Source organism: Paracoccus sp. P2 (genome assembly GCF_046335115.1).
In the GTDB taxonomy this organism is placed as follows: domain Bacteria; phylum Pseudomonadota; class Alphaproteobacteria; order Rhodobacterales; family Rhodobacteraceae; genus Paracoccus; species Paracoccus pantotrophus.
In genome coordinates this window covers 1-57,671 of record NZ_JBGOSN010000022.1, presented here as the reverse complement: position 1 = coordinate 57,671, position 57,671 = coordinate 1, and the positions used below count along the sequence as shown (strand labels likewise).

47 protein-coding genes and 3 pseudogenes (1 of these 50 running past the window's edge) are annotated in these 57,671 nt (G+C 63.3%); 12 read left to right on the top strand and 38 right to left on the bottom strand.

Annotated features, from left to right (window positions below):
* Positions 1-12, top strand: partial view of a TRAP transporter large permease gene (locus tag ACDP63_RS14835; protein WP_409928189.1) — the end only. Its footprint begins 1,299 nt before the window's first position; the window shows 12 of its 1,311 coding nt (coding positions 1,300-1,311); its start codon lies off the left edge, out of view; its stop codon occupies positions 10-12.
* A gap of 69 nt (positions 13-81) precedes the next feature.
* Positions 82-822 (top strand): SDR family NAD(P)-dependent oxidoreductase, encoded by a 741-nt coding sequence (locus tag ACDP63_RS14830; RefSeq protein WP_409928188.1) that lies wholly within the window; start codon positions 82-84, stop codon positions 820-822.
* 163 nt (positions 823-985) lie between these two features.
* Here ACDP63_RS14830 and ACDP63_RS14825 read toward each other — a convergent pair.
* The 3 genes and pseudogenes from ACDP63_RS14825 to ACDP63_RS14815 all read right to left on the bottom strand — a co-directional run bounded on the left by ACDP63_RS14825 (position 986) and on the right by ACDP63_RS14815 (position 4,562).
* Positions 986-2,154, bottom strand: a pseudogene (locus ACDP63_RS14825) (IS5 family transposase).
* Positions 2,155-2,264: 110 nt separating this feature from the next.
* The gene (locus tag ACDP63_RS14820; protein ID WP_409928187.1) at positions 2,265-3,719 is read right to left on the bottom strand and encodes an aldehyde dehydrogenase family protein; all 1,455 of its coding nucleotides are present in this window, start codon (positions 3,717-3,719) and stop codon (positions 2,265-2,267) included.
* Positions 3,720-3,737: 18 nt separating this feature from the next.
* On the bottom strand, positions 3,738-4,562 hold the full coding sequence (locus ACDP63_RS14815) for an SDR family NAD(P)-dependent oxidoreductase (protein ID WP_409928186.1): 825 nt from the start codon (positions 4,560-4,562) through the stop codon (positions 3,738-3,740).
* Positions 4,563-5,102: 540 nt separating this feature from the next.
* On the opposite strand from ACDP63_RS14815, the gene ACDP63_RS14810 reads away from it, so the two are divergent.
* The 3 genes from ACDP63_RS14810 to ACDP63_RS14800 all read left to right on the top strand — a co-directional run bounded on the left by ACDP63_RS14810 (position 5,103) and on the right by ACDP63_RS14800 (position 8,741).
* The gene (locus tag ACDP63_RS14810) at positions 5,103-6,647 is read left to right on the top strand and encodes a sugar ABC transporter ATP-binding protein (RefSeq protein WP_409928185.1); all 1,545 of its coding nucleotides are present in this window, start codon (positions 5,103-5,105) and stop codon (positions 6,645-6,647) included.
* Between the two features lie 23 nt (positions 6,648-6,670).
* Complete coding sequence (locus ACDP63_RS14805) at positions 6,671-7,888, top strand: ABC transporter permease (protein WP_409928184.1); 1,218 nt, start codon at positions 6,671-6,673, stop codon at positions 7,886-7,888.
* A 76-nt stretch (positions 7,889-7,964) separates the two neighbouring features.
* The gene (locus ACDP63_RS14800; protein ID WP_409928183.1) at positions 7,965-8,741 is read left to right on the top strand and encodes a glucose 1-dehydrogenase; all 777 of its coding nucleotides are present in this window, start codon (positions 7,965-7,967) and stop codon (positions 8,739-8,741) included.
* A 90-nt stretch (positions 8,742-8,831) separates the two neighbouring features.
* Here ACDP63_RS14800 and ACDP63_RS14795 read toward each other — a convergent pair whose 3' ends face one another.
* The 5 genes from ACDP63_RS14795 to ACDP63_RS14775 all read right to left on the bottom strand — a co-directional run bounded on the left by ACDP63_RS14795 (position 8,832) and on the right by ACDP63_RS14775 (position 15,531).
* Positions 8,832-9,797, bottom strand: a complete 966-nt coding sequence (locus ACDP63_RS14795) for a sugar ABC transporter substrate-binding protein (RefSeq protein ID WP_409928182.1) — start codon at positions 9,795-9,797, stop codon at positions 8,832-8,834.
* Positions 9,798-10,057: 260 nt separating this feature from the next.
* Entirely contained in the window at positions 10,058-11,440 is a 1,383-nt protein-coding gene (locus ACDP63_RS14790) for an MmgE/PrpD family protein (RefSeq protein ID WP_409928181.1), read from the bottom strand.
* A 29-nt stretch (positions 11,441-11,469) separates the two neighbouring features.
* Positions 11,470-12,915: an NAD-dependent succinate-semialdehyde dehydrogenase gene (locus ACDP63_RS14785; protein ID WP_409928180.1), complete on the bottom strand. Its 1,446-nt coding sequence runs from the start codon at positions 12,913-12,915 to the stop codon at positions 11,470-11,472.
* Between the two features lie 19 nt (positions 12,916-12,934).
* Positions 12,935-14,560 carry a GMC family oxidoreductase gene (locus tag ACDP63_RS14780; RefSeq protein ID WP_409928179.1) on the bottom strand — a complete coding sequence of 542 codons (1,626 nt, stop codon included), beginning with the start codon at positions 14,558-14,560 and terminating at the stop codon, positions 12,935-12,937.
* 29 nt (positions 14,561-14,589) lie between these two features.
* A complete protein-coding gene (locus ACDP63_RS14775; protein WP_409928178.1) occupies positions 14,590-15,531 on the bottom strand; it encodes an NAD(P)-dependent oxidoreductase in 942 nt (313 codons plus the stop codon).
* 372 nt (positions 15,532-15,903) lie between these two features.
* On the opposite strand from ACDP63_RS14775, the gene ACDP63_RS14770 reads away from it, so the two are divergent.
* The gene (locus ACDP63_RS14770; protein ID WP_409928177.1) at positions 15,904-17,265 is read left to right on the top strand and encodes an MmgE/PrpD family protein; all 1,362 of its coding nucleotides are present in this window, start codon (positions 15,904-15,906) and stop codon (positions 17,263-17,265) included.
* A 172-nt stretch (positions 17,266-17,437) separates the two neighbouring features.
* On the opposite strand, the gene ACDP63_RS14765 is transcribed toward ACDP63_RS14770, so the two are convergent.
* The 6 genes from ACDP63_RS14765 to ACDP63_RS14740 form a co-directional block, all read right to left on the bottom strand.
* Positions 17,438-18,301, bottom strand: a complete 864-nt coding sequence (locus tag ACDP63_RS14765; protein ID WP_409928176.1) for an IclR family transcriptional regulator — start codon at positions 18,299-18,301, stop codon at positions 17,438-17,440.
* A gap of 108 nt (positions 18,302-18,409) precedes the next feature.
* Complete coding sequence (locus ACDP63_RS14760) at positions 18,410-19,144, bottom strand: carboxymuconolactone decarboxylase family protein (protein WP_409928175.1); 735 nt, start codon at positions 19,142-19,144, stop codon at positions 18,410-18,412.
* A 34-nt stretch (positions 19,145-19,178) separates the two neighbouring features.
* Entirely contained in the window at positions 19,179-19,772 is a 594-nt protein-coding gene (locus ACDP63_RS14755) for a VOC family protein (RefSeq protein WP_409928174.1), read from the bottom strand.
* A 214-nt stretch (positions 19,773-19,986) separates the two neighbouring features.
* Positions 19,987-20,883, bottom strand: coding sequence for an NAD(P)-dependent oxidoreductase (locus ACDP63_RS14750; protein WP_409928173.1), 897 nt, complete (start codon positions 20,881-20,883; stop codon positions 19,987-19,989).
* A gap of 40 nt (positions 20,884-20,923) precedes the next feature.
* The gene (locus ACDP63_RS14745; RefSeq protein WP_409928172.1) at positions 20,924-21,694 is read right to left on the bottom strand and encodes a short-chain dehydrogenase/reductase; all 771 of its coding nucleotides are present in this window, start codon (positions 21,692-21,694) and stop codon (positions 20,924-20,926) included.
* A 30-nt stretch (positions 21,695-21,724) separates the two neighbouring features.
* Positions 21,725-23,086 (bottom strand): MmgE/PrpD family protein, encoded by a 1,362-nt coding sequence (locus ACDP63_RS14740; RefSeq protein WP_409928171.1) that lies wholly within the window; start codon positions 23,084-23,086, stop codon positions 21,725-21,727.
* Between the two features lie 131 nt (positions 23,087-23,217).
* Here ACDP63_RS14740 and ACDP63_RS14735 point away from each other — a divergent pair, with 131 nt between their 5' ends.
* Positions 23,218-24,393 (top strand): MFS transporter, encoded by a 1,176-nt coding sequence (locus ACDP63_RS14735; RefSeq protein WP_409928170.1) that lies wholly within the window; start codon positions 23,218-23,220, stop codon positions 24,391-24,393.
* 12 nt (positions 24,394-24,405) lie between these two features.
* Here ACDP63_RS14735 and pcaF read toward each other — a convergent pair whose 3' ends face one another.
* The 4 genes from pcaF to ACDP63_RS14715 are packed head-to-tail and all read right to left on the bottom strand — an operon-like array spanning position 24,406 to position 30,920.
* Entirely contained in the window at positions 24,406-25,608 is a 1,203-nt protein-coding gene (gene pcaF / locus ACDP63_RS14730; protein WP_409928169.1) for a 3-oxoadipyl-CoA thiolase, read from the bottom strand.
* Positions 25,609-25,625: 17 nt separating this feature from the next.
* Positions 25,626-27,683, bottom strand: a complete 2,058-nt coding sequence (locus ACDP63_RS14725) for a 3-hydroxyacyl-CoA dehydrogenase NAD-binding domain-containing protein (RefSeq protein ID WP_409928168.1) — start codon at positions 27,681-27,683, stop codon at positions 25,626-25,628.
* 12 nt (positions 27,684-27,695) lie between these two features.
* Positions 27,696-29,753, bottom strand: a complete 2,058-nt coding sequence (locus ACDP63_RS14720; protein WP_409928167.1) for an acetate--CoA ligase family protein — start codon at positions 29,751-29,753, stop codon at positions 27,696-27,698.
* Positions 29,754-29,756: 3 nt separating this feature from the next.
* Positions 29,757-30,920 carry an acyl-CoA dehydrogenase family protein gene (locus ACDP63_RS14715; protein WP_409928166.1) on the bottom strand — a complete coding sequence of 388 codons (1,164 nt, stop codon included), beginning with the start codon at positions 30,918-30,920 and terminating at the stop codon, positions 29,757-29,759.
* A 352-nt stretch (positions 30,921-31,272) separates the two neighbouring features.
* On the opposite strand from ACDP63_RS14715, the gene ACDP63_RS14710 reads away from it, so the two are divergent.
* Entirely contained in the window at positions 31,273-33,087 is a 1,815-nt protein-coding gene (locus ACDP63_RS14710) for a thiamine pyrophosphate-binding protein (RefSeq protein ID WP_409928165.1), read from the top strand.
* Between the two features lie 8 nt (positions 33,088-33,095).
* Positions 33,096-34,556, top strand: coding sequence for an NAD-dependent succinate-semialdehyde dehydrogenase (locus tag ACDP63_RS14705; protein ID WP_409928164.1), 1,461 nt, complete (start codon positions 33,096-33,098; stop codon positions 34,554-34,556).
* 147 nt (positions 34,557-34,703) lie between these two features.
* Here the strand turns inward: ACDP63_RS14705 and ACDP63_RS14700 are convergent, their stop codons facing one another.
* From ACDP63_RS14700 to ACDP63_RS14670, 7 genes are all read right to left on the bottom strand, one after another.
* On the bottom strand, positions 34,704-35,831 hold the full coding sequence (locus tag ACDP63_RS14700; protein WP_409928163.1) for a C4-dicarboxylate TRAP transporter substrate-binding protein: 1,128 nt from the start codon (positions 35,829-35,831) through the stop codon (positions 34,704-34,706).
* 37 nt (positions 35,832-35,868) lie between these two features.
* Positions 35,869-37,176 (bottom strand): TRAP transporter large permease, encoded by a 1,308-nt coding sequence (locus tag ACDP63_RS14695; RefSeq protein WP_409928162.1) that lies wholly within the window; start codon positions 37,174-37,176, stop codon positions 35,869-35,871.
* A gap of 2 nt (positions 37,177-37,178) precedes the next feature.
* Positions 37,179-37,730: a TRAP transporter small permease gene (locus ACDP63_RS14690; RefSeq protein ID WP_409928161.1), complete on the bottom strand. Its 552-nt coding sequence runs from the start codon at positions 37,728-37,730 to the stop codon at positions 37,179-37,181.
* A 78-nt stretch (positions 37,731-37,808) separates the two neighbouring features.
* Positions 37,809-39,191 (bottom strand): MmgE/PrpD family protein, encoded by a 1,383-nt coding sequence (locus ACDP63_RS14685; RefSeq protein WP_409928160.1) that lies wholly within the window; start codon positions 39,189-39,191, stop codon positions 37,809-37,811.
* Positions 39,192-39,233: 42 nt separating this feature from the next.
* A complete protein-coding gene (locus ACDP63_RS14680; protein ID WP_409928159.1) occupies positions 39,234-40,136 on the bottom strand; it encodes an SMP-30/gluconolactonase/LRE family protein in 903 nt (300 codons plus the stop codon).
* A gap of 35 nt (positions 40,137-40,171) precedes the next feature.
* Positions 40,172-40,921: an SDR family NAD(P)-dependent oxidoreductase gene (locus ACDP63_RS14675; protein WP_409928158.1), complete on the bottom strand. Its 750-nt coding sequence runs from the start codon at positions 40,919-40,921 to the stop codon at positions 40,172-40,174.
* 295 nt (positions 40,922-41,216) lie between these two features.
* Positions 41,217-42,014, bottom strand: a complete 798-nt coding sequence (locus ACDP63_RS14670; RefSeq protein WP_409928157.1) for an IclR family transcriptional regulator — start codon at positions 42,012-42,014, stop codon at positions 41,217-41,219.
* A 132-nt stretch (positions 42,015-42,146) separates the two neighbouring features.
* On the opposite strand from ACDP63_RS14670, the gene ACDP63_RS14665 reads away from it, so the two are divergent.
* The 3 genes from ACDP63_RS14665 to ACDP63_RS14655 all read left to right on the top strand — a co-directional run bounded on the left by ACDP63_RS14665 (position 42,147) and on the right by ACDP63_RS14655 (position 44,864).
* Positions 42,147-43,079: an IS5 family transposase gene (locus tag ACDP63_RS14665; protein ID WP_409928156.1), complete on the top strand. Its 933-nt coding sequence runs from the start codon at positions 42,147-42,149 to the stop codon at positions 43,077-43,079.
* 185 nt (positions 43,080-43,264) lie between these two features.
* On the top strand, positions 43,265-44,008 hold the full coding sequence (locus ACDP63_RS14660) for an SDR family oxidoreductase (RefSeq protein ID WP_409928155.1): 744 nt from the start codon (positions 43,265-43,267) through the stop codon (positions 44,006-44,008).
* 19 nt (positions 44,009-44,027) lie between these two features.
* On the top strand, positions 44,028-44,864 hold the full coding sequence (locus ACDP63_RS14655; protein ID WP_409928154.1) for an SMP-30/gluconolactonase/LRE family protein: 837 nt from the start codon (positions 44,028-44,030) through the stop codon (positions 44,862-44,864).
* Positions 44,865-44,938: 74 nt separating this feature from the next.
* Here the strand turns inward: ACDP63_RS14655 and istB are convergent, their stop codons facing one another.
* From istB to ACDP63_RS14590, 13 genes and pseudogenes are all read right to left on the bottom strand, one after another.
* Positions 44,939-45,733 (bottom strand): IS21-like element helper ATPase IstB, encoded by a 795-nt coding sequence (gene istB / locus ACDP63_RS14650; protein WP_409928153.1) that lies wholly within the window; start codon positions 45,731-45,733, stop codon positions 44,939-44,941.
* Positions 45,723-47,254 (bottom strand): annotated as a pseudogene (gene istA / locus ACDP63_RS14645) (IS21 family transposase). Before istA ends, istB begins: the two are co-directional and overlap by 11 nt.
* Positions 47,255-47,377: 123 nt before the next feature.
* Entirely contained in the window at positions 47,378-48,076 is a 699-nt protein-coding gene (locus tag ACDP63_RS14640) for a TetR/AcrR family transcriptional regulator (RefSeq protein ID WP_409928152.1), read from the bottom strand.
* A 102-nt stretch (positions 48,077-48,178) separates the two neighbouring features.
* Positions 48,179-48,559 (bottom strand): cupin domain-containing protein, encoded by a 381-nt coding sequence (locus tag ACDP63_RS14635; protein WP_409928151.1) that lies wholly within the window; start codon positions 48,557-48,559, stop codon positions 48,179-48,181.
* A 15-nt stretch (positions 48,560-48,574) separates the two neighbouring features.
* Entirely contained in the window at positions 48,575-49,432 is an 858-nt protein-coding gene (locus tag ACDP63_RS14630) for a carbon-nitrogen hydrolase family protein (RefSeq protein WP_409928150.1), read from the bottom strand.
* On the bottom strand, positions 49,429-50,313 hold the full coding sequence (locus tag ACDP63_RS14625) for a 3-keto-5-aminohexanoate cleavage protein (RefSeq protein WP_409928149.1): 885 nt from the start codon (positions 50,311-50,313) through the stop codon (positions 49,429-49,431). The genes ACDP63_RS14630 and ACDP63_RS14625 overlap by 4 nt, the downstream gene beginning before the upstream one ends.
* A 108-nt stretch (positions 50,314-50,421) precedes the next feature.
* Positions 50,422-51,873 (bottom strand): FAD-dependent oxidoreductase, encoded by a 1,452-nt coding sequence (locus ACDP63_RS14620; protein WP_409928148.1) that lies wholly within the window; start codon positions 51,871-51,873, stop codon positions 50,422-50,424.
* A 70-nt stretch (positions 51,874-51,943) separates the two neighbouring features.
* Positions 51,944-52,891 (bottom strand): Bug family tripartite tricarboxylate transporter substrate binding protein, encoded by a 948-nt coding sequence (locus ACDP63_RS14615; protein ID WP_409928147.1) that lies wholly within the window; start codon positions 52,889-52,891, stop codon positions 51,944-51,946.
* 172 nt (positions 52,892-53,063) lie between these two features.
* The gene (locus ACDP63_RS14610; protein ID WP_409928146.1) at positions 53,064-54,014 is read right to left on the bottom strand and encodes a Bug family tripartite tricarboxylate transporter substrate binding protein; all 951 of its coding nucleotides are present in this window, start codon (positions 54,012-54,014) and stop codon (positions 53,064-53,066) included.
* Positions 54,015-54,090: 76 nt separating this feature from the next.
* The gene (locus ACDP63_RS14605) at positions 54,091-55,038 is read right to left on the bottom strand and encodes a Bug family tripartite tricarboxylate transporter substrate binding protein (protein WP_409928145.1); all 948 of its coding nucleotides are present in this window, start codon (positions 55,036-55,038) and stop codon (positions 54,091-54,093) included.
* A gap of 54 nt (positions 55,039-55,092) precedes the next feature.
* Entirely contained in the window at positions 55,093-56,595 is a 1,503-nt protein-coding gene (locus tag ACDP63_RS14600) for a tripartite tricarboxylate transporter permease (protein ID WP_409928144.1), read from the bottom strand.
* 14 nt (positions 56,596-56,609) lie between these two features.
* Positions 56,610-57,071, bottom strand: coding sequence for a tripartite tricarboxylate transporter TctB family protein (locus tag ACDP63_RS14595; protein WP_409928143.1), 462 nt, complete (start codon positions 57,069-57,071; stop codon positions 56,610-56,612).
* A gap of 503 nt (positions 57,072-57,574) precedes the next feature.
* Positions 57,575-57,671, bottom strand: a pseudogene (locus ACDP63_RS14590) (IS5/IS1182 family transposase); the annotation flags it as partial.

Genomic DNA, 57,671 nt, shown 5'->3' with positions numbered 1-57,671 from the left:
CTGCTGAGCTGACGTCCCTCCTTTTCGCCGGCAGGGTCTGCGCGGTCTTGCCGGCGACGACTTGAACCAAGGAAAACCGATATGAACGATCTGCCCACTTCCACCGCACTCCGCCTTTCCGGGCGCCGCATCGTCATCACCGGGGCGGCCTCGGGGATCGGCAAGGCCACCGCCGCGCTGTTCATGGCCGAGGGCGCGCAGGTAATCCTGGTCGACCTCAATGGCGCCGGGGCCAAGGCCACGCTGGGTGCGGGGCAGGGGCTGGCGCTGGAGGTCGACATCACCGACGCCGCCGCGGTCGAGGCTACCATTGCCCAAGGCGCGCAGGCGCTTGGCGGGATTGATGGGCTTATCAACGCCGCCGGCATCATGCTGACCGGACCGACGGCCGAGATCACCCCCGAGATTTGGGGCAAGGTGCTTGCCGTCAACCTGACGGGCAGCTTCCTGATGGCTCGCAGCTGCCTCCCCTGGCTGCGCGAAAGCAAGAGCGGCACCATCGTCAACATTGCCTCGGGGGCGGGGATCCTACCGAATGCGCCGGGGCTTGTGGCGTATGCGGCGTCGAAGGGCGGCGTCGTCGCCATGACCAAGGCGCTCGCTGCGGATATCGCACCCGCGGTGCGGGTGAACTGCGTCGCGCCGGGTATGGTCGACACGCCGATGGCCGACGGCTTCCGCGCCAATGTCGGGAATTATGCCCTGCGCCGCGTGGCCGATCCAACCGAAATCGCGCAGGCTCTTCTGTTCCTGAGTTCGGCCGAATCCGCCTATATCACCGGCGCGACGCTGGCCGTCGATGGTGGACGCACCTTCCACTAAGAAAGGGCGACCCGTCGGTCAGGCGGGCCGCGTCAGGCGGACCAAAGCACTAGCAGGCCGCTGAAGAAGTCACGCTCTCGGAACAGTTTCCCGATCTGACGGCCGCCGAGGTTGCGGGGCTTGCCGACGGCGGGGTAGGACGGGCCTCTGAGCAATGTCTTTGTTACACCCCGAGCAGCCGTGGCAGCCGGGCGAGGTTGTTTGCGGCCATGGTCAGCACGAAGCGGGAGCGGACCCGTTCGATGCCACGGTAAACGGTCTGGGCAAGGCCGCCGACGGTCTTGCCCCAGCCGAACGGCTCCTCGATCCGCTTTCGGTGCTTCTGGGATAGCGCGTAGCTCTCGTGCCGGGTCGTGCGGCCGTCGATCGCCGAATGCCGGGATTTCTGCGCGACGTGGGGCGTGACGCAGGCCTGACGCAGGTCGCGGACGAAGTCGGCGCTGTCGTAGCCCTTGTCCGCGCCAAGCGTCAGTTTGCGGGTCGAGCCCGGAGAATGGGCGTGGATCATGTCGAGCGCTGCCCGCCGTTCTGCATGGCCGTCGGCACGCGTGAGACCGGCCTGCACGATCAGGCCGCTCCGGTTCTCCATCAGGGCATGGCCCATGAAGCAGAGCATCGCGCCGGTGCTGGGCGACTTTTTGTAGAGCCGCGCGTCGGGGTCGGTTGTCGAGACATGGGTGGCGTTTGAGCGTTTCTCTCCCCGGAAGTCGACTTCGGCATTGCGGGACTGGCGGTCGGGGCGGGGCATCAGGTGTGTCTCGGAAGCGGGCGGTTCGGGGTGGTCTTCGGCAGAGGTGTCGGGGTGGGGCGGGCCGCCCTGATCGTCGTCGGGCGGCGCATTCTCGGCCTTCGGCTGAAAGCTCTTCATGACGCCCAGGCCTTGACCAAAGTGCCATCAACCGAGAAGTGGTCATCCGACAAAAGCGGCGCGACCTTGCGATGGGCCAGGATCGCCGCCATCACCTTGCGCGACATCTCCATCGTCAGCAGCCGGTCGCGGTTCTTGGTGAAGACCGTAGGCACCCACACCGGATCGTCGATGCCGAGGCCGACGAACCAGCGAAACAAGAGGTTGTAGTGCATCTGCTCCATCAGTTGCCGTTCGGAGCGGACCGAGAACAGGATCTGGATCAGGCTGGCCCGGATCAACCGCTAGGGCGGAATCGATGGGCGACCGAAGTCGGTGTAGAGCGCCGCGAACTCGGCATCAAGGCCGGCCAGCGCCTCATTCACCACATGTCTGATCTTGCGCAGCGGGTGCCGCGTGGGGATGCGGTCCTCCAGATCGACATAGCTAAACAGCGACCCGCTCGTCTCGTCCGCCCCACGCATCATCGCCTCCGCAAAAGCCTGCGGAGGATGAATCATGTTCTTCGGACCCGGTCGAGGGCGGACTTCTTCAGCAGCCTGCTAGGGAGGATCGCGCAGCGGTCCGCTGACTGTCATCTCATCAGTTCGGGCAGCTGCGCTGCATCTTCGGCAAACCCGTAGATTGACTTGATCTCCAGATACTCTTCCAGACCGAACACGCCCATCGACCGGCCGACGCCGGATTGCTTATAGCCTCCCATCGGCGTCAGAGAATTGGTCGCGGCACCGTTGAAGCAGATCCGCCCAGCCTTCAGGCCGCTGGCAAATTCGTAGCCCCGCTTCGTGTCGCCCGCGAACACATATCCCCCTAAGCCGAAGATCGAGTCGTTGGCGATTTCCAGCGCCTCCGCCTCGCTGCGATAGGGCATCACGGCCAGAACGGGGCCGAAGATTTCCTCGCGCGCGATGGTCATCTCGGGCGTCACGTCACTGAAGACGGTTGGTTGCACGAAATAGCCGCGGTTCACGCCCTGCGGCCTGCCCGGGCCGCCGCAGACCAGTCGTGCTCCCTCGTCCAGACCTTTCTGGATATAGTCCTGCACGCTGTCGAACTGGGCAGAATTCACGACCGGTCCCATGGTGGTCGCCGGATCGCGCGGATCGCCAAGATGAAACTTCGCCGCTTCATCGGCAAGAATCGGCAAGACGGATTCGATTTGGCTCTCATGAACCAGCATTCGGCTGGGTGCGTGGCAGCTTTGCCCGGTGTTGAAGAAGCAGCGCCCGATGTTCCAGCGTGCTGCCGCCTCGAGGTCGGCATCCCGCAACACGATATTAGCCGACTTGCCCCCCAGCTCCAGCACGGTGCGCTTGACCGTCCGTGCTGCCGCCTCGCCCACCTTGATGCCCGCGCCGGTGGATCCGGTAAAGGACACCAGATCCACTTCGGGATGGGCCGACATCGCCTCGCCCACCACGCGGCCGCGGCCCAGAATCAGATTGAACACGCCCGCCGGAAGGCCCGCCTTCTCGATTACCTCTGCAAGGAAGATGCCGCTCAGCGGCGAAGCGTCGGACCCTTTCATGATCGAGGGGCAGCCCGCCGCCAGCGCATAGATGAACTTGATAACCGGCGTCTGTATCGGCCAGTTCCAAGGCGAGATCAGTGCACAGACCCCGACCGGCTCGCGGCGGATGATCGTGTCGCCCATACGGGTTTCGAACCGATAGGAGGTCAGCAGGTCGCGGGCGACCTTCATGTGGCCGATCGGGCCGGTGACCTGCGCCCGCGCGCTGACTGGCGCCCCGATCTCTCGCGCGATCAGTTCGGCGAACTCATCCACGCGGGCTTCGTATGCGGTAACGATAGCGTCGATCATCTCGGCACGGGCATCTACGCTGGTATGCGCGAGCGACTCCGACGCGCGGCGCGCGGCACGGACGGCGCGATCCACATCCTCGGCGGTGCCGCCGTTGGCGACCGTGGCGAACATCTCCTCGGTGGCCGGATCGACCAATTCGCGCTGGCCCGGGCCAGAGGGAGCGCACCATGCGCCGTCGATATAATGATGGGGATAATGTGCCATGCGAGTGCCTCTTCCCGATCAGAAGCTGTGGGTATAGCCGCCATCGCAAGCGATGGTCTGGCCGGTGATGAAAGCCGCGGCGTTGGTCGTCAGGAACATGGTCAGGCCGACCAGATCGGTCGGAACCATGCCGCGGGGGATGCATTGGAGATCGGCGTTGCGCTGGCGAATTTCGGTTGTCGGGTTGTGGGTCCGCTCGACCTCGGTCGCGACGCTGCCGGGACGGATGGCATTTACAGTGATGCCGTGGGGACCGAGTTCGCGCGAGAGCGAGTTCGTCATGCCGATCACCGCCGATTTGGAGGTGACATAGTGCAGATAATTCATCGTGCCTTTGTGCACCGAATCCGACGACAGGTTGATGATTCGGCCGAAGCCTTGATCGCGCATCGGCTGGGCGACGGCACAGACGCAGTTGAAGACTCCGGTGACGTTGACCTTCATCACCAGTTCCCATTCGGCCTGCGGGATCTGGTCGAAGGTTCGCTTGTTCAGTGTGGCGAAGATGCCGGCGTTATTGATCAGGGCATCGACCCGACCGTATTTCCCGATCACCGCCGCCACCATCGCCTCGGCCGATTCGCGGCTGGCGATATCGACCGAGACGGCCATCGCGCGCCCACCTGCCGTCTCGATCTCGGCCACGACGGAAGCGGCTCTGTCCGGGTTCAGATCCGCGACAATGGCGATCGCCCTGGCAGCCGCGAACTGACGCGCCAACTCGCGGCCAATGCCCTGCCCTGCCCCTGTCACGATAACGACCCGCCCTTCCACGCTGAAATCGCGTGCAAATTCAGGAACGCCGGAGTCTTTCGGGGCATGTGTCGCAATTGGATCGGTCATGTACTTCCCAGCAGGTTGAAGGGCAATGGGCGGGCACGGTGATTGCTGACCCGACCTTACTTGTGCGCGGGCCCGTCCATCGCGCCGGCACCGCACTGTTGGTCATGACATAGGCATCCTTCAGTAAACATGTCAATAGACGGGATTTTGTGTTCATGAGCCGCTCTGGTCCCGGAATCATCCTTCTTCCCCAGTACACTTACAGAGGTGGCGCTCGGCGTTGGCAGATCTGATGGGTTATCGTGCAGAAACAGCGGATAATTTTGTGCGGGAGAGCATTCCCAGCACTGACCAAGATCGTCATCAAGAACGGTTCGTGCCGTCGCTATGCGGGCATCATGTCGCGTGGGCCGAAGTTGGCACAGTGAAATTTATTGACGTAATCCCAAATAGAGAGATAATACTTGATCAGGAAGGGGCAGTTCTTCTCGCGGGCGTGCCATCGCGCACAGCCCAAACCTTGGGTGAGTGGGCTGATCAGGCAGACCGACAACGGATTATTGTCGGGACTGCTACCATAGGGGAGGAGGAGAAGAGTGCATGTCAGCACAACCTGACGCGCCGATCATGCGGCTTGCGGGTATTGCCAAGATCTTCGGCAACAACACGGTCGCGCTGCGAGGTGTCGATCTCGATATCCAGATGGGTAAGGTACATGGGCTTCTTGGCGCGAACGGCGCCGGAAAATCAACGCTGATCAAGATCCTGTCCGGGGCATTTGCCGCCACGAAGGGGGAGATCATCTGGCGCGGCCAGCCGGTCAGCTGGGCCAGCCCCAAGGCCGCAAACGACATGGGCGTGGCAACGATCCATCAGCATATCCCGCTGGTTCCGGGTCTTTCGGTTCTCGAGAACGTTTACTTGGGACAAGGCGGGCTGTGGCGCCGCTCTGGCGAATTGCGCAAGAAATTCGCCGCGATTTGCGACCGCGTCGGCTACAGGATCGACCCCGACACATTGGTCAGTTCCCTGCCCATCGGCGAAAGGCAGATGGTGGCCATCTATCAGGCGATCGGCAGCGGCGCGGATCTGATCGTGATGGATGAACCCACCGCCTCGCTGGCGGCGGAAGAACGCGAACTGGTCTACCAGACGGTGCGGCGCCTTTCCAAGGGCGAGGGCAAGGCTATCCTGTTCGTCTCGCACTTTCTGGACGAGGTGATGGCGCTGACGGATCAGGTCACGGTTCTGCGCGACGGTCAGACGGTCATGCGGGCGAATACCAGCGACGTTGACGAGGACAAGATCGCCGAGGCGATCGTGGGCAAGCAGATCACCGCCCTGGAAAAGGCCAGTGCCGAACGCAGCGCCCGCAATATCGTGGCCCAGGACGACAGGCCTCGCCTGGAGTTGTGCAATCTTGGCTCGCCGGGCAAGCTCAAGCCGGTTTCCCTCCAGATCGCGCGCGGCGAGGTGATCGGCGTCGCGGGGCTTTTGGGATCCGGTCGCAGCGAACTGCTACACGCGATCTTTGGCGCGGACCGCCACGCCACCGGCAATGTGCTGCTGGATGGAATCCCTGTGGGCCGGTCCACCGGCGCTGCGGTGCGCGCCGGCATTGGCCTCGTGCCAGAGGAACGGATGGGCCAGGGGCTGATCCCCGATTTCGAGATATGGCGGAATACGACATTGCCTGCCTTGGGGGGCGTCTCGCTGGCAAACATGCTTCCGCTGGCCTCGCGCGAGCGTGAGCGCGGCTGGGAAGCGATCCGGCGCCTCGGCATCAAGGCCAGCTCGCCCGATATCCTCGTGACAGAACTCAGCGGCGGCAACGCCCAGAAGGTCACGATCGCGAAGTGGCTTTTCAGTGATGTCCGGCTGTTCCTGATGGACGAACCGACCCACGGCATCGACATCGGCGCCAAGGCCGACATCCTGCTGCTGATCCGTCAACTGGCCGAACAGGGCCAAGCGGTGATCTTCGTGTCATCCGACTTCGAGGAACTGCTCGCCGTCAGCGACCGCATCCTGGTGATGAGGGACGGCGAACTCGTTGCCGAACGGAAGACCCACGAGACCTCGGAACACGAACTGCTGCTGATCAGCGGGGGGAAAAGCGCCACCCTGGTCGCGGCCGACCACTGATTGCCCGACAGAGAGAACCAATCATGTCTACGATAAACCAACGCAGCACGACCGAGCCGGGCAATCCTGGAGGGGCCACCCCTGCTGTCCGGAAGCCGGATTTGCGCCGTGCCTTTGGCCTGCGGGAGATGGGGGTCTATTACGCCCTCGTCCTGCTGATCTTCGTGCTGACCGTCATGACCTCTTACATGGGAAGCTCGAATTACCTCAGCGTCATGAACATGACGAACGTCATCTATCAAGCTTCGCTGATCTCGATCATGGCCGTGGCGATGACCGTGGTGCTGATCAGCGGAAACTTCGACCTGTCGGTGGCCTCGGTTGCCGCGCTGTCTGCTGCCGTGCTTATCGGCAATGCCGACGCGATGGGATTCTGGCCCGCCGCCCTGGTTGCGATCCTGGTTGCGGCTGCGATCGGCTTTCTCAACGGGGCGATCGTGCAGTTTCTCGGCATCAATGCATTCATCGTGACCCTGGGGACGATGACGGCCGTGCGGGGGCTGGTGCTGATCTATACTGACGGCCGGTCGCTTTCGGTCTCAGACCCTTCGGTGCTGGAAACCATGCGAGCATTCGAAGGTGGCAGGCATGAGGTGGGCTGGCTGATCGTCGTCCTTGGGTTCGTGCTTTTGGGCCTTGCCGCCGCCGATATCGCCAAGGCCCGCAAGTCCGGGTCGGGCCTGACCGCTTCCGCCATTGGATTGGTGGTCGGCGGGCTTCTCCTGCTAGGGCTTGCATGGGCGACGGGCGGAACGCTGGTGCTGCGCAATCCCGTCATCTATATGGCGATCTTCACTATCGGAACCTGGTTCGTTCTGACCTACACGATGGTCGGGCGCAGATTGTACGCGGTCGGCGGAAACCCCGAGGCTTCCCGGCTGTCGGGGATCAATGTGACCCGCTACAAGCTGATGTCGTTCGTCCTGTGCTCGTCTGCGGCGGGCTTTGCGGGCATCCTGTTCGCCAGCCGCCTTCGGTCGATCAACCCCGCCGCCCTGACCGGAGCAGAGCTGACAGTGATCGCTGCGGCGATTCTGGGCGGCACCTCGCTTTTCGGGGGGGCGGGCAGTGTGATCAAGACCCTGGCCGGGGCGCTTCTGCTCTACTCGCTGACCAACGGCTTCAACATCCTGAACCTTGGCGCCAACTACCAGGGTTTGATCGAGGGCATCGTCGTCGTCGTGGCCGCCGCCATCTACACCGTCGGCGGCAAGGGCGGCAAATCGAAGACCAGCGGCTGACATTTCCGTAATCCCAAAGACCCTCGCCAGAGCCTGGCTGCTGGCAGGGATCGCCACACTCTGACAGGAAAGTGACATGACCCCAAATCCGACGTTCGATTTCACTGGCAAGGTAGCCTTCGTCACCGGCGCAGGCAGCGGCATCGGTCGCGCCACGGCGCAGGCCTTTGCCGACGCTGGCGCCGCGGTGGCCGTCGTCGACATCTCGGAGGCCGGGATGAACGAGACGGTGCAGGCCATCACGGCGCGCGGCGGCAAGGCGATCGCCGTTGCTTGCGACGTGACGAAATCGGCGCAGATCAAGGAGGCGCTGGACAAGACGGTCGCGGCCTTCGGTCGGCTCGACTTTGCCTTCAACAATGCCGGCATCGAACAGCCCGGCGCGACCATCGTCGATCTGCCCGAAGACGTGCTGGACCGAGTTCTGGATGTGAACCTGAAAAGCGTGTTCCTGTGCATGAAGCACCAAATCCCCCTGATGCTGCAAACCGGCGGCGGCTCGATCGTCAACACATCGTCCGGAGCGGGTGTCCTGGCGATCCGTCAGCAGGGCGGCTATTGCGCATCGAAGTTCGGGGTCACGGTCGCCTCGAAGGTCGCGGCGCTGGAGTTCGCTGACCAAGGCATCCGCGTCAATGCGCTCTGCCCCGGCATTACGGACACGCCGATGATCGCCCGCTATACCGGCGACACCGACGAAGGCCGTGCCCGCGTCATCGCACAGGAACCGGTAGGCCGCATGGGCCGCCCCGAAGAAATGGCTGCGACCGTGCTTTACCTCTGCTCGGACCTCGGCAGCTTCATCACCGGACATGCGATGGTGGTGGACGGTGGCCAGACCTCGGGCATCTGATCCAAGGATGCCATCACAAAAGCGCGGCAGTTTCCTGCCGCGCTTTTCAATTGGTGGAAACGGTGCCCGTCACAGAGCGGCTGTCGTGGTTTACCACTCGGGCGGGCAGTCGGCCAGCGTGGCCTTGGTGATCTTTGGCGTCTCGAAGGTGACCAGCTGGCCCTTGGGCGAATCCGGTTTGGTCACGGCGTCATACAGCGCTTTCGCCGCCAACCGGCCCTGGTATTCCGGTCTGTCGCAGACCGAAGCATCAATTTCGCCCGCCTCGATTGCCGCCAGCCCCAGACTTGAGCCGCCACCGGTCGCGATCAACAGCGCGCCCGACTCCGCTGCCTCAAGCGCACGATTGCAGCCGATGGCCATGTCATCGGCCTGGCTGAAGAAGAGGTCAACATCCGGCGTGGCGATCAGCACGTTCTGGCAGACGGCTTCACCCGCCTCGGCCGTCCAATCCGTCGGCTGCGACGAGACAATCTCGTATTTTATCCCGGCTTTGTCCAGTCCCTGCTTGAAACCGTCGCTGCGCTGCCGGGACTGCGGATAACCCGGCGCCCCCTCGATGATCGCGATCTTTGCCGTGCGATCCCTGGGCAGCATCTCGGCTGCCAGTTCCCCCGACAACTCGCCTGCCCGCACATTGTCCATGCCGACCAGAGCCGCCATGCCCGGGTAGACGTCGTTCCAGGCACGCTTTTCTGGGTCGCCGATCTGAGTTGCGACCGAAACATAGGGGATGCCGGATTCGGCCAGCCTGTCGACCCAAGCCTGCCCGACGACACCGTCCAGCGTCAGCGCAGCCACGCCATCGACACCCTGCGACACCAGGTCGTCGATCGCGTTGGCCTGCCTTTCGACGCTGCCGCGCGGATCGACGATCAGCGCGGTTGCGCCTAGTTCCTTTGCCTGCTCTTCGAACCCCTTCGCCGTGGCCACGTTGTAAGGATATTCAAGGCTGGCGGGGATATAGCCCAACACCACGTCCTCGGCAGCCGCCAGGTTTGCCGCCATCATCAGCGTGCTGGACATCATCAGCACACGCATCACGTTCTTTGCCATTGGCAGTTTCTCCTCCCGTTTCAGAACCGGCAGCCGGGCTTTTGCCTGCCCTCCGCTTTACCGTTCATCCCAGACGTGGGCCTGTTCAGTCCTCCCCGAGCCCGCCCCTTCTGCTTCAATTTTTCTGAAATGATGAGATTCTGTCAAGTGAATTTTACTGAAAAAACTGATGCATCACATAAGAAATTCTGGGCCGGCGCCAAAGTCCAAAGCACCCGCGGCGGCCGCGCAGGCCATACCCTGTTCTGGAAATGCCCTTATCAGCCCAGAACGCGGATCAGTTCAGTTGCGTCGTCAAGATCGTCGAGATTTCGCGCAAACCCTTGCGCTTGCAGGATCCTGTCGTCCGCAATCGGCACCGCCGAGACCGAGGCGCATTCAGCGAACTTGGCATAGACGCCATCCCAGCTCATCGGATTGTCGGCATTGCCCGGAACCCCCTGCCCTTCACGCAGCCAACGGCGGCCGTCCTTTGCGACCACCTCGACACGGCCGGGGGGCAGTTCCAGTTTCCAGTCCAATGCCGGATCCACAACCAGCCGCATCTTTGCCGCGGTGGCCAGTACGCGCGCGTCGCGCAGCCCCGCTTCCGAGAAATCGGTCACGCTCATCCCGCGCCGAACTGCGGCCACCGCAACCAGGAACGGCAGGCTGAATTTGGCGTCCGCCAGCGTGGCGGGGGCGCAGCGTTCGGCCATCGGCTGGCACATCAGGTCGTGATAGTCGCCGACATGCAGGTGAATTTCGGCGATGTCCTCGGGCGACAGGTCATTTTCGGTGACGATGTCGATGATCGCCTTCATGTGGCTGTGGGATGTGCCGACGCATGGCCAACGCTTGTAAAGCGTGCCCGAACCCAGGAACTCGGTCCCAAGATTCCGCAGGATCGCCGCCCGGTCATAGCGTCCGTCGAAATAGCTGTTGAAGAAGCCGTAGGTCCCCTCGAACATCCGGTCTATGCCGGTCACGCCGCGTTCGGCCATCATGGCGGCCAGCACCGCCCCCTTTGCCGAGAAGCCGGCGTAAAGTCCGCGCAGGTCGCTGCCGCGTCCTGCTACCATTTCCATGATGCCGCTGCACTGCATCGAGGCGATCCCGATGGCGTTCCCCACCTGGGCGGCAGGCAGCCCCATCACGCGCGCCCCTGCGGCGGCGCCCGCATAGACGCCCAGCACGGTGGACAGATTCCAGTCCTTCTTCCAGCCGACGTTGCAGCGCAGCCTGGCAAAGATGTCCTGCCCGATGGCGACGGCGGTGATCATCTCGCGCCCCGAGATGCCGCCTCGCCGCTCGGCCAGGGCAAAGACCGCAGGCACGACGGAACTGGCCGCGTGCTGGCCCCAGGGGGTCTGGTCGTCATAGTCCAGACAATGCGCAAGGCCGCCGTTCTGCAAGGCAGCCATCAGCGCAGGCCCCTTGCCAGGAAACCCCAGCAGCGTGCATTGCCCCGGCCCCCCGGTTTCGCGCACGATCTCGATGATCGCTTGTGCGGCAGGCTCCATCCCGCTGGCGGCCAGGCAGACCCCCAGCGTGTCGAGGATGCTTTTGCGTGCCGCATCGCGGGCGGCTTCGGGCAGATCCTCATAGCGGATCTCGGCCGCGAAATCGGCGAAATGGTGAACGATGTCCCGGTCGTCAGTCATGGCAGGTAGCCTTTCGGGCAGCTCTCGCGTCACACGCGGGCGGTCTTTTGCAGAACGGTGCGGGTGGTCATGTAGGAATCAAGGCTCCAAGGCCCGCCCTCGCGGCCGATGCCGCTGTCCCGCACCCCCCCGAAGGGCGTATCGGGGTCGGGTGCGCCGAAATGGTTGATCGACAGCACGCCGACCTCCAGCTCGCGGGTCAGGCGTTCGGCTTCCTCCAGGCTGTTGGTGAAGCCGAACGAGGCAAGGCCGACATCGAGGCTGTTGGTGATGGCGATCGCTTCCTCCAGCGTCTTGAACGGCACCACGCCGCTGACCGGGCCGAAGGGTTCTTCGGTCATGATCGCGGCATCGGCGGGAATGTCGGTCAGCAGCGTCGGGGCATAGAAATAGCCCCGGTCGCCGACGCGCGACCCGCCCACGGCCACCTTGCCGCCCTTGGCCAGCGCGTCATCGACAAAGTGCTGCATCGCCTGCAACCGCCGCTCACTGGTGACCGGGCCAAGTTCGGCCGCGGGGTCCATGCCCTCTGCCAGCCGCACGCGGGACGCCGCATCGACATAGGCGGCGACAAAGGCGTCATAGACGCTTTCATGCACCAGGAACCGGCCCGGACAGGCGCACCACTGCGCATTGATCCTGATTTTCGACCGCACCGCCGCGCGCGCGATCTCGGCGGCATCGGTGCCTTGGCAGACGATCACCGCCGCATGGCCGCCCAGTTCCATCAGTACCGGCTTCATCGCGGCCCCGGCCAGTTTCGACAGATGCTTGCCCACGCCCACCGAACCCGTCAGCGTGACCATCCGCGTCACGGGCGAGGCGATCAGGGTTTCCGACACCTCGGCCGGATTGCCGAAGACCAGGTTCAGCACCCCGTTCGGCAGACCCGCCTCGTGGAAGCATTGCGCGATCATCACGGCAGCGGTCGGGGTTTCCTCGGCCGCCTTGAGGATGATCGAACATCCCGAACAGATCGCCCCGGACAGCTTGCGTCCCGGCGCGCTGAGCGGCACGTTCCAAGGGGTGAAGGCCGCAACCGGGCCTATCGGCGTGCGCAGGATCATCTTTTGCATCTGCGCCTCGCCCGGCACGATGGTGCCATAGGCGCGCAAGGCCTGCTCCATGTCCCAGTCGAAGAAACTGGCCGAGCGTTCCACCTCGGCACGGGCATCGGCGATCAGCTTGCCGTTTTCGCGGGTGATCGCCTGGGCGATCGCCTCGGCCCGGTCGCGCACCAACGCAATCGCCCGGCGAATGATCTTGTTGCGGTCGGCCGGGGGCGTCGCGCTCCACACCCGGAAACCGCGCGCCGAGGATTGAAGGGCCGCCTGAAGGTCGGCCGCGGTGGCGCCGGGCACCGGATACAGCACCTCCTCGGTGGCCGGATTGCGGACCTCGAAACAGGGCGCCCGGTCATAGATCCATTCGCCGTCGATGAAGAGGCCGATCCGGCTGTCTGATTGGTGGGTCATGGCGAGATTCTCCTTCCGATCACGCGGCGGCGACAGGACGACGCGGGACATTGTCTTCGATGATCATCTCGACGGCCTTGCAGCCGATCATGATGGTGGGCGCATTGGTGTTGCCAGAGGTCATCACCGGCATGATTGACGCGTCCACCACGCGCAGCCGGTCGATCCCGCGGACGCGCAGTCGCTCATCGACCACGGCCAGCGGGTCATTGCCCATCTTGCAGGTGCCGACCTGGTGCATGGCGGAGTTGCCGGTCGCCTCCATCCAGCGGACGATCTCGTCATCGGTCTGCACCGTCGGCCCCGGAACCTCCTCGGCCACGACCCGCGACCGCATCGGCTCGGTCGCCATGATCTCGCGGATCTGGTGGATGCCGCTGATCACCGACCGCGTATCATAGTCGCTGGTCAGGAAGTTCGGCGTGAAAACGGCGGGATCGGACGGGTTGGTATTGCGTAACGTTACCGTGCCCGTGGTGCTGGGGCGAAGTTGAAAGACCGAAACGCCAAGTCCGGGAAATTTCTCGACCTCGACGGTGCCGTTTGGGTTGTACTGAAAGCTCATCGGACGGAAGCTGATCTGAAGGTCGGCATGCGGTTCGTCCGGGTGGCTTTTCACAAAGGCCGCCACTTGCGACGATCCCAGGGCCAGATACCCCTTGCCGGTCATCAGGTATTTGAAGCCTTCCCAGTATTTCCTCATTCCGGCGATGTTGGCGTTGTATGAACTGCCCGGCGTCGCCCGCCAGCCGGTATGCACATAGAAATGGTCCTGCAGGTTCTGCCCCACACCGGGGCTTTCATGCACGATCCCGATGCCGTGCTTGCGCAACTCGTCCCCCGGCCCGATGCCGGACAGCATCAGCAGTTGCGGGGATTTCAGGGAGCCTGCCGACAGGATCACCTCGCGGGCCGCGCGGATCGTTTCACGCTGGCCGTTGTGGATGATTTCTATCCCGACGGCCGTGCGCCCCTCGAACAGAAGGCGCTGCACCTCGCATTCGGTGCGGATCGTCAGGTTGCGACGGTCCTTCACCGGCGCGACAAAGGCGGTATAGGCCGAACAGCGCCGCCCGTCCTTGATATTGTGCTGGATAAAACCGACGCCCTCATGCACGGCGCCATTCATGTCTTCCGTATAGGGCACGCCCACATTCTTGGCCGCCTCGATGAAGTCATAGCTGGACGGCAGCTTCACGTTCGGATCGGTGATGCGCAGCGGCCCATAGGCGCCGCGATATTGGTCCTCGCCACGCTCATAGCTCTCCATCTTGCGGAAATAGGGTAGCACCTCGTCATAGCCCCAGCCCGGATTGCCAAGCGCGCGCCAATTGTCGAAATCGTGGCGGCTGCCGCGGATGAACACCATCCCGTTGATGGCGCTTGATCCGCCCAGCGTCTTGCCGCGCGGCCAGTACATCTTGCGGTTCCGAAGCCGCTCCATCGGCGCCGTGAAGAAGTTCCAGTTCAACGTCTTGTGGAAATACATCTTCGCCATGCCGGCGGGGGTGTCGATCCAGAAGCGATCCGCCCCAGGCCCCGCCTCGATCAGAAGCACGCTGGTGTCGGGATCGTCTGACAGTCCCTTCGCCACCGGACATCCGGCGGATCCCGCACCGATCACGATATAGTCGTAAGTTTGCATGTGCAGCACTCTTTTGGTTTGCCCGGCGGTCACACGTCGGCGGATTCCAGCAAGGCGCGCGCGTCGATGCCGGCCTGTTCGCCCATGAACTGGATCAGGAACATGCTGTCCTGGTCCAGATATCCAGCGGCAGCGGCGGCTTTCAGCGTTTCGACCATGCGCGGCGCTACCCACAGCGGGACACCAAGGGCCGCGGCCTCGTCCATCAGCAGGGATTCGTCCTTGATGCTGTTGGCCAGCCGCGCGCCATACGCAAACTGGCCCGACCGCACCGCCGCCGGGATCTTTTCCAGGGTGGTGTGATTGCGGCCCGTTCCGGCATTGACCACCTGCAACAGGCGCATCGGGTCGATCCCCGCCTTCATCGCGACGACCAGCCCCTCGAAAGCCGCCAGCCTGCCCGCCGCTGACAGATGGTTGTTGATCAGCTTGGCCAGTTGCGCCTGCCCTGCCTGTTCGCCGACATGAAAGACCTGCGGGGCCATGATCGCCAGGATCGGCTGCACGGCAGCGAAACTCGCCTGCGGCCCAGAGACCATCGTTGTCAGAGTGCCCGCGCGGGCACCGTTCGGGCCGCCGCTGACCGGCGCATCGAGAAAGCCGATCGACGCGCGCATGGCCGACGCGATTTCCCTGGCTGCCGTTACCCCGATCGTGCCGGTATCGACATAGACCTCGACCGCTTTTCCGGCAGCGATCCCTTCGGGACCAAGCGCGATCTGCAATGACAGCTCGGTTGTTGGCAAGCAGGAGAACACGAGGCGCGCCCGATCCGCCACCTCGCGCGCGCTTTGCGCCACCTCTGCTCCGGCGTCCACGAAGGGGGCAAGATTGTCCGGGTTTACGTCGCATACCACGAGGGGCACCCCGGCGGCCTGCAGACGTTCGGCCATGGCCGCACCCATGCGACCCAGCCCCACAAAGCCCACCCTGTCGTCGGTCACGTCAACTACCTCCCCGATGAAATGCATGCGCCGTGGCTGGCGTCCCCCGGATCCATTTGCAGCCGCGCCAGCCAGTCGAGTAATAAACATAATCCCACAATATGCAAGTATTTACAATTCAAAACTCGCCCTCATCGCATCCGAAGAGAAGCGACAGCGTCAGGTGGCGCCGGTCGGCCGCGGCTGGAGAGCTGTGGCACCTGAGGAAATGTTGACGTTGTCTGATCGGCTTGGAAAGGACGGGCAACGCAAGCAAACGACATGGGTAAGCCACCGCCCTTACACAAAAGGGCTAGTGCGACATGCGGCACTGTTGACTATTTCTCAAACTGCGGGATATTGTTTCAATTATGCCAGAAACCGAGCCGGAAGGCTGGCGCCGAACTTGGGATAAAAATCATGACTCTGACATCCGACCTTGGCATCTTCCTCGAGAATATCCGTTTCGACTCTATCCCCGATGAGGCGATCGAGCTTGCCTGCCTTGGCTTCACGGACACGGTCGGCGTCATTATGGCAGGCATCAACGAGCCGATCGTCAGGATCGTGAAGGACGAGGTCAGCTATGGCCCCGCCCCCAGGGAAGCCCGCGCCTGCCTGTCCGAGCTTTGGATTTCGGCCCCGGACGCCGCACTTGTCAACGGAACCGCTGCTCATGCCCTGGACTACGACGACCAAGCGCTGACCGGGCACCCAAGCGCCATTCTGGTCGCGACGATCCTGGCCGAGGGCGAACACCTCGGCTCGACTGGTGCCGAGATGGTGACTGCCTATGTCGCGGGCTACGAGGTCTGGGCCGAGCTGATCCGCCGCAACACCTCGTATCACGTTAAGGGCTGGCATCCGACATCGGTGTTCGGTGTGATCGGCGCCGCGGCGGCTGTCGCGGTGCTGCGCAAGCTTCCGGCCGAGCGCGCCTCGGCGGCGCTGGCGCTGGCGGCCTCTCATGCCAGCGGGCTTGCGGTCAATTTCGGCACCATGACCAAGCCCTATCACGTCGGGATGGCGGCCCGCGCCGGAGTTATCTCGGCCCGGTTGGCCGCGCGAGGGGCAACTGCGGCCGGAAACGCATTCGAGCACCGGCGCGGCTATCTGACTGCTTATTCGCCGACGATGGAGGCTGATTGGGATTCACCCTCGGCACTCGGTGAAAGCTGGCACATCCTGACGAACCGGCTGTGCATCAAGCGCTATCCGACGTGTTATTTCATGCATCGGTCCTTTGCGGCTACCGCCGCCATGCTGGAGGGACGCGAAATCCAGCCGGACGATGTGGAGGACGTTGTCGTCACCATGGGCCGCGGACAGACCGCCGTCCTGGTCAACGAACGGCCCCAAACTGCGCACGAGGCGCGATTCAGCGGTCAGTTCGCGATGGCAACGGCCGTGGTCAACGGCAAGATGACGGTCAACGAGCTGGCCGACGACGTTGTCCAGAAACCCGAGATCCAGGCTTTCTTTCCGAAGGTCCGCCTTGATCCCATCGATGAATACGATCCGCGCGATCCAGCCCATTCGATCTATGACCGTGTGGTTATCCGTCTGAAAAACGGGGAAGTTTTGGATACCGGCAAGGTATCAAAGATCCCCGGTCACGCCCTTTCCCCGCTCTCGGAAGACGAGCTGTGGGAAAAATTCCAGGAATGCACCGAAACGACGCATGATGGCGGGGACGCGCGGGCACTGTTCGATGCGACCCAGCGAATGCATGAACTGACCTCGACGGCAGACCTGAAATCGGCGCCTGGGCTGTTTGACTAAAGTCCTAAGGCAGCCGTTCGCGGCTGCCGACCCGGCTCGGACGTTGGCTGACCGTCCGCCAAGTCACGCCAGTGTCCTCTGTGCTCATCACCCGCTAACGTCATTCAGCTCTGCCGGAAGGAGCGCATTCTTTCGGCAGAGGCGGTCTGAGCTAATCCACAGGGGCGTTAACTCAACCGACCGCGCGCGGCGGCAGGACCAGTCCGCTGTCTTCCGAACTCATCCTCTGAGTGATCTCTTTGGCGGCGCGCTTGACCGAAAGGATCACTTTGTTCATGTCAGTGTCGCGCAACTCGTCCTTGCTACAGGCTATCCCGATGCTGCCAATGATATTGCTGTCAGCATTGAAGATCGGGGCGGCGATACCGACATTGCCGGGGATGAACTCTCCCACCGACTTGACAAATCCATTGGAGCGGATTCGCGCAAGCCCTTCACGGAACTCGTCCCAGGTCTCACCGAGACCAGCTTCGCGTATCGTGCCTTGCCGCCGGGCAAAGATGCTACGCAAGCGGTGGTTCGGCAGGTGCGCGAGGATGATCTTCGACACGGCTCCCTTGAACATCGGACGGCGTTGACCACGGCTGAACAGCATCTTGGGACTGAGTGGCGCCAAGTGCTCATCGATACACAAAACCGAGTTCTGAAACAGCATGCAAAGCAACGCCGTGTGGCCAGTTGCGTCAACCAACTGACCCAGCACGCCCTTTGCGGCCTGGAGCAATGGGTCCGTCCTGCGGATCAATAGGTCCAGTTCGATGATCCTCGAACCCAGCATGTAATATCCGTTTCCGACCGCACTCAGAAGGCCGGCGTTATTCAGGGCCTTGATGTACCTATAGCCGGTCGACCGCGAGGCCCCTAGTGCGTCAATGATATCCGTCGTCGACCAGATTGGGCTATCCTCTGTAAAAAGGTCAAGAATACTCAACATCTTAGTCAAGCTGCTTGCGCCGTCCCGCTCGACCTCGACTGGTCCGTCCGTGCTCACGGGCTCCAGGTCAGGTTCTTCGGATGTAGTAACTTCTTCGCTCACGTCGTGCCGACCCTTCCTGCTCAATGCCACTGCATCCTAGATGCAGTGGCGCTGCATGAAAATCCCATTTGGCGAGAAGCCGCATGTAGGGCGAACGATACGACAGCCTCAGGTGCGACTGTCGGCAAGTGCCTGCAGGCCCAGAACATATCCTTCGGTGCCCAGCAAAGCGGCCAACTGAAATACTTCCATGATCTGCTCCGGCGTCGCTCCGTAACGCAAAGCGTTCTGGATGTGCATCCGCATTCCCGGCTCGTAGGTGTGGGTGATCGAGGTGTCGATGGCGATATACATCAATTCCCGCTCGGCCGGCGTCAGCGATCCGCTCTCCCACGGCTCCATGCAGGCTGTGATAAAGCCCTTGAAATAAGTGGGCATCAGCGCCCCGATAGTATCGCGCATCGCAGTCCAGTAGCCGCGGCGGGAAACGAAATCGTCCTTGATCGCCTGCGCCTCGGCGCCCATCGGCGGAATTTCGGCCTCGGCTGCGCGACCCGCCTTGCGAAGTTCGTCCTGCAAGACCGGAATGCCGATATAAAGCGGGTGGTTCGCCAGGGGAATGATCGTGGTCAGCACGTCCATCACATCGCTTTCCGACGCACCTGCTGCCAACGCGCGCTGGATATGGCGGGTCAATGCGGGCTTGTTGAGCGAACTGGACGAGCCGTGCAGCGCGACCATGACCAGTTCCTTCATCCGCAGCGACAGATGCGGCCCAGCATAGACCGACGCCCAGAAGGCATCAACCGCAGCGAACAGTGCCTTATCCTTGATTTCCGACACCACATCGGGGGTGAAATGCGACTCCAGCCGGTCCAGCGGCACGCCATTCTGCGAGGTCATTCGGTCGATCCCTTCGTGATCTGTCTTGCGTTTGTCATTCCGCGCCTTCGCCTGAGGCGAGGAAGGCTGCCCGATCGGCAAACCGGCGCACCGGGCGCGTCACTCCGTCCCAGGATTCGCACAGGCGCTGGATACGGCTGAAATAGGCGGTCCGCGCCGGGGTCATGGGCACGATCTCAACCAACGCGCCAACCGCACCCGGCGTTTCGTAATAGGCGACGTTGCGGGTACCGTCGGCCATGTAGAAGGACGTCACCTCGGCAAAGCCGTTTGCTTCGAGATGGGTGCAGGCGCCTTCGAAGTCCTCGGGCCAGAAGGCGATGTGATGCAGACCCTCGCCGCCGCGATCGGTGAATTCCTTGTATGTGGACGGCTCGTCATTCGTCTGGTGGACGATCTCGATCTGGATATCGCCCATATAGGCAAAGCTCAGCGTCATATCCATCGCGGTTTCCTGGCCGCGATGGATGACCTTGCGGTCGCCTTTGGAGCTTTCGATCACGACGAACGGCCCGACGCCCAGGACTTCGGTCCAGAATTTCAAGGTGTTTTCAAGATCGGTCGTCACAAAGGCAAGCTGAACCCGCTTGCCAAGAAATCCTTGCAGTTGCGAAAGGGTTGGGGGCATTTCGGCTCTCCAGTTTCATCAAAGGAAGGGCAGAACAAACGTCTGCCCGTCGCGGGTCAGCCAGTCATCCACCCCGAGGCCACGTGCCGCGCGCGACGGGGCACGCGTGAGAATGTCCGGCTCCGTTGAAGCCCGGGTTGCGAAGTTGTCAGATGCCAGAGCTTTCAGGATTCCCCGAAGCCGTTCCGCGATCCCTTGACAGTTCGCATCCTGATCAGGCACGGCTGCGCACCTCGACCCCTGCCAATTCCTCCAGCAGGGTCACGACTACCGGATGATAGTTCGCGGCGCGGCCCTTGGCACGCACCGCCTGATACATCAGGTCGGCCATGGATCCGAAGGTCAGCGGCACCTGAAGCTCGTTTGCCAGTTCAAAGGCCAATGCCAGATCCTTGCGCATGAAATCGACCGAGAAGAGGCCCTCTTCGGCGAAATCGCCCTTCAGGACATGCAACTGATATTGCTTGCGCATGGAATGATTGGAGCCCACGCCATTGGCCACGGCATCGACCAGCTTGTCGGGGTCGAGCCCGGCCTTGACGCCCAGAACCAATGCCTCGGCATTGGCAACGGTGGCGATCGCAAGAAGCAGGTTGTTGATGATCTTGGCCACCTCGCCCGCGCCCACGTCGCCGACATGACGCACGTCGCCCAGCGATTCCAGCACGGGGAGGCATTTTTCCACCACCGCATCGGCGCCGCCGACCACCAGCGCCAACTGCCCGACGATGGCCTTCTCGGGTCCGCCGTTCATCGGCGCGCCGATCATGTCGATGCCCTTTTCCGCCAGCACCGCCGCGACCTTGCGCGTGGTCATGGGCGAGGTGGTGGACATGTTCACGAACACCGTTCCGGGCCGGGCGCTTTCCAGCACGCCGCCTTCGCCTATGGCGACGGATTCGACCTGATGCGAATAGGGCACGAAGGCCAGGATCACATCGCTTTCCGCCGCCAGCTCAGCCACCGAGGCAGCCGGGGTGCAGATGTTCAGCCCGCGCACGACCTCGGGGCGGACATCGAAGGCGATGACCTCGAATCCCTGCTCAACGAGCCGCCGCGCCGAGGCTCCGCCCATGGCGCCCAGTCCGATCACGCCTACTTTCGTTGTCATTGCCATCCTCCGATCTGATGTTCTTTAGAGAGTTTCGGGATCAGTGATGCCCGCCTGCATCCACCGTGACCGCGGTGCCCGACATGTAGGAGGCGCGCTCGGAAGCCACAAAGGTGACGACATCGGCGATCTCTTGCGGTCTGGCCATGCGACCGAACGGATAGTCGGCCACCAGTTCGCGCCAGCGGTCTGGATCGCCCAGCCTTTCGGCTGCCCGCGCCTTCCAGCGATCCATCTGGCGGTCGGTTTCCGACGGGCCGGGATTCACTGCCAGCACACGGACGCCCTCATGCACCGAATCCAGGCCAAGCGCACGGGAAAAGGCGATCAGCGCCGCATTGCCGCTGGCGGGCGCGATATGATCCCCGCGCGGGCGCTCGCCCGCCGTGCCGACGACGTTGACGATCACCCCGGACCGCGCGGCCGCCATCTTGCGATAGATCTCGCGGGTCAGGTTGATATAGCCGAAGACCTTGAGATCCCAAGCCTTGCGCCAACGCTCCTCATCCACGTCAAGCACCGTGCCGCCGGGAATGTCCCCGGCATTGTTCACCAGAATGTCCAGCTGGCCGGCCTCCTGCGCGATCTTCTCGCAGGCGCCAGGGGCGCGCATGTCGATGTCGATCAACTGAATGTCGAGGTCCGGCGAATCGGCCAGGATGTCCGCCCGAAGCGCGGCCAGACGCTCGGCGTCGCGGGCGACCAGAACCAGGTTGCAACCCTCGGCTGCCATCGACCGTGCAATCGCCGCGCCAAGCCCCTTGGACGCGCCCGTGATCAGCGCCCGCTTTCCTTGCAGCCCAAGATCCATTTCATTCCCCTTTTTACAGCCGGGCGCCCGTCAGGACGCTGCGCGCGCCACGTCGGCCGCATCGGCCAGACTCGCCAGTTTCCAACACAGATCGGTCAATGCCGTGGCGCGGCGCGCACCGATCACCATCTCCGCCTGCTGGCGGCATTTTTCGGACAGTTCTTCATCCGTCATCGGCCGTGCGGCGCTGCCCGCACAAGCCTGGACCATGTGCTCCAGCTGCCGGCCGTCGCGCAGTTCCAACATTAGGCGCGCCTGCGTCGGTTCCAGATCGTCGGCTCCGCTTGCCTCGACCTTCCGGCGCAGCGCGGCGATGACCGGATCCGCCACCACCTCGGGCCGACCTTCGGCGATCCCCGCCCTGCCTCGCGCGGCAGCCACGGCCACCCAGTGATGCAAGCTAACCTTGGCCTCGATATCCGTGGACGGCTCGGGGCGGAAGGCCAGCTTCATGGCGCGCGGGCTAACTTGCAGCACGATCCGCGTGATGTCGGCTTCGTCGATGGCATGCGTATTGCGCAGGTACAGCACGGCGTCGATCGCCGGATGAATGACAACCCCGCAGGGATAGGGCTTGTAGGTATTGCCCAACAGCTCGAACCGCATGCCCAGCCCTTCGGTCAGTGCGGGCAGATGCGCCGCTGCGGCAAAGACATGGGCAAAGCCCGAGGCGTGCTCCAGCATGCCCGGCGAGGCGGTAAAGCCGCCTTCGGCAAGCAACGCCGCCCGCAGGCCGGACTGCGCGGCGCGACCGAAAATTAAGGAGGCCGCCATGCTTCCATGCGCGGCGCGGGTTCCCGCCGCCTCGGAAGCCGCGATGCCGATCGCGGTTTCCAACCCGGCGGCGTCCAGCCCCAGCAGCCGCCCACAGCCAAGAGCCGCCCCGATCCCGGCCACTACCCCGGTCTGCGACCACGCCATTTCGGGCTGTGCGGGCGCGACCGTGAGCGCCCGTGTCAGACGGCAACTGATCTCCAACGCGCCGGCATAGGCCGCAAGGAAGGCGATGCCCGTCGCCGTGCGCGCCTCGGCAAGCGCCAGTATCGCGGCAAGGACAGGTCCGCTTGGATGCAGCATGGCCTCGCCATAGGTGTCGTCGAACGAATAGGCCGCCCCGGCCAGCCCGTTGATGAGGGACGCCGTTAGCAGATCGGTGCGCACCCCCTGCCCCAGCAAAAAAGCCGTGGGTTGCCCCGCGTGTGGCAGAAGAACCGTTGCGGCTCGCGCCGTCATTTCGTGTCCCGCGCCTCCTACAAGGCAACCCACTCCGTTCACGAAGGCACGCAGAACCTCGTGATGCACCGCTTGAGGAAGGCTTTGCGCATCAAGCGTCGCGACAAAGCCGGCGGTTTGTCTGGTCGCGCCGCAATTTGTCATCCTGCCGTGCTCCAACCCATCGCTCCACCCTTTCATTACTTAAAATAGTTGCATACTGTGGGATTTATTGTCAATCACTTCTCAGACAGGGACTCGGGAATACCGACAGTCCTCGGGTCTCTCATCCGCAAAGTTTGGAATGACACATGACTGAACTCCTTCGCTCCGATCGGGGATTGCTTCGGCAACTCGCTCCCCAGTTCAGTATCATTGCGATCATGTTCACTGTGACAGGGATCGGGCTTGCGACCATTCCGCTATTTATCAAGAACGATCTTCACCTAGGGGCAACGGCCGTTGGCGTCACCTCGGGTGCGCAGTTCGTCGCAGCAATCGCCTTGCGAATCAAGGCTGGACGCTATTGCGACCGCAAAGGCTCTGCGCGTGCCTTGATGGTCGGTCTGCTCTGGACATTGCTGGGCGGTGCGTTGTGCGGACTGGCCTGGATGCTGCGCGGCCATCCGATCACGGCGGCGGGGGTTCTATTGTGTGGGCGCATCGCCCTTGGAGGCGGGGAAAGCTATGTCATGTCTGGCACTCAGACCTGGGCCCTGGCCTTGGCCGGGACGGCGCGGGCAGCGCAGGTGATCGGCTGGGTCGGCACAGCGATGTTCACGGCCCTGGCACTTGGCGCGCCCTTAGGTGGCTATCTTTATCAAATAATGGGATTTGGCGGGATCGGCCTGGTCACCGCGCTGATCGCGCTTGGGATGCTCATCGGCAGCCGGCGGCTTCGCTCTCCGGCGATACCGGTTCGCGCACAGCCTTCCCTGCGCGGGTCGATCTGGCGGCTGCGGACAGAGACGGGCTGCATGGCGCTTGGAGGGTTCAGCTATGGCGCGATGATCGCCTTCAGCGTGGTTCTGTTCATCGAGCGGGACTGGAACCCGAACTGGGCCGCACTGACGGCGTTCTCGATCGCCTTGGTCGCCTCTCGCCTCGTGGCGGGCGGCCTGCCCGACCGGATTGGGGGAGCGAAGGCAGCCTGTGTGTCGCTGTTCGTTCTTGCCGGCGGGATGATCGCGATGGCGCAACCCGGCAGCGTGGCGATGGGTCTTTTCGGCGCGGCACTGTCGGGTCTGGGCTATGCAGTTGTCTATCCGGCCTTGACACGCGAAGCCGTGCAGCGGGTCGATCCAGCGGCGCGCGGCACCGCGCTGGCGCTGGTCTCGGCCTCGATCTACCTGACGCTGGGCCTCGGTAACCCGTTGCTTGGGATGATGGCCGACCGGATCGGGACGGCGTCGGTGTTCTGGTTCTCGGGGGCGATGGCGATTGCCGCCGCCTTGATCTTGGTCCTGGCCGGACGGCAAAAGGTCTGATCCCGGACGGGATCAGACGCGCTCCAGGACGATAGCTGCACCCTGGCCCACACCCACGCACATGGTGCAAAGCGCATGACGGCCTCCCGTCCGGCGCAACTGATAGGCCGCTGCCAGCACCAGCCGCGCGCCCGACATGCCGAGAGGATGGCCCATCGCGATCGCACCGCCGGTCGGGTTCACATGCGACGCATCGTCTGGCAGGCCCAAGGCCCGCAGCGTGGCGAGGGCCTGACTGGCAAAGGCCTCGTTCAGTTCGATCACGTCCATGTCCGCGATCGTCAATCCCGTCCGCGCCAGAACCTTCCGGGTCGCCGGAACCGGGCCGATCCCCATCACCCGCGGCTCGACGCCGGCGGCCGCCATGCCGACGATCCGCGCCATCGGTGTCAGCCCCAAGTCGCGCGCCGCGACGTCCGACGCCAGCAGCAGGGCCGCCGCCCCGTCGTTGACGCCCGAGGCATTGCCTGCCGTCACCGTCCGATCCGCTCCGTTGACGCCTTTTAGTCTGGCAAGGCTTTCCAACGTCGTCTCGGGGCGAGGGTGCTCGTCCACGGCGACCACGACCGGATCGCCCTTGCGCTGCGGAATCGTGACCGGCACGATTTCCTCGGCAAAGACGCCCTCGGCCTGCGCCCGTGCCCAACGTTGCTGGGACCGCAGGGCAAAGGCATCCTGATCCTCGCGCGAGATGCCAAAATCTGCCGCCACGTTGTCGGCGGTCTGCGGCATGGAATCGACGCCGAAGGCCGCCTTCATCTTCGGATTGACGAACCGCCAGCCGATCGTCGTGTCATAGACCGCCGCCTCGCGGGCAAAGGCGCTGGCGGCCTTGGGCATGACGAAGGGCGCGCGCGACATGCTTTCCACGCCGCCTGCGATCACCGCATCATAGTCGCCGGCCTTGATCCCCCGCGCGGCCGCCCCAACCGCATCCATCCCCGAGGCGCAGAGCCGGTTCACCGTGGTTCCCGGCACGCTGACCGGCAGCCCGGCCAGCAGCGCCGCCATGCGCGCAACGTTGCGGTTGTCCTCGCCCGCCTGGTTGGCCGAGCCAAGGATGACCTCGTCCAAGCGCGCCCAGTCCACTCCCGGATGCCGGGCCATCAGCGCGGCAATCGGCAGTGCGGCAAGGTCGTCGGCCCGCACCGACGACAAGGCGCCGCCATAACGGCCAATCGGGGTGCGTACGGCGTCGCAGATCAGGGCGTCCATAGGTCTATCCTTTCAGATCAGGTCAGAAGCGCCTCAACCGGTCCCAGCCGGAACCCCGGCCCGCCGGTCTCGGCCAGTTCCCGGAACGCGGCCACAAGCTCGTCGCGCGGCTGTTGCCGCGCCCAGAACACCGGTCCCCCTTCGTGGCGCGGAAAGCCATAGCCGTTCGTCAGCACCAGGTCGATGTCCGACGGGCTGGCGGCCACGCCTTCGGCGATCACGAAGGCCGCTTCGCTGGCCATCGCGGCCACCGCACGCCGGACGATCTCGTCATCCGCAAAGGCCCGCCGGTTGCGCCCGGCATCTGCCGAGGCGGACAGGATCAGGTCGGTGACGACGGGATCGACCTGAGGCTTCGTGCCCTCGGGATAGCTGTAATAGCCCGCGCCGGTCTTGCGTCCCAGCCGTCCCGCCTCGCACAGAAGGTCGGGGATCCGGACATATCGCACCTGCGGGTCGCGGCTGGCCGCGGTGGCCTGGCGCATCCGCCAGGCGATATCCAGCCCCGACATGTCGGCGACGGCAAACGGCCCCATGGCGAAACCGAACCGCTCCAGCGCGCGGTCGATCTGTTCCGGCAGGGCGCCTTCTTCCAGCATGAACTCGACCTGGCGGCGATAAGCTGCATAGATGCGATTGCCGATGAAACCGAAGGCGTCTCCCGCCAGCACCGGCAGCTTGCCGGCCGCCTTGGCCAGGGCAAACCCCGTGGCCAGGACATCGGGCGCCACGGCGTCATGGCGCACCACCTCGACCAGGCGCATCAGTTCGGCAGGGCTGAAGAAATGCAGTCCCGCCACGTCCTGCGGGCGACCGGACGCCTGGGCAATGGCCCCTACCGACAGATAGGACGTGTTGGTGAACAGCACCGCATCAGGCCGCGCCCGGCAGCCAAGATCGCCGAAAATGTCGCGCTTGACGTCCATGTCCTCGAACGCGGCTTCGATCACGACATCCACCTCGGCCACCCGGTCGCGCGCCGTGGTGGCCTCGAACCGCGCGGCAATGGCGTCCAGTTCTGCAGGGGGCAGCTTGCGCCGTTCAGCCTGACGGCGCAGGATGGCGTTGACGCGGCCCTCTGCCGCCTGGGCGGCCTCAGAGGTCGCTTCGAGCAGGATTACCCGGCGTCCCGCCAGAAGCATGGTCGCAGCGATGCCGGCGCCCATCGTGCCGCCGCCGACGACCATCAGCAGGTCCGAGGGCCGGGGGGGCACTCCTTCCAGCGCCGGAATTCTGAAGACTCCGCGTTCGGCAAAGAAAAGATGGCGCAGCGCAAATGCCTCGCGGCCGAGGCGCAACTCCTGAAACCGCTCGCGTTCCCTGGCCAGGCCCTCGGCAGCGGGAACCCGGCCGCAATACTCGACCGCGTCGACTGCGGCGATCACGTGTGGACGGCTGCGGCCCTTCTTTACCGCCCCGGCTCGCGCCTTGGCATAGGCTTCGGGATCGTCAGTGGCCACTGGCCGGTCGATCACGCGGCGCTTTTGCCCGTTCAAGCCGTCCAGTACGGCCACGGCGGCTTCAAGCAGGTCGCCCTTAGCGACAGCGTCGATCATGCCCAGGCGGGCCGCTTCGGGCGCGCGGACGCGGGCGCCAGCACAGATCAGCTCCACCGCCTTTTCGCGCCCGATGAGACGAGGCAGGCGCTGCGTACCGCCAGCGCCAGGCATGACACCCAAAGTGCATTCAGGCAGGCCAATCTCGGCTTCGGCACTGGCGACCCGGGCATCACACCCGAGAGTAAGTTCATACCCGCCGCCAAGGGCGGCGCCGGCAATTGCCGCGACATAGGGTTTCGGGCTTTGCTCCAACGCCGTGATCAAGGCCGGCAGTTGCGGTTCCTGCAAGGGTGCGCCGAATTCGCGCAGGTCCGACCCGGCCATGAATATCCTGCCGGCCCCGATCAGGACGCCGCCCGTCAGCGCCGGATCCTCGTCTACGGCCCGGATTGCGGCCAGAAGCCCTTGGCGCACCTCGTGAGAGCCGGCATTGATCGGTGGGTTGTCGATGCGGATGATGCCGACCGCACCCTGGCGCGCAAGGCTGACTCGTTGATTGAGGCTGGTTTCCGTCATGTTCTCCCCCGATCAGATGTTGTGAAGGCGGGCCACCACATCGACGGCCAGCGCGCCTTGTCCCTCCGGCATCACCATCAGCGGATTGATCTCCAACTCGTCCACCTGCGGGTTCAGCACCAGTTGCGACAGGGCGACGATGGCGCTTGCCACCGCGTCCAGATCGCCCGCCGCCTTGCCGCGGAAGCCGGTAAGCAAGGGCAAGCTGCGCAACTCCCCCAGCATCCGGTGGGCGGTTTCCAGATCGACCGGTGCCATGCGGATCGCGCGATCCTGCAGGATCTCGGTCATCACGCCGCCCGCGGCGACCAGCACCATCGGCCCGACCTGCGGATCGACGCGATAGCCCAGAAGAACTTCGCCCACAGCGCCCAGTGCCATGCGCTGCTGAACTACACGGGTCAGCGGAAAATCAGGGGCCTTGGCCGCCAGGCTGTCGCGGATGCGGGACACTGCATCGTGGAAGTCTTCGGCGGTCTTCACGCCCAGAACCACGCCGCCGACATCGGTCTTGTGGGCCATGTCACGGCCCACGATCTTGACCGCCGCAGGCAGAAGCGCCGGATCAGCCTCATCCCCCAGCGGGATGGCGCGGGCCGGAGCGTTGGCGATGCCAAGCCCTTTCAGCAGATCATAGCCCTCGATCTCGTCCAGGATGGTGATCGGGCCGGAAATCTTCGCCGGCAGGTCCAGCGCGCGCGGAGCGCGCCGCCGCAGCACCGCCGCCACCGAATCGGCGCAGGCCTCGGGTGTGCGGAAGGCCGGGATGCCGGCGGCGGCCAGCATAGCCAGCGCCTCGGGGGCCTCGGGCACGATGAAGGTGGCCAGCCTGCCATCACCGCTGCCGATATCGACGATTGGCTTCACCGCGACCTCGGGCTGGAACCGGGCCGAGGATCCGACAACCGTCACCACCAGATCATATTGCGGCGAGGCGAGCATGGCCTCAAGCCCCGCTTTCATCGTGTCATAGCGGGTTCCGGCCAGCGTCAGGTCAGCAATCCGGCCCGCGCCCACATCGACGCCCGTTGCGCGGATCGCCTCCAGCGTGGCCTCGTTCGGTCCCTCGACATTGACGCCGCGCATGCCCAGTTGATCGACGACCAGCGCGGCCCCGCCGCCGGTGGTGGTGACAACGCCTACGGTCGGCACCGGCCGCACTTTTGCAGGCACCCTGCGCGCCAGGGCCCCCGCCTCCAGAAGCGCCTCCAGCGTTTCCACCCGGACGATGCCGCAATCGGCCAGGAAGGCGTCGGCCACATCGTCCTCGCCCGCCAAGCCCCCGGTATGCGAGGTTGTCAGTTCCGCCGCGGCCGATGACCGCCCCAGCTTCAGCGCCACCACTGGCTTGCCGCGCTCGGCCGCCCCTACCGCGAAGCGCCGGATCGCCGGGGCGTCGCGAATGGTTTCCAGAAACAGCATATAGCTGGTGATGGCGGGATCATCCAGCGTCGCCTCGCACAAGGCGCCAAGCGACAGGTCCAGTTCGCCCCCGACCGAGATCAGCCCGGCGAAGTTCACGCCCTTGGACCGTCCGCGCGACAGCAGGGCCCCGATCATGCTGCCGCTTTGCGAGGCGCAGAACACCCCTCCGGTGACCAGACCCTTTTCGGCGAAGGCGGCGTTGCCGGTCAGGATCATGCCTTGGTGCAGATTGGCAAGACCAAGGCAGCTTGGACCCAGGATCCGCACCCCCGAGGCCCGCGCCACCTCGGCCAGCCGCTGTTCGCGGGCGTGCCCGTCGGCGCCGGATTCCCCGAAGCCGCTGGCCAGGATCATCGCCGCCCCGACGCCAGCCCGGCCGCATTCGGCCACGGCGTCGATCGCTGCATCGGCCGACAACAGGATGAAGGCAAGGTCCGGCGCCTCGGGCAGATCGGCCAGCGAGGCCCAGCACTTGACCCCGGCGATTTCCTCGGCGCGCGGATTGATCGGGTAGATTCGCCCTTTGTAGCCGCCTTCCACCAGATAGCGCAGCGGCCGGGACGAGGTCTTGCTCGGATCGGCCGAAGCGCCGACGATGACGATGCTTTCGGGGGCGAAGATTAGCCGGTACAGGTCGCGGGTCATGGTCTACTTGCCCTCGGCCTTGGGTGCGCGCTGGCTGAAGCGGCGCTCGAAAATGATCTCGGCCATGCGGTTCTTCATCATTTCCACCGTGCCGCCGGCGATCATCCAGCCCTTGGTGCGCAACATGCAGTATTCGGCCAGCGTCTCGCGGCTGTAGCCCATCCCGCCCATGATCTGCACCGCTTCCGACGCCACCTCGAACCCGGCAAGGTTGCAGGCCAGCTTGGCCAAGGTCGTATCCGCGGCTGACGGCAAGCCCTCGTCGGCGCCGACGGCGGCCTTGTAGAGCAGCAGCTGCGCCGCCTCAAGCTTCAGCGCCATGTCGGCGAACTTCCATTGCAGGCCCTGGAATTCGCACAACGGCCGGCCGAACTGCTTGCGTTCGAGGGCGTACTCGCGCGCCAGATTGAAGGCGTGTCGGCCCACGGCCAGCGACCGGGCGGTATTGCCGATGCGTTCGGCGTTGAAGGCGGCGATCTGACGCTTGAACCCGCCCGGCCCTAGAAGCAGGTTTTCCCTGGGTACGCGCGCGTCCTGGAAATACAGCGGACACCATTCCTCGCCAGACATGAAACTGCCGGGCTCGCCCACGACGAAGCCGGGGGTGTCGCGTTCCACGATGATCGACCCGATCCCGTCCAGGCCGGGACCGAACCGGACATAGACCAGATAGATGCCCGCATCGCGGCTGTGGGTGCCGAACACTTTCTGTCCGTTCAGGACATAGTGGTCGCCGTCCTCGCGCGCAGTGGTGCGCAGTTCGGTTGCTGCGGAACCGGCGTCCGGCTCGCTCATCCCCAGAGAGATCAGCATTTCGCCCGCCAGCAGCTTGGGCAGCCATTTTTCCTTCTGCTCGGGCGTGGCATATTCGGCAAAGGTGCGGATCGGCCCGAAATTGCCCGCCTGCACGATGTCGGCGCTTTTGGGGCAGACCAGCGCCACCTGCTCAATAGCGATCACTGCGTCCATCAGGGTGCCTCCCAGGCCGCCGTCCTCGGGCTTCAGGGTGATGCCCAGAAGCCCCTGTTCGGACAGCATCCGGGCGATGTCCCAGGGATATTCCGCCTCATGCGCCCGCTTCAGTGCCCCATCCTTCAGCTTGTCTTCGGCAAAGCGCCGGACACTGTCGGTAAACAGCCGCTGCTCATCGGTGAAACTGAAATCCATATCTTCCTCCACATCAGGCGCCGGACGCTCTCGACTCGACCCAAGGCCGAACTTGCGCGATCTTTACATCACACTAATCTCATTTAATAGGACTTTTTCGTCAATCTTACCGTAAGGCGGCCTATCCTGCGGCAAAAAAGCGCAGCTTCCTGCCAGAAGTTGAAGCCAACGCCACCTTCAAATCCTGTTCGCACATCGAGAAATCGCCTCGCCGATCCTTCGGAAGACCCGCCGGTTCCCAGAAACGTGTTGACAACAAGTGTCACATTATAGGACTTGATATGTCAAACGAGGGACTCGCGGCCAGACGCCGGCTTCCGGCCTGTGGCGGTTCGATGGAGGAGACAATCCGATGGAAAAGAAGATGATCACCGTATCCGCGGCGATTGCCCGGCTTTTGGAGCAGATGGGGACGGAATATGTCTTCGGCGTCAACGGGCACGGCAACTGGGGATTCCTCGACGCGCTGATGGACACCAGGATCCAGAGCATCGGCGCCCGGATGGAGGATCAGGCGGTCGAACTGGCCGATGGCTACTGGCGCCACAACCGCAAGGGTCCGCTGCCCATCGTCACCACCTCTGTCGGCCCGGGCAACATGAACATCGTCCCGCCGCTGGCGACGTCCTTCTATGAATCGGTCGCGATGCTGGTCATCGCAGGCGTCGGCGCAACCCACTGGTTCGACCGGGGCGGGATCGAGGAATTCTACCGCTACGGACCCGAGGACTGGGTCGGCGTGATGAAGCCGATCAGCAAAAAGGCCTACATGGTCACCCGTCCCGACCTCGCCGTGGACATGTTCCTCAAAGCATACCAGACCGCCCATTCCGGCCGCCCCGGCCCTGTGGTCCTTGCCATTCCGTTCGACATCCAGCACGCGCTGATCGAGGACGACCTGCCCGACCCGCGCCCCTACATGCGCTTCCGCCCGCCGGCGCCCGATCCGAAAGGCGTGGACGAGGCGATTGCCCTTCTGAAAGCCGCCAAGCGGCCAATGGTTGTCTGCGGCAGTGGCATACACAACAGCTTTGCCTTCGACGCGCTTCAGGCTTTCGCGGAAACCGCGGGCGTTCCCGTGGCGACTACCCCCACCGGCAAGGCCGCGATGCCGGAGTCGCATCCGCTTTCGCTGGGCTGCATCGGCCGCGCCGGCACGCTTCACGGCAACCACGCGTGCCGGACCTCGGATCTGGTGATCGCGGTGGGCACCCACTTCTCGGACATCGACACCGGCGGCTGGACGCTGTTCGACATTCCGGACAAAACCAAGCTGGTGCATGTCGACATCGACACCTCCGAACTCGGCCGCGCCTACCAGACCGAGGTTGCGCTGACCTCGGATGCCCGCCTCGCACTTGAAGCGCTGACCGCTGCGGCCAAGGCAGCCGGCGTCAGCGGCCAGAAGGTGTGGCTCGATGAACTGGCCGCCGAGCGGGTGGCCTTCGACAAGGCGGTGGAGCCCCTGCGCAAATCCGACATCGCGCCTTTGCACTACGCCCGCGTGTGTGAGGACGCGAGCGCGGTCATCGCCGAGAAATGCCCCGATATGGCGGTGTTCTTCGACACCGGCCACATGCTCAGCTTCGGCCCCGCCTTCGTGCGCGCCTCGTCGCGGCATGTCTATCATTCAGGCTACATGCACCGCATGGGCTGGGCCGCGCCTGCCGCAATCGGCGCCAGCCTCGCCGGCAACGGCAAGCCCGCGCTTGCGCTGATGGGCGACGGTGCCTTCATCATGCGCAACACCGCGATGTGTACCGCGGTCGAGCAGAAGCTGCCGGTGATCGCGGTCGTCTTCGACAACCGAACGCTCCAGATCGAGCGCGAGGCGATGGTCAAGATCTATGGCCGCGAGGCGCTGTGCGACTATCGCATCAAGGGCGAGAACGACCTCTGGGGGCCGGACTTCGTGAAGATGGCCGAAGGCATGGGCTGCGTCGGCATCCGCATCGAGAGAGCCGCCGATTTCAAGCCTGCCTTCGAGGCGGCACTCGCCAGCGGCAAGCCCACGGTGATCAGCGTGGCAACCGAGATCAGCACGCCGCAGTACCGCTCGGCCTGGTATCCCTATCCCAAGGACTGGAGCGAGACTTGGAAGCCCGGTCCGATTCCGGGTCTGGCGACCAAGGGATTCGAGATGCCGACCTTCGAAACGGACAAGTGAGTTCAGCCATGGGCGAACTGACTCTGAAGGATCCGCAGCTTTTCCGGCAAGCCTGCTTCGTTGACGGCACTTGGGCCGAGGCGGATGCGCGCCTCGTTCTGGATGTCCGCAACCCTGCGACCGGCGCCGTGATCGGCACGGTCCCCAAGTTTGGCAGGCCAGAGGCCCGTCGCGCGATCGAGGCCGCGTCGGCAGCCTTTGCGACCTGGCGCAAGAGCCTTGCGAAGGACCGGGCGCGCTATTTGCGCGCCTGGTTCGACCTCATCGTCGAGAATGCCGACGATCTGGCGCAGATCATGACGGCCGAACAGGGCAAACCCCTGGCCGAAGCGCGGGCCGAGGTCATCAGCGGCGCGGCTTTCATCGAATGGTTCGCCGAAGAAGCGCGCCGCAGCTATGGCGAGACGATCCCCACACCAGCGCAGGACCGCCGGATCGTGACGATCAAGCAGCCCATCGGTGTCTGTGCCGCGATCACGCCCTGGAACTTTCCGAACACCATCGTCACCCGCAAGGTCGCTGCGGCGCTTGCCGCCGGCTGCACCATGATCGTCCGCCCTGCCAGCACGACGCCGTTCTCGGCGCTGGCCCTTGCGGAACTCGCGCAGCGCGCCGGCATCCCGAAGGGCGTGTTCAGCGTGATCACCGGCGGCTCGCGCGAGATCGGGGCCGAGTTCACCGAAAGCCCGATCATCCGCAAGCTGTCGTTCACCGGCTCGACCCAGGTCGGGCGGCAGTTGATGGCGCAGTCCTCGGGCACGATCAAGAAGCTGGCGCTGGAACTGGGCGGGAATGCGCCCTTCATCGTCTTCGACGATGCCGATGTGGATGCCGCCGTCGCGGGTGCCATCGGGTCCAAGTTCCGCAATGCCGGGCAGGCCTGCGTCGGGACCAACCGCTTCTATGTGCAGGACGGGGTCTATGACGATTTCGTAGAGAAACTGGTGGCGAAGGTGGCCGAGCTGAAGGTCGGCAACGGCGCCGATCCCGGTGTGACCTTCGGACCGGTCCATGACATGGGCGGCGTCGAAAAGACTGAAGATCACATCGCCGATGCCGTGGCGAAGGGCGGCAAGGTGCTGGCCGGCGGTAAGCGTCATGCCCTTGGCGGCACGTTCTTCGAGCCGACGGTCATCGGCGACGCGCACAAGGGCATGAAGGTTGCGCGGGAGGAAACGTTTGGCCCGATGGCGCCGATCTTCCGCTTCAAGGATGAGGCGCAGATCATCGCCGAGGCCAATGATACCGAGTTCGGCCTTGCCGCCTATTTCTACAGCCGGGACATCGGCCGCATCTGGCGCGTGGCGGAGGAATTGGAAACCGGTATGGTCGGTGTCAATATCGGACTGATGGCCAACGAAGCCGTTCCCTTTGGCGGCATCAAGGAATCAGGCATCGGTCGCGAAGGCTCGCATTACGGCATCGAGGAGTACCTCGAGGTCAAATACATCTGCATGGCGGGGATCTGACCCGCCCCCACGCTTCGTCTGATCGTTCAGTTGCCGCCGATGGTGAAAGCCATCGGCGGCAATTTCCTGTTGGACCGCAGGCCGCAGCGCCCGCTTGCGTTCTTTCATGCAGGGGCGCTTGCCCGGGGCGCGCCCCTGCCCTTGGCCTCAGTTCATGCCATAAGTCGCGATATCGACCTTGGAGAAGATCTCCTGATCCAGAAGCGCCTTCACCGCCGCCACGTCCGTGCGGTCGATCCCGGCGAGCAACTTGCTCCACTTGTCGTTCAGAGCCATCATGTCGTCGACGATGGACAACGGATCCTCGATGCCACGCTTTTCCATCTGCGCGGTGGCAAAGTTCGCGACGAAGTCATCGCTGAAGGTCTTCAGCGTGGTCATGTCCTCGGGCGTCGGCTCGACAAGGGCGATGTCCGCGGCTTTGGCCGTCTCGAAAGCCTCGTCGATCAGTGCGCCCCATTCGACAAGGCTTTTTGCCGTCGCAAAGGACAGGGCGTCAAGGATGGCGCGGCGTTCCTCCTCGGAACGGTCCTGCCAGAAGTCCTTGTTCATGAAGTAGCCGCCCGTCGGCAGGGATCCCAGTGGGATCAGGTATACCGACTTCGCTACCTCGCTGAGCCGCCAAAACACGGTCAGGAATTCGGGGCTGCCGGCAGTGCAGTTCAGCGAGCCGCGCTGCATGCCGGTATAGATCTCGGTCGGCGGAACGCTGACGACCGTGCCGCCGATATATTTGATGAAGTCGATCTGCGCACCGCCGGTGCCGCGGATCAGCTTGCCCCTGAGGTCGGCAAGGCTCTGGACTGGCTCACCGCAGATGATGTTCCAGATGCCGATGGTGAATGCGGTTCCGAACACCAGGTCGTTCCGCTCGATCTCGGCTTGCAACTGCTCGTTGAAGAACCGCAACTCGGTGGTGGCGAAGGCCAGCGCCATCTGGTCGTCGGCCAGAAAGCCTAAGTCGGAAACCACATTGTCGAAAGGCATCTCGGACGGGATCTGCGAGGCGTTGATATTGGCGATCTGGGCCACGCCGCTCTGGACGCCGGGCAGGGTGCCTTCCCCCGGCAAAAGCGCACCGCCGGCGAAGATCTCGAACTCCACGGCCCCGTCCGTGCCTTCCTTCACATGCTCTGCAAAGTCGGCAAGGAACTGGGCATTCGGCGAATTCGCCGCATTGAAGGTCGCGGCCCGGAAGGTCTCGGCGCTGCCCGGGGCAGCCGACAAGGCCGTAAGGGCCAAGGCAAGGGCGGTGGTATGCAGACTGATTTTCATGGTTTCCTCCTCTGTTGATCTGGTTCGGCCCGAAGGGTCACTTCATCAGGCTTGGTAGAAAAAGGCTTATTGCCGGGAACAGGACGATCAGCGTCAGCGTCACCAGGTCGGTCAGGACGAACCATGATGCGCCCCGGATCACCTCGGTCAGCGACACGCGCGATCCCATCGCGCTTTTGACCACGAACAGGTTCAGGCCGACCGGCGGCGTGATCAGCCCGATTTCCAGAAGCTTGATCACGATGATTCCGAACCAGATCATGTCGATGCCCAGGCTTTTCAGCACCGGGTCGATGATCGGGATGGTCAACAGCATGATCGCCACGCTTTCGACGAACATGCCCAGGATGATGTACAGCACGGCAATCGCGGCGATCACGGCCAGCGGCGATTCCACGATCCCCAGCAGGACTTCCGCCAGCGCGGCGGGTACCCCGGTCAGCCCCAGAAAGACCGAGAACATCGTCGCGCCGATCGCGATGAGGAAGACGGTGGCGGTCCCTTCCGCCGTTGCGATCACGGCTTGGGCAAAGGCCTTGCGATTGATCGACCGGCGCGACAGCGCGATGAGCAGGGCGCAGACCGCACCGATCGCACCAGATTCGGTCGGCGTGAAGATGCCGGCGAAAATCCCGCCGAGAACCCCCAGGATCAGGACGGGTAAGGGCCAGATGTCGCGGATCGCCGCCCAAAGCTCGACCCTGGTGTGCGTGCCGCGGTATCGTGGCGCCAGATCCGGCGTGAAGGTCGCCCGCAGGGTGATCATGACGATGAACGCCACGGCCGACAGGATGCCCGGCAGAATGCCCGCGACGAACAGCTGGCTGATCGAGGTGTTGGTGAAGATGCCGAACAGGATCATCAGGATCGACGGCGGGATCATCGAGCCGAGCGTCCCCGCCGCCGCCACCGACCCGGTGGCAAGCGAAGCCTTGTAGTTGGCCTTCATCATCTCGGGCACCGCGATGCGGGAGAAAGCCGCAGCCGTCGCCACGCTCGACCCCGAGGACGAGGCGAAGAGCGCCGAGGCGATGACCGTGGCCGAGGCGAGGCCACCGGGAATGCGCCCGATCAGCATCCGCGCGCTGGAGAACAGGCCGCGGGTCAGCCCGGCTTGCGCGGCGATATAGCCCATCAGCAGGAACATGGGCACGGCGCTCAGGCTCCATTGCGCGACGAAGTTCATGGGGATGGCGGTCAGGATGCCCCAGGCGGCGCCGGTGCTGGTGATCACGCTGATGCCGATGAAGGACACGATGCCCAGCACCACGCCCACCGGCATCCGCAGCGCCAGCAGGACAAGGACGGCCGCAATGCCGACAGTTCCGATTTCAAGACGATCCATGATCAAACCGCCTCCGGCGGAAGCGGATGCGTATCCGACTGGTTGTGCGGCGCGGCCGCTTCCTGCCAATCGTCGCGCGTGACGATTTGGACAAGCCGGAAGACGCCGATCAGCGCGGCGACCCCGAAGCCTGCCGGAAGAAAGAAGGCCGATGGCCAGACGGTGATCGGAATCTGGCCGTCCACGAATTCGCCCCGCGCGAAGGCCTTGACGGCATCCCAGAACGACCGCCAGGTCAAAAGCGAGAAGAAGGCCACCTGACCAATATAGGCAAGGACAAGACAGATGCGCTGGAAACCTGGCCCGAAGCGATCATAGAACAGATCGACCACGATGGCGCTGTTGCGCATCTCGACCAGGGGCAGCGGCAGAAAAACCGCAGCCAGCATATAGTAACGCGCCACGATCTCTGACGTGCCGGGAAGCGGCTGCTGCACCACGGCCTTGGCAAGCACGTCAAGAAAGACGTGCACCATCATGCCCGTAATGCATATCCCGCTTAGCCACATCAGCGCGTTGGTAAGCACGCCAAGCACCTTTTCCATTCTGTCCATACGTCTCCTCCTCCCCGAGATGATCGTTCGGCCTGGCTGGCGCCGGTGCCTCCTGCCCCGACACCGGCACATGCAGGGTCAGTGCAGCGCGGAAATCAGCTCCTCTGTCCGGGGACAGGTTTCCAGCCCGCGCACCAGCGCCTGCACGCGCCGGATGCGCTGCGCATCCAGCGGAGATGCCGCGACCCCGGCGCAATCCGCGAATTTCGTTTCCAGTTCGGGCCAGGTCATCGGACGTTCAGGCGTGCCGGGCACATCCTCGCCCAGTCGCGACAGGGTGCGGCCATCCGTCGTCACAACCTCGACCTTGCCTGCGGGCAGTTTCAGGTTCCAGTTGAAGGCCGGGTCGAACACCCCCTCGACCTTGTCGGCCAAGGCCAGGATACGCGGATCCTGCAAGGCGGTGGGGGCGAAGTCGCCGATCGACATCCTGCCCGCGCTCAGCGCCACGGCAATGGTGAAGGGCAGCGAGAACTTGGCATCCATCATGGTCGCGGGGCGCTTGCGCGCCTCGACCGGCTTGCACATCCGTTCGGCAAAGCTGCCCACATAGACCCGGACCGCCGAGATATCCTCGACGGGGATCGGGTTTTCGCGCATCAACTCGATCGCGGCATGGATATAGGTGTGGGCGTTGCCGACGGCGGGCCAGTACTTGTAGGTCATCCCTTCGCACAGATAGTCGGACCCCAAGCCCTCCAGCATCTTCTCGCGGTTGTATTCGCCGCCGAAATAGACCTTGAAGACGCCCGCCTCGCCCTCGAACAGACGGCCCATGCCCAACATGCCCTTTTGCGCTAGCAGCGCCGCGGTCACGCAGCTTTGGGCGATAAAGCCGGCGTAAAGACCGCGGAGATCGCTCCCGATGCCGAAGATCTGCTCCATCGTGCCGCCAGCGGTCAGGCTGACAATGCCCATCGCATTGGTGATCTGCGTAGCGTCCAGGCCCAGAAGCGCGCCGCAAGCGGCCGTGCCGGAATAGACCCCCACGACGCTGGACAGGTTCCAGTCCATGTTCCAGCGGACGTTGCAGCGCAGTCGGATGAACAGTTCCTGTCCGATGGCCACGGCCGTGATCAATTCCTCACCGGTGACGCCGCCCTTGCGTTCGGCCAGGGCCAGAAGCGCGGGCACCAGCGAACTGTCGGGATGCGCACCCCAGGGCGTCTGGCTGTCATAGTCCAGCCCATGAGCAAGCGTCCCGTTCGCGAAGGCCGCCGCTGGTGCGGGCAGACGGCCGCCGAGCCCCATAACGGTTGCCTCGGCCTTGCCGCCCGCTTCGGTCACGAGATCAAGGATCGGGCGGACGGCGGGCTCCATCCCGCTGGCCCCCAGCATGACGCCCAGCGTATCCAGGATGCTTTTCTTGGCGGCCTCGACCGCACCGGCGGGCAGATCGGCAAAGCGGGTTTCCGCGGCAAAGCGGGCGAAGGCATGAGAGATATCGCGATCTTCGGTCATGGTCGGTCTTTCGGTTTCGCAAGGAAGAGATGAAGCCGTCGGTCAGGCGGCAAAACGGGTTTCCGGCAGGCCGCGCACGCCAAGCCCATGAATGGCAAACAGCCCGCCCGCCCCGGCCTGCGTGGTGGGAACGCCGCGCACCGGCTTGGCCATGCTGGTGACATAGAGCACGTCCAGATCTGGCCCGCCGAACATGACGCTGGTCACGTTGCGCACAGGAGCCTCGATCACGCGATCGATTGAACCATCGGGGGCATAGCGGATGATGCGGCCGCCCAACACTTTGGCATTCCACAGGAAACCTTCGCTGTCGACGGTCGCGCCGTCCACGGTTCCTGGAAAGCCCTGGTCCGAGATCAGCAGGCGCCGGTTCGAGACGCCGCCCGTGGCAAGGTCATAGTCGCTTGCCCAGATGACCTTGTGCTCGCTATCGCCATAATAGAAGGTTCGGTTGTCGGGACTCCAGCATGGCGCATTGAAGCAGATCATCCCGGCGTCGATCTGATGAACCGAAAGATCAGCGTCTATCCGATAGAGCGGGCCTTCGGCGCCGGGCTTGCGCGGCACCGTTACGTCCGACGGGTCACAGTCATGGCCCATGCAGCCCGCAAAGAAGCGGCCCGCGCGGTCCACCTTGCCGTCGTTGAAGCGGTATCCCGGCTTGTCGGCCAAGGGGTTGGCGATCAGCGTCGTCTCTTGGCTGGCGAAATCATAGAAATGAAAGCCATTCGCCAGCGCCAGGATCGCTCCGCTACCTTTGCGCAATGCCATCGAACCGATGAACGTCGGCACATAGTGGGTGCGCAACTCGCTGCCATCGGCGCGACATGCCCAGATTTCGCAAGCAGTGCTGTCGATCCAGTAGAGCCGCTCCCCCTGCACGTCCCAGAGCGGGTTCTCGCCCAGGTGATTCCTGCAGTCGGCCAGAAGCCGAATTTCGACCATTGTGCCCTCCCCCCGGTTCACTTGGCGGCGACGCCTCAGAGACAGGAAGTCTGTCCGCCATCGACCGAGACAACAGCCCCGGTCATGAAGCTGGCGTCGGCCGACAGGAGAAAGGCGATGACGGAAGCGATTTCCTCGGGTTCGCCGATCCGGCCGATCGGATGGGCGGCAAGAATGGCGCTGGCGCGAACCGGATCCTGCAAGGCATAGTCCATCAGCGGTGTGCGGGTCACGCCGGGCGCCACGGCGTTCACCCGAATGCCAAGCGGACCAAGCTCGGGCGCCATCGACTTTGAAATGCCGGAAATTCCGAACTTCGAGGCGACATAGGACAGCCGGTTCGGCACCCCCAGAATGCCCGCCCCGGACGAGATGTTGACGATGGCGCGCGGCCAGGTGTCATCCTTCACGGCCTGCACGAAGGCTTGGCACATGTTGATCGTGCCGTTCAGGTTCACATCCATGATCTTGCGATGCTTTTCGGGATCGGTGTCGATGATGCTGCCGACCCCGGTGATGCCGGCGCAATTGACCACCCCATCCAGCCGCTCCAGCCGGGCGCGGATCTGCGCCAGGGCGGTCTGTACGGCAGCGTGGTCGCAGACATCCAGAACCAGCGCCTCGATCCTTGATCCGCCCCCGTCAGCAGTACCGTGCAGTGCGTCCTGGGACACATCAGCAGCGATGACCGTTGCGCCTTCGTCATGCAGCCTTTTCACGGTGGCGGCGCCGATACCGCTTCCGGCGCCAGTGACCACGACAACCTGATTTTCGAAACGAACCATCCTGCAGGGCCTCCCTAGTCCCTCGGCGCAGCCGGCGTCCCGCGATCTGAACGTCTGGGACGGGAAGTAGCGTGGTGCGCCACAAATTTCTCTTATGAAAGTATAGTTTCATATACGCATCTTTCCGTCAATATTCCTTTGCTTGCAGGACATGCGAAAGCGAACAGCGTTACTGTTTGATTTTGCTTCACTATACTCAGGAAGGGTTTGGTTTCCGCCCTGCCGAACGGCATGAATGCCATACGTGGGCCGGCGCAACGCAGTTACAAAGTCTCGCAATACGCGACAGTGCGAATCAGTCCAAGACAGACTCTTTGCCTGCGAAGCCCAGCTTCTTCGACAGTTCCGCGCAAGTCGTGGTCAAGGTCGTCCGGGCCTCTGCCAACAACGGCAAGCCGTCTCCTGTCAGGCGACGGATGAACGGCGTGGTCAGGGCGGCGACCGCCTGCCCGGTGAAATCGAACACCGGCGCGGACAGATTGGTGATCCCCTCGATCGTCATCGACGGGCCTTCACAATAGCCGACAGCCCGGACCTTTGGGAGGTCGGCCAGAAATTGCGCGCGGCGGTCGGCTGGCTCTGGCCCGGCAAGATCCAGAAGATGGGCGCGTTCTTCCTGATCCATGAACGCCGCCAACACCCGGCCCGACGCTGAATCATAGATCGGGATCTGCGCCCCAAGACGCACGGTGTTGATATTGAGGTCGGGGTTGTCGAACTGGGCCACCACCAGCAGACGGCCGGCATGGAGGATGCACATGTGAACCGACTGGTTGATCTGGTGCGCAAGCTGCCGCATGGGTACGCGCGACAGCGACAGCAAGCGTTGCACCGGAGGGTGCCGATAGGCGACTTCCAGCATCTTCGCGCTCAGATGATACCGGTCGTCCTTGTCGAGCCACACATAGTCCCGCTGACGCAAGACGGCCAACATCCGAAAGATCTCTGGCGTGGTGCGGCCAAGCTCCTTGGCGATCTCGACCTGCGTCAGCCCATCCGCGTCCGCGGCCAGCAGTTCCAGAATATCAAGCCCTTTCGCCAGGGCAGGCGCCCGATATTTTTCGCCGTCATGATCAAGTCGTGGGTCCGACATTCGCGTCACATATCGCCAGCACATAATTACTGTCTTTTACATATGAAACTCTGGGCCAATTCAAGGGGCGTTGTTGCAGAACTCTGACCGTCGAGGATTCACATCGTTAATCCATACGTTTAGACGGTCCGCATGAGCAAGCCATCACGCGCCCGCTATCGCACGACGAACTGGTCCAGCTACACGGAGTCGCTACGCAAGCGCGGGTCGCTGCTTATCTGGCTGGACAAGGAGATGACCTGGCTCGCGTCGCATGACGGCAAGCCCGGTCGCCCTGCGGTGTTCTCGGATGCCGCGATCCAGTTCTGTCTGACGATCAAGGTCCTGTTCAAACTTCCGCTTCGGCAAACGACCGGGATGGTGGCCAGCCTGCTCAAGATGGCGGACCTAGACTGGGCGGTGCCCGACTACACCACCCTGTGCAGGCGTCAGAAGACACTGGCCGTCCAGATCCCCTACCGGCGCGCCGATGGCCCCCTGAAGTTGCTGGTGGACAGCACCGGCATCAAGTTCCTCGGCGATGGTGAATGGCAGGCCAGAAAGCATGGCGTTCAAGGCCGACGCCAGTGGCGGAAGGTCCATCTGGCCATGGATACTGCCACATCTGACATCCGGGCGGTCGAATTTACCCCCAGCAGCGATGGCGACAGTCCCGTTCTGCCGGAGCTGCTCGACCAGATACACGGCGACGAAGAGATCGGCACGGTGACCGCTGATGGGGCCTATGACACCCGCCGTTGCCATGCCGCCATCATCGACCGGCAGGCCACTCCAATCATTCCGATCCGCAAGAACGGGCGGCCGTGGAAAGAGGACTGCCCGGCCGCAATCGCCCGAAACGAAACCCTCCGCGCCACCCGGCACTACGGCAGGGCATTCTGGAAGCGATGGACGGGATACCACGTCCGAAGCCGGATCGAGGCGAAGATGCGGTGCCTCAAGGCCTTCGGCGAACGCATCGCCGCCAGAGACCCCGACCGCCAAACCGCAGAAATCCAGATCCGCGTCGCCCTCATGAACCGCTTCTCGGCCCTTGGAACGGCCGAAATCATTCGCGCGGCCTGAAGCTGAAGGGGAAAGGGAGCATCACGCCTCAGGCCTGAGTTGCGCAACAACGCCAATTCAAGGGCGGAACCGTCCCGGTCCAGCCCGCCAGCGAATACATTTTTGTTGACTTATCCCCTATTGTGGGATTTTCTTCCTACTGCATTGCTCCTGCTGGGGGCTGCGGCACCAAGGGGAGGGTAGTCATGGGTCAGTTGGCCGGGAAAATTGCGCTTATCACGGGGGCGCTTGGCACCATCGGTCAGGCGTTGGTGCAGCGTTTCGCGGCCGAGGGCGCGCGCGTCATTGCGGCGGACCGGCCGGATGCAGCGGACGCCGAAGCGACGCTGGCCAATCTTGCCGACGGCGTGCGCTATTTCGGCTGCGACTTGAACGATCTGGCGGGCACCGAAGCCGCGGCAGCCGCACTTGCCGAGGAGGTGGGCGGGATCGACATCCTCGTCAACAATGCGGCCACCGTCGTGAACAAGGGCCACGAAGCCTTTTCAATCGCCGAATACGAGGAGGAAATCCGCGTGAACTCGTCGGCGGCCTTCGTGCTGATCCGCGCGGTCAGCCACCGCATGAAGGAAAGGCGGCAGGGCAAGATCGTCTGCATGACCTCGGCAACGCTGAACGGCCACTGGGAGGGGTTTGTCCCCTATGTCGCCTCGAAGGGGGCGGTTTATGGACTGATCAAGTCGATGTCGCGCGAACTGGGTCACTACGGGATCAATGTCAACGGCATCTCTCCCGGTGCCGTGGTGTCGGATGCGGAAGGACGGCACTTTGGCGAACGCCGCGACGCCTATCACAACTGGATTCTGGACCGCCAAAGCCTGAAGCGGCGGATCGAGCCGGCGGACATCGCCAATCTGGCGCTGTTCCTGTCCTCGGCCGAGTCCGATCTGATCACCGGACAGGACATTCACTGCGATGGCGGATGGTAAGGAAGTCGAAGCAATGGTGATGTCCGAACCCCAGTTGCTGGCAGAGGGCTTTCGGTTTCTTGAAGCCCCGAAATGGCGGGATGGTCGGCTTTGGGTGTCGGACGTCTTCGACCTCAAGGTCATCGAGATGACGGATGACGGCAAACAGATCGTCACCACCATCGACGTGCCGCATCGCCCGGCAGGACTCGGCTTTCTGCCACACGGTGATTTGCTGATCATCTCGCAGGCCGACCAGAAGCTGCTTCGCTGGAACGGGACCGATCTCTCGATTCATGCCGATCTGGCGGGCCATGCCACCGGCTTCCTGAACGATATGGCCATCGACGCGACGGGCCACATCTATTGCGGCGATTTCGGCTATGACTATGTCGCGGGGGAACTGCCTCGGGCGACCGCGCTTTACCGCGTCGATCCGGCCGGCGGGGTCGCCCGCGTTGCCGAGGCCGTGGAGTTTCCCAACGGCTCTGTCATCGTCGATCAGGGGCGCACGCTTATCGTGGCAGAGACCTGGGTTGGCCGCATCACGGCCTTCGACCTGTCCCCTGACGGGCAGTTGTCCAATCGCCGACTGTTCGCCGATCTGTCGCCCTGCCAGCCCGACGGGCTGTGCGCCGATGTCGAGGGTGCGATCTGGGTCGCCTGCTACAACACCGGCGAATTTCTGAGGGTTCTCGACGGCGGCACGATCACCGACCGGTTCACGGTGGACGGCCGCGGCATTTCCTGCACGCTTGGCGGCGCCGATGGGCATACCCTGTACATGACCGCCTTTCTGGGCGATGAGGACGACATGGCGGCGGGCAAGCGGTGCGGCGTTGTTCTGGCGGCCCAGGTCGGCGTTAGCGCGCCTTGACCTGTTGATTTTCACCCAGAACTGAGCCGGTTTTTTCACCGAGAAGTGAGCCACCTCTGATTATGGATTTCGGTTCATGCTGGGGTCAAGGGCGGGTCTGTCTCCTTCTTTTTCCTGGCTGCAGCTGCTGAGCTTGCCTTGAAGCGGAAGCTGTCGTTTCCGGTCTCCAGGATGTGGCAGCGGTGGGTGAGGCGGTCGAGCAAGGCCGTGGTCATTTTTGCGTCTCCAAAGACCGTAGCCCATTCGCTGAAGCTTAGGTTCGTGGTTATGACGACGCTGGTGCGTTCGTAGAGTTTGCTCAGCAGATGGAACAGCAGCGCGCCGCCCGAGGCGCTGAACGGCAGGTAGCCCAGTTCATCCAGGATCACGAGGTCGAGCTTGGTCAGGCCTTCGGCGATCTGCCCGGCCTTGCCCTTGGCCTTTTCCTGTTCGAGGGCGTTGACCAGTTCGATGGTCGAGAAGAAGCGGACCTTCCTGCGGTGATGTTCTATGGCCTGGATGCCGAGGGCAGTGGCGACATGTGTTTTCCCGGTGCCCGGACCGCCGATCAGAACCACGTTCTGGGCGCCATCCATGAACTCGCAACGGTGCAGGGTCCTGACCGTGGCCTCGTTGATCTCGCTGGCGGCGAAGTCGAACCCGGAGAGATCCTTGTAGGCCGGGAACCGCGCGGACTTCATGTGATAGGCGATTGATCGAACTTCGCGTTCGGCCAGTTCCGCCTTCAGCAGTTGCGACAGTATCGGGATGGCGGCTTCAAAAGCCGGTGCCCCTTGCTCGATCAGATCGGTCACGGCCTGCGCCATGCCATACATTTTGAGGCTGCGCAGCATGATGACGATGGCGCCAGCGGCTGGATCATGACGCATGGCGGCCTCCTGCGAGTTGGGCACGCAGGCCGTCATAGCGTTCGACATTGGCCTTGGGCTCGCGGTGCAGGGCCAGTGCCTGTGGTGTGTCCAGTGGCGGCCCACCGATCACCTTGCCGTCGACCAGCCGGTGCAACAGGTTCAGCACATGGGTTTTGGTCGGCACGCCCTCGGCCAAGGCAAGCTCCACGGCGGTCAGCACGGCCTGCTCATCGTGGTGAAGCACGAGGGCGAGGATATCGACCATCTCGCGATCACCGCCGGGCTTGCGCAGCATGTGATCCTGCAACTGTCTGAAGGCGTGAGGTAATTCGATAAACGGCGCGCCGTTGCGAAGCGCGCCGGGCTTCCTTTGCACGACCGCCAGATAATGCCGCCAGTCATAGATCGTCTTCGGTGGAAGGTGGTGGCTGCGTTCGATCACGCGCGTATGTTCGCAAAGGAGGTTGCCCTCGGCCGCCACCACCAGCCGGTCGGGATAGATCCGCAAGCTGACAGGGCGGTTCGCAAATGATGCCGGGACACTGTAGCGATTGCGTTCGAAGCTGATCAGGCAGGTGGGTGAGACGCGCTTGCTCAACTCGATGAAGCCGTCGAACGCGATGGGCAGCGGCATCAGCGCGGCCTGCTCCTCGGCCCAGACATCAGCGATTGTGCCGGGCAGTTTGCCATGCGGCGTCTGCTGCCACAACGCGAGGCAACGCTGCTCCAACCAGGCATTCAGCGCGGCCAGGTCCGGGAAGTCCGGCATGCCTTGCAACATCTGGTGGCGGGAATCCCGAACGTTCTTCTCGACTTGCCCCTTCTCCCAGCCTGCCGCCGGATTGCAGAACTCCGGCTCATACACATAGTGGTTCGTCATGGCGAGGAAGCGCATGTTAATCTGCCGCTCCTTGCCGCGACCGACACGATCCACCGCCGTCTTCATGTTATCGTAGATGCCCCGACCAGGGACGCCGCCGAAGACACGGAACGCGTGCCAATGGGCATCGAACAGCATCTCATGGGTCTGCAATGGATAGGCACGCAGCAAAAAGGCCCGGCTGTGCGACAGCTTGATATGGGCCATCTGCAGCTTGGCGCGCTCGCCGCCCAGAACCGCAAAATCCTCGCTCCAGTCGAACTGGAAGGCATCGCCAGGGTCAAAGTGCAGCGGCACGAAGGTCCCGCGCCCCGTCGTCTGCTGTTCGCGCTGCCGATCAGCACGCCACCGTCGTGCAAACGCCGCGACCCGGGCATAGGAGCCGGTGAAGCCAAGTGCTACGAGATCGGCGTGCAACTGCTTCATCGACGCCGCTGCTTGCGCGACTTGCCGGCTTCGGTCTTGAGCCAACCCGCCAACTTCTCGGCGAAGGGGTCAATCTTGCTTTGACGTTCCGGCGTCGCGAACCTTGGCTCGATCGTGTTCGCCGCCAGATGCTTGGTCACGGTGTTGCGCGACACGCCCGTCAGCCGCGAAATCTCGCGGATCGACAGCTTCTGGCGCAAGTGCATGCGTCGGATAATGTTCAAAAGTCCCATGTGGATCACTCCGTTGCCCCCGCCGCTCACCGCTTTGGGAGAAGGTTCACATGGCTCAATTCTCAGTGAAAATTATGCGCCTAACCGGCTCAGTTCTGGGTGAAAATCAACAGCCTTGACCTATCAGCTGCCGCCGCGCGTCGGCGGCGCGCGAAAGCCCGCTTCCAAAAAATGGATCGTCCGCGAAAGGGCCTGTGCCAGGTTTTCCGGTCCAGTCGGCCAGGCGTTGTCGGCCAACTGGTCCGGGACGGCGGCAAGCCGCTCGATCCCGCCCAGCGAATAGAGCGTGACGCCAACCATCGAGTTGTAGCGCCATATCACTTCGTCCAACGGAAGTTCGGGAAGGCAGCCGTGCAGGGCCCGAATAAAGGCGCGACGCACCGGCTCGTAATATTCCGAGATCACCGCACGCCCGCCTTCGGGTGTGGAAAAGGCGTCGTTCAGAAATCGAGAGACGACGACGACCCGCGCCTTGTATTGTGAATCCCATGCCAAATGGAACAGAGGAGCAAGAAACGCATTCAGGATCGCGTGCAGACGCGCATCCGGCGCAGCTTCAAGCGCCCGATCAAGCAGGTCCAGCCGCTGGGCGTTCAAGGGCAGAATACGGCGCTCAACCACCTCCTTGAAGAGGTTTTCCTTCGATCCGAAGTGATAGCTGATCGCGGCCAGATTGACGCCGGCCCTGCTGGCGATGTCCCGCACAGACACGGCATCGGGACCGGCTTCCGATATTATCGCCTCGGCCACATCCATGATCTGGGTGCGCGTTGCGGCGCCCGCCCGGCTGGGACGCTTTGCCTTGGCGACTGGGCGGTTCATCGCTTCCCTCCAGACCGGGGTGCATGGATCACGCAGCTTGGCACGCACCGCCGACCGGATTTTCATATCGCCGGCAGCGACAAGTGTCGAGTGCGGCGGCCGTCAGACCTTGTGTGTGAAGAACTCGGTTCCGTCCAGGAAGCGGTTCGGTGCGGTAAAGATCGACAAGATCACCGCTCCGTTCGGGGAATGGGCGATATGGGTATTGCCGGCGGGCCGCCATACAAAGTCACCCGCCCCACACTTGCCCTCGTCATCCTCCAGCGACCCTTCCAGCACATAGGTCTGTTCCAGCTTGGTATGTTCGTGCAAGGGAACAACGGCGCCGGGTTCCATCTTGAACATGATGGTCGAGCGGCCGTCATCATCCTTGTACAGGATCTTCATCGAAATCTTATCCACACCCGAAGGCACCCAGTCCATCTGCGAAGCAGCAATGAAATGCGAAGCCTTTTCGGGCGGATTGACGATCTTGTCGGTCATGGTGTAGTCCTTTCTTCAGGTTGCATCCGACGTGACACGAGCCACGTCGAAAACGGGGTTGGTGGTCAGGCTTGGGATACGGGACCGCGCGGTGGCGCAGGCAGCCGGGTCGATCTCGGCCAGGCACAGGCCCGAAAGCTCGTCGCCACAGCTGGCAAGCACCCGGCCCCAAGGGTCGATGATCATGGCATGTCCCCAGGTCTGCCAGTTTCCTGGATGCGTGCCGCAGGTCGCTGGGGCGAGCACGAAGCACCCGGTTTCGATGGCGCGGGCGCGCAGCAGGGGCTCCCAATGCGCGGCGCCGGTTTCGGCGGTAAAGGCTGCGGGAATGGCCAGGATTTCCGCCCCTGCCAAGGCCAGCGCACGGTAAAGCTGCGGAAAGCGCAGGTCGTAGCAGATCGTCATGCCGATCGCCCCCTGCGCCGTTTCCACCACCGGCGTGACATTGCCCCCCCTGTAGTGCCGGGATTCGCCGACGGTCCGACCATCGGCAAGGACGGCGTCGAACAGGTGGATCTTGTCGTAGCTGGCCAGAACACCGCCGTCTGGACCGATCAGGAAAGACCTGTTGGCCAGATGACCCTCTGGTCCTTCGTCCGTCTGCATCACCAGACTGCCGACCAGCAGCAGGATGCCGTGGCGCCGCGCAAGGTCACGCAACGCGGTCAATGCCGCGCAGCCCTCATCGGCCCCGGCCGATCCGCGCATTGCCTGGCTGCTGCGATCCAGGAAGGTGGCGAATTCCGGCAGGGCCACCAAGGCCGCCCCCTGTCCCGCCGCTTCCTCGACCAGTTCTGCGATCGCCGCGAGATTGGCCGCCAGGTCATTGCCAGGCGAGACTTGAAGGCAGGCGGCCCGGAACGGCGCGGTCATGGCTGCGGCAGTCCCAGCAGGGCGCGGGCCTCGGACGGGGTTGCCACCTCGCCACCAAGCTGACGAATGATGCTGATGGCCTTATCGACCAACTGGCCGTTCGACTGCGCCTGAACGCCCTTGGACAGGAAGAAATTGTCCTCCATGCCCACCCGGCAGTGACCGCCCATCAGGAAAGCCTGGGCCACCATCGGGAATTCGGTCCGCCCGACGCCAAAGGCGGCCCAAAGCGCCCCCTGCGGTAAGGTGCCGCGGAAATAGGACACCATTTCAGACGTCGCCGGCGCCCCCCACGGAATGCCAAGCGCAAACTGGAAGATCGCCGATTTGGATATGGTCCCATCGGCCAGCATCTTCAGCGCCAGCGCCATGTGGCCGGCATCGAAGATTTCGAGTTCAGGCAGCGCTCCGGCCTGCTGGATGCCGGCCGCAATCGTCTCGATCTGCGCCGGCACGTTGATCAGCGCACCCCGGCCGAAGTTCAGCGAACCCATATCGAGCGTGGCGATCTCGGGTTTCAGGTCAAGGATATGGCGCACCCGGGATGATGGCGGCTGGACGTTCGATCCGTCACCATAGGTATTCGCTTCCTCCAGTCCCGGCACATAGCGTGCCCCCGGCCCGGTAGTCAGGTTCAGGATGATATCCGTGCCCGACTCGCGCAGCATGTCCACCACCTGTCGGTAATACTCCAGCTCCATGCTGGGCTTGCCGGTTTCAGGGTTGCGGACATGGATATGGGCGATCGCCGCCCCGGCATTCGCGGCCTCGATCACGGCGTCGGCGATCTGGCGCGGCGTCACCGGCAGTTGTGGAAACTTTTGGGCAACATCATCCCCGCCGGTCACGGCGCAGGTCAGGATCGTCGGTGAAACAGCCATGGCATCCTCCATTATTAAGTCAAACGTATGTTCTATTTTTCGAGTCGGATCAAGCGCATCTTTGCGGATCGTCAGCTGATTGGCGGCATCACCGCCACCGGCTCTGTGCTAGGGTTGCGCCCGCTCCTCGAGATCGAACAGAACGAACTTGAGCGGCTTGGACGGCTCGAACGTTCCTGATTGCGACGGCGCGACGATATGCGGCTTTGCTTCGGCCCCCCTGACGGCAGCGATCCCGGCAATCCGCCCCATGGTAATGGCGGGCGATATGTGCAGGCCGCCCATGCCGGCCAAGACGTTGATTCCGCCCACAGTATCGCCAACGGCGAACAGGCCGGGCACAGGTCTGCCTTGGACAGTGACAACCTGCATGTCCAGAGTCGTGGTCAAGCCGCCCCAGGTAAAGCTGATGCCGCGAACCATTCGCAGCGCGGCAAAGGGCGGTTTCGAGATCGTCCTGCGATCCACGGGCAGAAGCACACGCCCCGTGACCGGATCTTTGGACTCAGACCCTCCAAGGAATGCGTTCCAGTCTCGGATCGAGTCCTGCAGCTGAGCCACATCGCAGCCGATCGCGGCGCCAAGTTTGGTCAGCGTGTCGCGGATGATCGCCTTTTCCGGCATCCTGCCGACAAAGTCGGCACGACGTTCAAGCGTTTCGCTGTCCACGATATAATAAGCGGTCTGTTCAGGTTGCTGCGCAAGGCTTTCGACGCGCCCGGCATAGGGCCCGGTTTCATCATGAAAGCGCGTACCGGACAGGTTGACCGCGACCGCATCCTGCACCAGGCGCGTCGGCACCAGGACCATCGGCTGAATGTAGGCCATGTTGATCAGGTCGCCCCCCACGGACGCACCAAGCACATGCCCGGCCCCGCGACAAGTATTCACTCCGACGATGTGTTTGTTGATCGCTTCCTCCGGTTGATACCGTCTTCGAAGCTCGAAATTGCCCTGATAGCCGCCGGTCGCAAGAATGACGCCGCGACTGGCGGCGAGCGCGAGCTGTTGCACCGAACCGTCAGGCATCGTCTGACGCGCCGTAAGGCCGGTGACCCGCCCGTCCGAGGTGATCAGATCATCGACCTCGGCCCTCAAGAATATGCCGGCACCAAGCGCCGCCAGCCGTTCGCCATAGGCTCGTCCTATCGCGGTGGGGTCTTTCAGCGTATGAAGCCTGTCAGCACTATGTTGCGAGGGCTTCGAATCGAGCCGCGCAATCTCTATGCCCAGTTCGGTGATCTCGTCATACGTAGCCCGACTTTCCGTAGCAAACCGCAGAGTGAGCTCGCGGTCCCAGATCAGGCCGCCCTTGGTCTTTTCGCGCTCGAACTGCCGTTCGGCGTCCTCCATGAAAAGCTCGATCGAATCCTTTATGCCATTGCGTCGCTGCACCGGCGTATCGATCAGCACCAGATGGCCGGTCGACAGGATCGCATTGCCCCCAAGATGATCCTGGGTTTCCAGAATCGCGACCCGCGCACCCGCTTTGGCTGCGGAATATGCTGCGGCAAGACCTCCCGGACCGCCGCCGACGACGATGACGTCATGCGTTGTCATTCTTCCCCCCTGTAACGGATGCCACGCTTGCCGTGGCGTCTTTGTTCCACCCAGAGCAAGCCGGGCCGGCTCAGTTCGACTGGATTCCGTGCTTCTCGGCCAGCGCGGTCCAGCGCTCCAGTTCGCCGTTCACATGGTCGGCGAACTGCTGCGCATCCATCTGCGGCGGCACGGCACCCGCCGCGGCCAGGAACGCCGCGCCCTCGGGGCTGCCCATGACCCGCGCGATGTCGGCGTTGATCTTTACGACGATGTCGTCAGGCGTGCCGGCCGGCGCGAGGATGCCCCACCACGCCGCGACCTCGGCATCGGGAAAGCCCGCTTCGGCCACGGTGGGCACATCGGGCAGCGAGGCAAGGCGCATATTGCTGAAGGTGGCTATTGGCTTGCCCAGACCGGTTCCCGCCTCACTGGGCGAGCCGATGAACAGATCGAGCCTGCCGCCGCCCAGATCGACCATGGCGGGCGAGCCGCCCTCGTAATGGACGGCCTCCATCTGGGTGCCAAGGATATCGTTCAGAAGCTGTCCCGAAAGATGCGAGATGCTGCCGACTCCGGTCGTGCCGTAGAAAACCTTCTGCTCCTTGGCCAGCGCAGCCAATTCGGCCATGCTGCCGATCGGATGGCGCGACCCGGCAATCAGCAGATAGTGGCCCACCCCCACCAGACCGACCGGCTTGAGGTCGGTCGCCGGATCGAAGGGCAAGCCTTTCTGGATGGCGGCGCTGGTGGTGTAGCTGCCAGAAACGATGAGCAGCGCATGCCCGTCCGGACGCGCGTGCGACACGCTGGCCGCACCGATCATAGAACCGGCGCCGGGACGGTTCTCGACCACAACGGGCTGCTGCCACTCGGCAGACAGCTTCTCGGCGACATAGCGTCCCATGACGTCGACGGTACCGCCGGGCGCAAAGGGGACGACAAGCCTGACCTCCCGGTTTGGGAAATCCTGTGCGCCTGCGGCCCCCGGCAGAATTAGTACCGCCACCGCAAGCAGGCTGCGAAGTTTCGTAAGCATGATGATTCCTCCCCGACTTTTAACTGCTTCTTGACGCTTAGCGGTCTCCGGACGACCGGAGCCCCTTACTGCCGGAAACAGCTTTGAATGATGGCCCCCATGGGTCTCGCCTCCCGACTCAGACGGTGCGTCCACCGCCGCGATCGCGGCGAGGGACGCCGACGCGGCGGCCTCAGTCGGCCGTCACTCCCGACGCCTCAGCAACAGAGCGCCACTTGGCGATCTCGTTGTGGACCATCTCGGTGAATTCGGCGGTGCTCTGCGTGCCAGGAACTGCGGCTTGCGATTCAAGGAAAGCGACCGCCTCCGGCGTATTCATGACCGTGGCGATGTCGTCGTGGATCCGTGTCACCACGTCCGCAGGTGTGCCCGCCGGGGCGAAGACCCAGTACGAGTTAAGCACAAATGTGTCGGCGAAGCCGGATTCCGCCACCGTCGGAACATCGGGAAGCAGCTTGGAGTGGGTCGAACTCAGGACGGCAATGGGTTTTCCCAGCCCACCGGCAACGTCATTGTAGGCGGCGAAGGCGATGTCAATGCGCCCGCCGCCCAGATCGACCATCACCTCCGAAGCGCCGCCGTAATGCACGGGCTCCATCTCGATGCCGAGAACATCGTTCATCAGTTCGCCAGTCAGGTGGCTGATGCTGCCCACGCCGCCATTAGTGCCGTAGAAGATCTTGCGCGTCTTCGCCTGCTCCACCAGATCGGCGAGCGTGTCGACCCCCTTATCCGGTCCGGTGGCAACGAAGAAGTCGCCCATCGTTAGCACGGCCACCGGTTGCAGATCTGCCTCCGGATCATAGGGCAAGCTCGGCTGCGTGGCAGCATTAGCCGCAAAGCTGGCGGATGTGACGAGCAGCGTATAGCCGTCCGGCTTCGCCTGAGTCACATGGGCCGCGCCGACGGCCGACCCTGCACCCGGCCGGTTCTCCACTACCACCGTCTCGTTCCAGTGCCTGGCGAGGGCTTCACCCAGGTAGCGGCCAACCGTATCAACGCCGCCGCCGGGCGCGAAGGGAACGACAAGCGTGACCTGTTTGTCTGGAAAATCCTGGGCCCCGGCGACCCCCGGCAAGATAAGCACAGCTGCCGCAAGCAGGCTGCGAATTTTCGTAAGCATGATGGTTCCTTCCCGACTTTATGACTGCTTCGTGACCCTGTGGCAGTCTCCGGACGACGGCAGTCCTGCGCTTCGCTTACTGCTCGATCATTCCCGCTTTTTCGGCGATGCCCCGCCATTTGGTGATTTCGTCCGTGACATAGTCGGTGAACTCGGCAGTCGCCATCGCGCTGGGGGTAGCGGCCTGCGTCGCCAGGAACTCCACCGCTTCGGGTGTGCTCATCACCTGGACGACATCGGAGTGAAGTTTCGCAAGCACGTCATCCGGCACGCCTGCGGGGGCGAAGACGCCCCACCAGTTCGGCACAACGGTCTCTGCAAAGCCCGCCTCGGCAACGGTCGGCACATCGGGCAGCACCGAAGACCGCTTGTCACTCAAGACAGCGATCGGCTTGCCGATGCCGCTGACCAAGTCGCTGTAACCGCTGAAGGCCACGTCGATGCGACCGCCGCCCAGATCGACCATGACCTCCGAACCGCCCTTGTAATGGACAGTCTCCATCTCGATCCCCAAGACGTCGTTCATCAATTCGCCTGTCATATGAGCAAGGCTTCCGACACCATTGGTGCCGTAGAAGACCTTTTTCGACTTTGCCTCGCGGACCAGATCCTCAAGTGAGCCGATGTTAAGCCGCGGTCCGGCTGAGACGAACCGGTCGCCCAAGGCGATCACGGCCACGGGCTTCAAATCCTCGACGGGATCGAAAGGCAAGCTGGGCTGGGTAGCGGCATTGGTAGTGAAGCTGCTGGAAACGACCAGCAGCGTATAACCGTCGGGTCGCGCCTGCGATACATGGGCCGAACCGATGGCCGAACCCGCGCCAGGGCGGTTTTCCACCACCACAGCCTGCCCCCACAGCTTGGATAGGCTCTCCGAGACGTAGCGTCCCATAACGTCGACGGAACCACCGGGTGCGAAAGGCACGACGACCGTCACCTGACTGGTCGGATATTCTTGCGCAGCGACGATGGCCGGGGCGGCTATCACGCCAAGCGCCACGGCGGCTTTCAGAATGAAGTTCATTGAGTCCTCCCTACAGTTTCGACCGAACTTTACGTCCTGCCTCGTTTCGGTATTTCAGTCTTCTGCAAGCACCTCGTCGCGCCGCTTGCGGATCAACGGCAAACTTGCGGTAGCAACCATCGCGGCCGCGATAATCAGGAACGTCAGCGAAATTGGCTCGTTCAGGAAGGTCATGAAGTCTCCCTCTGACAAGACAAGCGCGCGGCGGAAGTTGGTTTCAAGCAGCGGTCCCATGACGAACCCCAACACCAGAGGCGCCGGCTCGCACTCCAGCTTGCGAAAGACATAGCCCGCCACCCCGAATGCCGCGGCAAGATAGATATCGAAGGTCGCGAATTGGCTTGCGAACACCCCGATGCAGCAAAACAGCAGGATCGCAGGGAAAAGCACGCCATAGGGGATCTTCAGCAGCTTTACCCACACTCCGACTAAAGGCAGGTTCAGGATCACCAGCATCAGGTTGCCGATCCACATCGATGCGATAAGGCCCCAGAACAGCTGCGGGTTGCTGGTCATCACCTGCGGGCCAGGCTGGATGTTGTGCATGATCATCGCGCCCAGCATGAGGGCCATGGTGGCACTGCCGGGAATGCCAAGCGTCAAAGTCGGGATGAAGGCCGTCTGCGCCGCCGCATTGTTTGCCGCCTCGGGCCCGGCGACGCCTTCGATGGCGCCCTTGCCCATCATATGGCGAAAGCGCGACACCTTCTTTTCCAAGCTGTAGGAGAAGAACGACGCGATCGACAAACCCGCTCCGGGGAGGATGCCCAGCACAGTTCCGATGGCGGTGCCGCGCAGAATCGATGGGGTCATTCGCCGGATATCTTCGCGGTTCGGCATCAGGCTGCCGACGCGCTCGGTATAGGTTTCACGCGGTTCGTCTTGGTCAAGGCTGCCGACCACCTCGCCGAAGGCGAAGATGCCGACGGCGATCACGATGAAGTCGAAGCCTTCCCAAAGATGCGGTACGCCAAAGGTGAAACGCTGTACGCCGGAATTCAGGTCGATTCCCACGATGCCGATCAGGATGCCGATCAGGATCATACCGATGGCCTTCCCGATCGACCCCGACGACAGGGACACCGCACCCACCAGCCCAAGAACCATCAGCGAGAAGTAGTCGGCCGCGCCGAAGCGGAACGCCATTTGCGCCAGTGGCGCTGCGAATGCGGCCAGCACCAGCGTTCCCACCGTGCCCGCCACGAATGACCCAATCGCAGCTGTCGCGATGGCGACCCCCGCCCTACCCTTCCGGGCCATCTCGTGGCCGTCGATCACTGTTACCACGGACGAGGTTTCTCCCGGCAGGTTCACCAGGATGGCGGTGGTCGATCCCCCATAGGCAGAGCCGTAGTAAATGCCAGCCAGCATGATCAGTGCGGATGTCGGATCCATGCCGAAGGTGATCGGCAGAAGCATCGAGATGGTCGCCAGCGGTCCAAGGCCCGGCAACACACCGATCAACGTGCCCAGCAGGCAGCCGAGGAAGGCATAACCCAGGTTGGACAGGGTCATCGCCGTGCCGAAGCCAAGCGCGATATTGTTGATAAGATCCAAAGCGGGCTCCCGATTTAATTCGCGAATGCAGACCCCAGAAGGGGGATCTGCAGTCCGAGAAGCTTGATGAATACGATCCAGCTCAGCAGCACGAGAAAGCCGACTGAGATCAGTAGAGCGCGCAGCGAAAACTGCGGGTTGGCCAGCGACGCGGTACCGAGCAGGACTGGGATGGCGACAATCAGGCCCAGGGGCTCCAGCACAACCCCGAACAGCACAACGGCCACGGTCAGGATGACAAGGTTACGCAACGGCCATCCGCCAATCTGCGTCAACGGCGCGCCGGGGGCCAGCGCACCGATCACCACGCAGATGCCAGTAAGAGATAGGACCACCCCAAGGACGAACGGGAAGTAACCCGGACCCATCCGAACCGCAGTGCCTAACTCATAGCGGATGGAACACACCGCCACGATTACGCCCAGGGCCAAGTACAGCAGCCCGGCAACGAAATTTTTCTGATCTCTGACGACCACCGTTCCCTCCCAAAGACGCAGCAGTATTGATTCTATCCGAGCCGCCCTCGCGCCTAGCGGCGCGGAACGCGTTCCAATGCGCTTATCGACAGCGCTATACCGTCGGATCGGCCCTCCCACCGTCGCAGCCCGCTACGACACTCTATATAATAAAGTCCCGATTAGTAGGATTTTGTCAGACTTCTTCTCCTTTTGTCAAGACAAACGATTCATCGCTCTTCGAGCGCGCCCACCCGTCTTATGCAGCTTGAATCAGGGAAGAGCCCATTCCTGCATAGCTCCTAACCGCACGGGAAGCCGGACTTGTTAGGATCGCAACCTTGCTGCCCACACAGGGACGGCCACCAGCAAGGGCGCCAGTACCCAACCAAATGAAATCCTGTAATCTAGGAATTATTAGCGTTCGACAGGCGCGATGATCCAGCGGATCATGAACTAAGCGAATCATGGCAAACCCAGAGTCCTAAGCCCGGTGGGACGGGACTTTGGAACGGCGCGTTAGGTCATGTTGACAAATGGCGGAGCCAGAGGCGGATCGACGTGATGTCGATGAAGCCCAGGAAGCTTTCGGCGGTCTTGTCGTAGCGGGTGGCGACGCGA

What these genes read in the sequence shown, in the direction of transcription:
- ACDP63_RS14830 (WP_409928188.1), top strand. Translation starts at nt 82, where the DNA reads ATGAACGATCTGCCCACTTCCACCGCACTCCGCCTTTCCGGGCGCCGC.
- ACDP63_RS14820 (WP_409928187.1), bottom strand. Translation starts at nt 3,719, where the DNA reads ATGGCACATTATCCCCATCATTATATCGACGGCGCATGGTGCGCTCCC.
- ACDP63_RS14815 (WP_409928186.1), bottom strand. Translation starts at nt 4,562, where the DNA reads ATGACCGATCCAATTGCGACACATGCCCCGAAAGACTCCGGCGTTCCT.
- ACDP63_RS14810 (WP_409928185.1), top strand. Translation starts at nt 5,103, where the DNA reads ATGTCAGCACAACCTGACGCGCCGATCATGCGGCTTGCGGGTATTGCC.
- ACDP63_RS14805 (WP_409928184.1), top strand. Translation starts at nt 6,671, where the DNA reads ATGTCTACGATAAACCAACGCAGCACGACCGAGCCGGGCAATCCTGGA.
- ACDP63_RS14800 (WP_409928183.1), top strand. Translation starts at nt 7,965, where the DNA reads ATGACCCCAAATCCGACGTTCGATTTCACTGGCAAGGTAGCCTTCGTC.
- ACDP63_RS14795 (WP_409928182.1), bottom strand. Translation starts at nt 9,797, where the DNA reads ATGGCAAAGAACGTGATGCGTGTGCTGATGATGTCCAGCACGCTGATG.
- ACDP63_RS14790 (WP_409928181.1), bottom strand. Translation starts at nt 11,440, where the DNA reads ATGACTGACGACCGGGACATCGTTCACCATTTCGCCGATTTCGCGGCC.
- ACDP63_RS14785 (WP_409928180.1), bottom strand. Translation starts at nt 12,915, where the DNA reads ATGACCCACCAATCAGACAGCCGGATCGGCCTCTTCATCGACGGCGAA.
- ACDP63_RS14780 (WP_409928179.1), bottom strand. Translation starts at nt 14,560, where the DNA reads ATGCAAACTTACGACTATATCGTGATCGGTGCGGGATCCGCCGGATGT.
- ACDP63_RS14775 (WP_409928178.1), bottom strand. Translation starts at nt 15,531, where the DNA reads ATGCATTTCATCGGGGAGGTAGTTGACGTGACCGACGACAGGGTGGGC.
- ACDP63_RS14770 (WP_409928177.1), top strand. Translation starts at nt 15,904, where the DNA reads ATGACTCTGACATCCGACCTTGGCATCTTCCTCGAGAATATCCGTTTC.
- ACDP63_RS14760 (WP_409928175.1), bottom strand. Translation starts at nt 19,144, where the DNA reads ATGACCTCGCAGAATGGCGTGCCGCTGGACCGGCTGGAGTCGCATTTC.
- ACDP63_RS14755 (WP_409928174.1), bottom strand. Translation starts at nt 19,772, where the DNA reads ATGCCCCCAACCCTTTCGCAACTGCAAGGATTTCTTGGCAAGCGGGTT.
- ACDP63_RS14750 (WP_409928173.1), bottom strand. Translation starts at nt 20,883, where the DNA reads ATGACAACGAAAGTAGGCGTGATCGGACTGGGCGCCATGGGCGGAGCC.
- ACDP63_RS14745 (WP_409928172.1), bottom strand. Translation starts at nt 21,694, where the DNA reads ATGGATCTTGGGCTGCAAGGAAAGCGGGCGCTGATCACGGGCGCGTCC.
- ACDP63_RS14735 (WP_409928170.1), top strand. Translation starts at nt 23,218, where the DNA reads ATGACTGAACTCCTTCGCTCCGATCGGGGATTGCTTCGGCAACTCGCT.
- pcaF (WP_409928169.1), bottom strand. Translation starts at nt 25,608, where the DNA reads ATGGACGCCCTGATCTGCGACGCCGTACGCACCCCGATTGGCCGTTAT.
- ACDP63_RS14725 (WP_409928168.1), bottom strand. Translation starts at nt 27,683, where the DNA reads ATGACGGAAACCAGCCTCAATCAACGAGTCAGCCTTGCGCGCCAGGGT.
- ACDP63_RS14720 (WP_409928167.1), bottom strand. Translation starts at nt 29,753, where the DNA reads ATGACCCGCGACCTGTACCGGCTAATCTTCGCCCCCGAAAGCATCGTC.
- ACDP63_RS14715 (WP_409928166.1), bottom strand. Translation starts at nt 30,920, where the DNA reads ATGGATTTCAGTTTCACCGATGAGCAGCGGCTGTTTACCGACAGTGTC.
- ACDP63_RS14710 (WP_409928165.1), top strand. Translation starts at nt 31,273, where the DNA reads ATGGAAAAGAAGATGATCACCGTATCCGCGGCGATTGCCCGGCTTTTG.
- ACDP63_RS14705 (WP_409928164.1), top strand. Translation starts at nt 33,096, where the DNA reads ATGGGCGAACTGACTCTGAAGGATCCGCAGCTTTTCCGGCAAGCCTGC.
- ACDP63_RS14700 (WP_409928163.1), bottom strand. Translation starts at nt 35,831, where the DNA reads ATGAAAATCAGTCTGCATACCACCGCCCTTGCCTTGGCCCTTACGGCC.
- ACDP63_RS14695 (WP_409928162.1), bottom strand. Translation starts at nt 37,176, where the DNA reads ATGGATCGTCTTGAAATCGGAACTGTCGGCATTGCGGCCGTCCTTGTC.
- ACDP63_RS14690 (WP_409928161.1), bottom strand. Translation starts at nt 37,730, where the DNA reads ATGGACAGAATGGAAAAGGTGCTTGGCGTGCTTACCAACGCGCTGATG.
- ACDP63_RS14685 (WP_409928160.1), bottom strand. Translation starts at nt 39,191, where the DNA reads ATGACCGAAGATCGCGATATCTCTCATGCCTTCGCCCGCTTTGCCGCG.
- ACDP63_RS14680 (WP_409928159.1), bottom strand. Translation starts at nt 40,136, where the DNA reads ATGGTCGAAATTCGGCTTCTGGCCGACTGCAGGAATCACCTGGGCGAG.
- ACDP63_RS14675 (WP_409928158.1), bottom strand. Translation starts at nt 40,921, where the DNA reads ATGGTTCGTTTCGAAAATCAGGTTGTCGTGGTCACTGGCGCCGGAAGC.
- ACDP63_RS14670 (WP_409928157.1), bottom strand. Translation starts at nt 42,014, where the DNA reads ATGTCGGACCCACGACTTGATCATGACGGCGAAAAATATCGGGCGCCT.
- ACDP63_RS14665 (WP_409928156.1), top strand. Translation starts at nt 42,147, where the DNA reads ATGAGCAAGCCATCACGCGCCCGCTATCGCACGACGAACTGGTCCAGC.
- ACDP63_RS14660 (WP_409928155.1), top strand. Translation starts at nt 43,265, where the DNA reads ATGGGTCAGTTGGCCGGGAAAATTGCGCTTATCACGGGGGCGCTTGGC.
- ACDP63_RS14655 (WP_409928154.1), top strand. Translation starts at nt 44,028, where the DNA reads ATGTCCGAACCCCAGTTGCTGGCAGAGGGCTTTCGGTTTCTTGAAGCC.
- istB (WP_409928153.1), bottom strand. Translation starts at nt 45,733, where the DNA reads ATGCGTCATGATCCAGCCGCTGGCGCCATCGTCATCATGCTGCGCAGC.
- ACDP63_RS14640 (WP_409928152.1), bottom strand. Translation starts at nt 48,076, where the DNA reads ATGAACCGCCCAGTCGCCAAGGCAAAGCGTCCCAGCCGGGCGGGCGCC.
- ACDP63_RS14635 (WP_409928151.1), bottom strand. Translation starts at nt 48,559, where the DNA reads ATGACCGACAAGATCGTCAATCCGCCCGAAAAGGCTTCGCATTTCATT.
- ACDP63_RS14630 (WP_409928150.1), bottom strand. Translation starts at nt 49,432, where the DNA reads ATGACCGCGCCGTTCCGGGCCGCCTGCCTTCAAGTCTCGCCTGGCAAT.
- ACDP63_RS14625 (WP_409928149.1), bottom strand. Translation starts at nt 50,313, where the DNA reads ATGGCTGTTTCACCGACGATCCTGACCTGCGCCGTGACCGGCGGGGAT.
- ACDP63_RS14620 (WP_409928148.1), bottom strand. Translation starts at nt 51,873, where the DNA reads ATGACAACGCATGACGTCATCGTCGTCGGCGGCGGTCCGGGAGGTCTT.
- ACDP63_RS14615 (WP_409928147.1), bottom strand. Translation starts at nt 52,891, where the DNA reads ATGCTTACGAAACTTCGCAGCCTGCTTGCGGTGGCGGTACTAATTCTG.
- ACDP63_RS14610 (WP_409928146.1), bottom strand. Translation starts at nt 54,014, where the DNA reads ATGCTTACGAAAATTCGCAGCCTGCTTGCGGCAGCTGTGCTTATCTTG.
- ACDP63_RS14605 (WP_409928145.1), bottom strand. Translation starts at nt 55,038, where the DNA reads ATGAACTTCATTCTGAAAGCCGCCGTGGCGCTTGGCGTGATAGCCGCC.